Consider the following 55610-nt stretch of genomic DNA (forward strand, 5'->3'; position numbering starts at 1 on the left):
CCCGCCTTCGGCAACACATGCGCCAATGTCAGCGGCCACGGCTGGACGGGTCGGGGCTGACCGGAAGACCGGAACATCCGAAGCCGCGAGCGCCGCGGATTGGTCCGGGAAGAAAGTCGATCGATTTGATTTCCGGGCCAATCCGGCCGCCGTCCGGCAGCGGATTACCCACGTGAGCGAAGAAGAGAAGAGGCCGCGAACTCCCGTGCAGCGACTGCGCCTTGTGCTCGGTGCGCTGAGCGGATTGCTGGCCGGATTCGCCGCACTGACCGTGGCCGAACTGGTGGCGGCAGGGGTGCGGCCACAGGCCGGTCCGGTCGTGGCGGTCGGCGGTGCGGTCGTCGACCGCACCCCGGCCGCGGTGAAGGACTGGGCGATCCGCACGTTCGGTGCGGACGACAAACTGGTGCTCCAGGCCGGCATCCTGGCCGTCCTGGTGGTCCTCGCCCTGGCTCTCGGTGTTCTCGGGCTGCGCCATCGGCGCCTGGGAGCGGCCGGAGTGCTGGTCCTCGGTGCCGTCGGCTCCGCGGCGGCCCTGGGGCGACCGGACTCCGAGGGTGTCGCGGACGCGCTTCCCTCCCTGGTGGGGGCGGTGGTCGCGGCCGGTCTCCTGTACCTCCTCACGGGCCGGATCAGCACAGCAGGCCGCTCCCCCGACGGATCGGACCGGCACCCGGCCGCGAGCGGAGAGGAAGGCTGGGACCGACGTGGTTTCGTCATCGCGGCCACGGCCGCTGCCGCCGCCTCGGCGGGAGCGGGTGTACTGGGCCGGTCCCTGAACGACTCCGCCGGCAGGGGCGCGGTCGCCTCCCGGAACAGCCTTGTCCTCCCGGCCGCGGGCTCGCCCGCTCCCCCGACACCCCGGGGGGCCCGGGTCCGGGTGGCGGGTGTCAGTCCGTTCGTGACCCCGACCGAGGACTTCTACCGGGTGGACACCGCCCTGGTCGTGCCCAAGGTCGACGCCAGGAGCTGGCGGTTGCGCATCCACGGCACCGGGGTGCGTCGTCCGCTCACCCTCTCCCTCGACGATCTGCTCGCACGTGAGCTGATCGAACGTCACATCACGCTCACCTGTGTGTCCAACGAGGTCGGCGGCCCGTACGTGGGCACCGCCCGCTGGATCGGCGTCCGGCTGGCGGACCTCCTGGCGGAATGCGGTGTCGTGCCGCCGTCGAAGGGGGGCCGTGCCGACCAGCTCGTGGCCCGCTCGGTGGACGGCATGACCATCGGCAGCCCGGTCGAGGACGTCATGGACGGCCGCGACGCGATGCTCGCCCTCGGCATGAACGGTGCCCCGCTGCCCTTCGAGCACGGCTTCCCGGTCCGCATGCTCGTACCGGGTCTGTACGGATACGTGTCGGCCTGCAAATGGATCGAGGACATCGAACTGACCACGTTCGACGCCTACGACGCCTACTGGGTCAGGCGCGACTGGGCCCGCGAGGCACCCGTCAAGACCCAGTCGCGGATCGACACACCGAAACCGTTCGCCCGTCCGAAGACCGGGACCGTGATGGTGGCCGGGGTCGCCTGGGCCCAGTCCCGCGGCATCGACCGGGTCGAGCTCCGGGTGGACGACGGTCCCTGGCAGGAGGCCACGCTGGCCGCCGAGGACACCCGGGACACCTGGCGCCAGTGGTCTTTCCCCTGGAAGGCGACCAAGGGCTCGCACACCCTCACCGTCCGCGCCACCGACCGCACCGGTCAGGTGCAGACCGCGCACCGCACGCGCACGGCTCCCGACGGTGCCAGTGGCCGGCACTCGGTCGCGGTGACCGTCGAGTGACCCCCCGAACCATTCCCTTTTCCCCTACACCCGACAGCGGCCGACGGCCGCTCGATCAACAGGAGAACCCCATGAACACCCGTGTCCGCCGCATCGCCACCGCCGTCGCAGCCGCGGCCGTCCTCCCCCTCGCGCTGAGCGCCTGCTCCGACGACGGCGGCAGCTCGTCGAAGGCCGACTCCGACACCAAGGCATCGGCGTCCGCTCCCGCCTCCGACGACGCCATGGCGGGCTCCAGCCCGTCCGCCGCCGACGAGCCCTTCGGCCCCGCCTGCGCCTCCGTGCCCAAGGACGGTGCCGGCTCCTTCGACGGCATGGCCAAGGACCCCGTGGCCACGGCCGCTTCCAACAACCCGGCGCTGTCCACCCTGGTCACCGCGGTGAAGAAGGCGGGCCTGGTCGACACCCTCAACAACGCGGAGAACATCACCGTCTTCGCACCCACCAACGACGCCTTCGCCAAGATCCCGAAGGCGGACCTGGACAAGGTGCTCAACGACAAGGAGCAGCTGACCAAGGTCCTCACCTACCACGTCGTGGGCCGGAAGCTCGCCCCGAAGGACCTGGAGAACGGCTCCTTCGACACCCTGGCGAAGTCCAAGCTGACGACGTCCGGGTCCGGCGAGTCGTTCATGGTCAACGACTCGGCCAAGGTGGTCTGCGGCAACGTGAAGACCGCCAACGCCAACGTCTACATCATCGACACCGTGCTGATGCCGCAGAGCTGACGGCCCCTCCCCCACTTGCCGGCCGGGCTTCGCGCGAGCGCGCCCGGCCGGCAGGCACTCACGCCCGGAGACCGGTTCCCGAGGTGGAGGGGACACCCTCAACCAGCGTGGTGGATCACCAGCTTGAACTCGGCGAGCAGGAGCAGCCTCGCCTTGGCGTCGTCGTGCGTGACGCGCAGTGCCAGCGGCGTACGAGGGTCCACGTTGATGGCCCAGTGCTTCGCGAAGAACTGCCGGCCCGGACTCGGCACGCGGTGCTCGGTCGCTGTGGTGTCGTCGGGACGCGGCGTCAGACCGAGCGGGTCCCGCACGAACTGGTCACGCAGCTCCTCGTAGCCGCCCTTACGGCTGCGCGCCTCCCACTGCAGGAGCGCATACAGCTGCCCGAGGCCGGCCTTGGACGGCCAGATCAGCCCGCTGCGGTCGTCCGTCGCCCAGTTCGACACCACGTAGCCGTCGGGTTGCACGGCCTGGTGCATCTCCCACCTGTCCGTGGACTCGCCCGCCCCGAACGGGAACCGCACCACCTTGTAAGCCGACCCGGGCGCGATCAACTGGGGCGTGTCCACCTTCAACGAGCAGAACTCGACGCCGGGCATGGTGGAGCCGCTTGTTCCGGACATGGGTCACGTCTGCCCACTCGTGCCGTCCGCCATGCGGTGCGCGTTTCCCTCTGACGTCATTTCGGGCGTAGCAAAGCCCTCTCCTACTTGTTGCGGGCTCTGGACACCAGGAACGCCACGCCGACGACGACCACCAAGGCGACAGCGATGAGCCAGAAGGCCGGAGTGCCCTCTCCGGCACCCTTGGCCAGGAACTGACCATGAAGCATGTAACCCCCTCCTGCCCGTAGTTGCTCCGTCGGCGCCTCGTCGAGGACACCGCTGCGGCCCTGTACCCGTTCGGGCGACGGACATGTTCGGACCGGTGGACGAGGTCTCGCCGAAGTCACTGCGGCGAGAGTCCCGTGCGTTTCGCCGACCTGTCACACCGCTGCCAACAGGTGAGCTGTGCGGTATAGCGCCCGACTGCTCCTGAGGGTGGCGCTGCTCCGCGTCACGGTCGGGCCGTGTTCTCCACGGACGCCCGCCCGCCCCCCGGTTGCCTTCACTCCCGCATCCCCCCTGCTCGTCCCCGGTTTCCCGGTCACCGGGCCGGTGGGCAACAGGAAACCCGTCGCCGCCCGGCCCGGGGCGGCGCAACTCTGGATCCGTCAGCCGGCCGCGGTGAAGGGAGGCGGAGTCCATGCGACGGGCACTGATGTCGGTCTGCGCGGTTGTGGCAGCCACCGCGGTTGTCACGACCGGGTGCACCGGCGGTGACGGCGATGACGGCCGTACAGGGGGCCCGCGTTCACGGCCCGCGGCGCTGACCTGGCAACAGGAGCTGCGCGTCGCCGATGCGCAGCAGCGTCTGGTCAAGCAGTGCATGAACCGCCGGGGCTTCACCTTCTGGGAGGACCGCGGTCTGACGCTCGACGAGAGCCGGCCGGTGCGCTTCGTGCAGGACGACGTGGCGTGGGCCCGCACCCACGGGTACGGGGGCCGGATCGAGGCGAAGGGCCAGGCCCTCCACGCACGTAATCCCGTCGCCGCCTACCGGCAGGGTCTGCCGGCCGATCGGCGGGCGGCTTTCGACGCGGCGCTGGACGGCGGCGCGGACGCCCGCGTGCTCACGGTGGCCCTGCCCGGCGGCGGGAAGATCCGCAAGCGTCTGGGCGGCTGCATGGAGGAGGCCGAGCGCACGCTCTACGGCGACCCGGCCGCCTGGTTCCGCGCCGGGAAGGTCGTCACGGGTCTCAACGCCCTCTACGGGGACCGGCTCATGAGGGACCGCCGGCTCAGCTCCACGGTCAGGGCGTGGTCGCGGTGCATGCAGCGGGCGGGACTGACCTACGAGGATCCGCGGGCCGCTCGCGACGCCGTCCGCGGCAACGCCGGCCGGCTGGAACCGGCCCGTTCCGATGAGGCGTTCGCCGCCGAGCGGAGGGTCGCCGTCGCGGACGCCGTCTGCGCCCGGCAGACCTCCCTGCGCGCCGTGGCCTCAGCCCGCGAGACGTACTACCTGGAACGCCTGCGTGACCGGTACGGCCAGGAGATCGACACCTACCGGCACCTCGGTCAGCGGGCCTACGACCGGGCGGTGCGGATCGTTCCGGAGCGCCGCTGACCACGCGCTCCGGGGCCCGACACCGCTCACCGGTGTGGCGCGCCGGGCCGACGGCCCGGCACACCGCACCCGCACCTCCGCACGACCGGCACCACACCGACAGTGACAGGAAACGAGGGAAACAGCATGCGCAAGATCAGCGTCACCGCAGCGGTCCTGGGGCTCGCCGCCCTGGGCCTGGCCGTGCCCGCCACCGCCCAGGCGGCGGAGAGCGCCGTTCCCGGCCCCGGCTGCAACAGCAAGTGGGGACCGCGCAACGGCTACATGTACGCCTGGCAGGACCTGGACTGCGGGGGCACCCTGTTGATCAGCACGGCGGGCAACAGCAGCAACTGGGGTCCCGGCTCCAACGACAAGGCGACCTCCGTCATGAACCGCGGCTACACGGGCGGCCTGGACCACGTGGCCTTCTACGAGAACGACAACTACGGTGGCGGCCACGCGTGTCTCGCGCCGGGCGAGCTGTACGCCGACAACCTGACCGACAACCGGTTCACCAACGGCGTCATCGTGAACGACAACATCACCTCGCACCGCTGGGTGGCCAGGAGCGCCTGCGGGGCCTTCCTGACCTGATCCGCCGTCGACGGCGAACGGGCGGCCCGTGCTCCCTGCGGGCCGCCCCACCGACCCGACTCGGCGCAGCAAGCCGCGCAGAACGTCCGGAACCGCCCCACAGGTTCCGGACGTTCGCCTTTTCGCCACACCGGGGGAAGGCTCGGCTGCCCTGCGCGCCCCCGCAGTAGCCTGGGCATCCGCCGTCTCACGGACGCACTGCCATGGGGGACACCGTGGGAGACCCGCAGCACGGGCATGACGCCGACGACCGGAACGGGCGGGACGGGAACGCGCCGACCACGCAGTCCTTCCCCGCGCAACTGCGACGACTGCGCCAGGCGCGCGGTCTGTCACTGACCGATCTGGCGCGGCAGACGCACTACAGCAAGGGCTACCTCAGCAAGATCGAGACCGGGACGAAGCGAGCGACCCTCGACGTCGCCCGCCTCTGCGACCAGGTGCTCGGCGCGGACGGGGAGTTGCTCAGGCTCGTCCAGGAGAGACCGCCCTCCGGCGGCGAGGACGCACCCGAGGCCGCGCTGGCCGAGCAGCAGTCCGACGAGCCGTGTCCCTACCGTGGACTCTCGGCGTTCACCCCGCAGGACGCGGAGTGGTTCTTCGGCCGGGAACGGGCGACGGCCGCTCTGGTGGAACGGGTCTTCGAACGGGTGGGCAACGGCCCGCTGTTGCTGGTCGCGCCCTCGGGAGCGGGCAAGTCGTCGTTGCTCAACGCCGGACTGGTGCCCGCCCTGCGGCGCGGCGCCTTCCCGATGCCCGGTGCCGACCGGTGGCCGGTGGTGACGTTCACGCCAACGTCGCGGCCGCTGGAGGAGTTGCTGGAGCGCACCGCGAAGGCGGTGGGCGGGGACCTCGGAGTCACCGTGGAGGAAGCCCGCCGCCACCCCGACGCGGTGCCGGACGCCGTACGTGCGATGACCGAGGCCCCGCCCGGGGCTCCTGCGGGGGGCCGCCGGCCGCCGCCCTGCCGGCCGGTGCTGATCGTCGACCAGTTCGAGGAACTCTTCACGCTCTGCACGGACGCGGACGAGCGCCGGTCCTTCGTCCGGGTGCTCCGCGCGCTGGCGGCGTCCTGGCCGGACGCAGGCGGGCACGGCTCCGCCGTCGTGGTGCTCGGCATGCGGGCCGACTTCACGGGCAGCTGTCTCGAACTGCCCGAGCTGGCCGCGGTCTTCACCGACGCGTTGTACGTGCTCCCCCCGATGTCCCTGGCGGAGCTGCGCGAGTCCATCACGCGCCCGGCCCGGCTCGCCGGGCTGACCCTCCAGCCGGGGCTGGTCCCCCTGCTCCTGCGCGACGCGGGGCTGCTCGACGGACCGGGCGGCTCCTCCCCCGACACCGCCGGGGGCCATCCCGGCGCGCACGAGACGCCCTCGGGGGCCCTCCCGCTCGTCTCGCACGCTCTGCTGGCCACCTGGCAGCGGCGGGAGGGCTCCGCACTGACCGTCGCCGGGTACGAGCGGGCCGGCGGGATCCGGGGCGCGATCGCACGCACCGCCGAGAGCGTGTTCACCCGGCTGTATCCGGCCGAGCAGAAGACGATCCGCCGTGTGCTGTCCCGCCTGGTGTACGTCGCGGACGGGGCGGGGGCGACCCGCCGCCGGATGGGCCGGGCGGCGCTGATGGAGCAGCTCGCCGACGCCGACGGCGCTCCCGCCGCGCTCGACGCCTTCGTCCGGGCCCGGCTCATCACGATGGACAGCGACACGGTCGAGATCACCCACGAGGCGCTCCTGCACGCGTGGCCGCGGCTGCGCGACTGGATCCACGCCGACCGCGCCGGACTGCTGCTCCATCAGCAACTGGCCCACGCCGCTGCCGAATGGGAGCGCGAAGGCCGGGATCCGTCCGTCCTGTACCGCGGCACCCGGCTGAACACCGTGCGTTCCTGGGCCGAGGAGCTCGACGGCTGGAGCCGGCTCAGTCCCGGGGAGGAGTCCTTCCTCGGGGCGAGTCTGGCCGAGCAGGAGGTGCTGGAGCGGCAGAGCAGACGCCAGGTCCGGCTGCGGCAGTCGATGCTGGCCACCCTCGCCGTGCTGCTGGGCCTGGCCCTGACCGCCGGGGCGTTCGCCTACCAGCAGCGCGAGAGCGCCCTGGACCAGGAAGCCGTCGCCCGCTCCCAGGCCCTCGCCGTACGGTCCGCGTCGCTCGCCGGAGGGCAGCCCGAGGCGTCGATGCTGCTGGCCGGGGAGGCGTATCGGACCCACGCCACCACCGAGGCGCGCGGCGCGCTGCTGAGCACGCAGTCCCAGCCCTTCTCCGGCCGGCTGGGCGGCCACCGGGGCGCGGTCAACGCGGTGGCCTTCGCGCCGGGCAACCGGACCCTGGCGACGGCCAGTTCCGACGGGACGGTGACGCTGCGCCGGGTGCACGACCGCCGGACGACCGCCACGTTCGCGGTGCACGGTCCCGTCCGGTCGATCGCGTTCAGCCCCGACGGCCGTCTCCTGGCGGCGACGTCGGCACGCGGTCCCGTGAGTCTGTGGGACGTCGCCGGGGCCCGGCGGACGGCCGTGCTCGGTGAAGGCACCAGCGGCGCCCGGACGCTGGCCTTCGACCCCCGCGGAGCCAGGCTCGCCGTCGCGACCACGCGCGGGGCGATCGAGGTGTGGGGCACGGCGGGCAGGCCGCGGATCACGGCGACGCTGACCGGACACGAGGGCTCGGTCAACGCGCTGGGGTACGCGCGGCACGGCCGGGCCCTGGTCTCCGCCGGCAGCGACCGGACGGTGCGGCTGTGGGACACGGACACGGACCGGGCGGCGCAGTCGACCGTGCTGAAGGGGCACACCGACGAGGTGCTGGGCGTGGCGTTCTCCCCGGACGGCCGCAAGGTGGCCTCCGGCGGCATCGACCGGACGGTACGGCTGTGGGACGTCCGCGGTCGCCGGCTCAGCGCGACGCTGCCGGGGAGCAGCGACGACATCAACGCAGTGACGTACACCCCCGACGGCACCACGGTCATCGGCGCGGTCGGTGACGGCACGACCCGGTTGTGGGACGTGCGCAGCGGCCGGCAGACCGCCGTGCTGGCCGGCCACACCGACTACGTCATGGGGGCGGCCGTGACCTCGGACGGTGCCCTGCTGGCCACGGCCGGGTTCGACCGGTCCGTGGTCCTGTGGGACCTGGGCGGCCCGGTGCTGACGGCGCGTCCGTTCACGGAGGTGTGGCAGGCGCGGTACAGCCCGGACGGGTCCCTGCTGGCCACGGCCGACACCGACCACACCGTGCGCCTGTGGGAGGTTCGCGGGCGGCGGCTGGTGGGGACGCTCCGGGGCCACACGGAGACGGTCTTCTCGGTGTCCTTCGCACCCGACGGGCGGACCCTGGCCTCCGCGGGTTCCGACGGCACGATCCGGCTGTGGGACGTGGCCGGCCGTTCGCTGCTGAGGACGCTGAGGGGCCACTCGGGGCAGGTGCTCTCCGTCGCCTTCGCGCCCGACGGCCGGACTCTGGCCTCGGCGGGCGCCGATCGCACGGTGCGCCTGTGGGGTGTGGACGAGCGCACGCCGCGGGCGACGCTGACCGGCCACCGCGACTACGTCAACGGTGTCGCCTTCAGCCCCGACGGCCGGACCCTGGCGAGTGCCGGCGACGATCTGGACGTACGGCTGTGGGACGTGTCCGCGCGACGGCTCCTCGTCACGCTGGGCGGCCACACCGGCGCGGTCCGCGGCGTCGCGTTCGCGCCGGACGGGCGGACCCTGGCCAGCAGCGGCAACGACGGCACCATCCGGCTGTGGGACGTGGGACGGCGCCGTGCGCCGGCCGTGCTGACCGGGCACATCGGCTCCACCCGGGGTATCGCCTTCGCCCCGGACGGCCGGACGCTCGCCAGCAGCGGCAACGACCGTACGGTGCGCCTGTGGGACGTGGCCGGAAGGCGTCCGTGGGCGACGTTGACCGGGCACACCAACGCGGTGTGGAGCGTGGTCTTCGCTCCGCACGGACACACGGTCGCCAGCAGCAGCACCGACGGCACCGTACGGCTGTGGGACCTCGACCCCCGGTCCCGGCTGGCGGAGATCTGCCGGCTGCGCGCGGACCTGGACGCGGACGAACGCGCCCACCTGCTGCCCGGGGTCCCGCTCTCGGACAAGACCCCTTGCGACGGCCGGGACTGAGGGACGGAGTCCCTGATCGGGGGGTGTTTCCCAGGTGTTTCCCGTTGCCTGTCGGCAACAGTCGACGGGCGGGGCGTCGACGGCAACGGGCCGCGGCGAGCAGGCTGCTGTGCGACCACTTCTTCACCGCCTACAGGAAACGGGGGTCCTGGCATGGTCCGCCGGACCGGTCTCATCCGCACACTGATCGCCTTGATGGCCCTGATGTTCTGGGCGCCGGTGTCCGCCGCCGCCGCGCCCGGCCCGCAGTCCGCGCCGCAGACGGCCGCCGCGCAGTGCGGCGCCCTCGCGCCCGGGGCCTCCCCCGCCGCGGAGCGGGCGATCGCCGCAGCCTGCGCCGAAGTGGCGGCCGGCACCTGGTACACGTGGGGCGGCGGCCACGGTCCCCGGCCGGGCGCCACCTACGGGCAGGTCGACCCCACCGACCCCGACAGCGCGCACGACCCGGAGCGGCTCGGCTTCGACTGCTCCGGCCTGGTACGGCACGCCTACGCCAAGGCGACGGGCTCCGACATCCTCGACGGCATCGCCAGCCAGCAGTACTACACGCATCGGGCCGCGGCCCGCTTCACGGCCGCGCAGGGCCTCGCTCCGCTGCTGCCCGGCGACCTCCTCGCCTGGGGCACGCCGGACGACCTGCACCACATCGCCATCTACCTGGGCGCGGGCAAGATGGTCGAGGCGAAGGAGTCGGGCACCCGGCTCATGGTCAGTGACGTCCGCATGAACGGCTACTTCGGAGCCGTCCGCGTCAACACCGGCCAGGTCACCGGTCACATCCACCAGACCTGGGGCACCGACGTGTGGACCAAGGCCAAACCCGCGCTCGGCGCGGCACGTGTGTACGCCTTCCCGTACTCCACCACCATCCGGGTGCAGTGCCAGATCCATGCGGAGAGGGTCAGCGCCGAGGGCTACGACAACGACGCGTGGTCGTACCTGCCGGACTACCGGGCGTGGGTGAGCAACATCTACATCCAGGGGCCGGCGTGGCTCGACGGCGTCTCGGACTGCGGGACGGACAAGCCCGTGCCGATGGTGTGACGGGGCGCAGCGCCGTGCAGGGGACCCGGGCACCGCGATCAAGTGGTGCCCGGGTCCACGCGCCTCAGCAGATGTCGAGGCTGTGGAAGTCGTAGGTCGCGTAGTCCGGGAAGCTGTAGATCTGGCCGTCCGCCGGGGCGTGGTACGAGTAGGTGGGTCCCCAGAAGCGGACCTGGGCTCCGCCGGTCTGATTGTTGCGGGCGAAGAGGGAGTCGACGAAGTTCGAGAGCGACCGTGTGTCGCACTTGAACAGGTGGAAGATGCTCAGCTTGCCGTCACCCTGGCCAACGGCCACGCAGGCGATCCCGGATGCCAGGGAGCACGCGATCAGCTCCGAGTTCCGCTTGTCGGCCGGCACGTCCCGCCTCACCCACTCGCCGGAGAACAGCGGGGAGATCTGCGGTGTCCATGCGGTGGTCCCGGCCGTGCCGTCCTGCGCTGCCTGCGCCGGTGCCGACGCCGCCAGAGGCACGAGGACTGCGGCGATCATCGCCACGACCATCGCAACAACTCGTGTCTTGGTTCTGCTCACGCTCATGTGACCCCTCGGTAGTCGCGACTGACGCAGCCGTTCCGGCGGCCGGATTCCGCCACCACGGCTGCTGCTGTCACGCGCCGGAGAGCCGGCTCCTCTGCTCCCCCGGGTGCCGCAGCGGCCCGGCGCTCCCCCGTGTCAGCGCCTCGGACCGTAGTGCGGGCACGGAGCATCGCGACACTGACAAGTGTCAGGGTGTGCACGGGCTCGCGACATGGTCGTACGGGCGGGCATGTGCCCAACCGGCCTGCACGGACACCGCCTCGGAGGACGGCGGTGGGTCTACCTCTCGTCGGGTTCGTCCTCGTCGCGCAGGCCCCTCGACGGCCCCCTGACGTTGCCCAGAACGCGCTTGCTCTGCTGGTCGACGAGGCGCGTCACGGTTTCCTGGGCGATGCCGAACATGAGGGCCCAGGCGAGGATCTGAGCACCGGAGTCCAGGTCCGTCAGTCCCGGCACGAAGCCGCCCTGGATCACGAGCAGACCGAAGACCGCGGCGAGGGCGCCGACCGGCAGCCGCAGCAGCAACAGGCAGATGGCCACCTCAGTGCTCTGCGTCCACCGGAGGGCCGTGTGCGTGTCGGCCGCTCGGCGGAGCTGCACCACGCGTAGAGCAGCCATCCCTTCACCGCGCCGGAGACGCACTGCGCGGCTCCGGCGCAGTCGACGACCGGCCGGCCGGGCCGAGCGAAGGGGGTTCGTCGCCGCAAGCTGCTGTTCGGATGCACCGGACAGGTGAACTGCCTTACGGAGCAGGGGGGTCAGGCCATACGTTGTGACCTGAACCCAACGCTTCGGCTGAAAGACAGACGGCAGACATGACCGACCACGCGACCACCTCCGGACCGGCAGGGCATCAGAACATCGACACCTCCGTGCCGCATTCGGCCCGGATCTGGAACTACTGGCTGGGCGGGAAGGACAACTACCCGGTCGACGAGCAGGCCGGTGACGCCTACACCGCCGTGTTCCCCGGCATCGTGACCATCGCCCGCAGCAGTCGCGCCTTCCTGCGCCGCAACATCACGCACCTGGTCGCCGAGGCGGGGATTCGCCAGTTCCTCGACGTCGGGACAGGGCTTCCGACCGCCGACAACACCCACGAGGTCGCCCAGCGGATCGCCCCGGAGTCGCGGATCGTGTACGCCGACAACGACCCGATGGTGCTGGCGCACGCCCGCGCTCTGCTCTACTCCACGCCGGAAGGGGCGACCGCCTACGTCGACTCGGACGTGCTGGACCCGGACCGCATCCTGGCGGCCGCAGCCGACACGCTGGACTTCAGCCGGCCGACGGCCTTGATCCTCAGCAACATCCTGGGACACATCGAGGACTACGACCAGGCGCGCTCGATCGTCACGCGTCTGATGGGAGCACTGCCGTCCGGCAGCTACCTCTCCATCAACGATGGTTCGCGAGGCATCGACCCGGTCTTCGAGCAGGCGCAGGACGGGTACAACAAGAGCGGCGCGGTGCCGTACACGCTGCGTACGGTCGACGAGATCACCTCGTTCTTCGACGGTTTGGAGCTTTTGGACCCCGGCGTCGTATCCGTCCCGCTCTGGCGGCCCGACCCCACGGATCCGGCCCCGCAGGTGATCGCCGAACACGGCGGCCTCGCCCGCAAGCCCTGACCAACCGGCTTGCGGTGACGTGACGTTGTACGCCCCCGGCGTCATCGGCCTCCAGCCCCGGTGACGTTCAATCTCCTTGCTGTTCTCCGCCCGGCGCCCGACCATGTCTCCAACAGTGATCATGGTGTGGACGCCGGGCGTCCGCACACGGGGGACGGGAGCCGGCGCATGCGCGGCACAGTACGGAGACTCGGCGGAACCGCTCTGGCCACGGTGGTCCTCGCAGCGGGGCCGGCGGCCTGTACGGACGGCGAGCAGGAGGGCGCCCGCCCGTGCACGGACGGGACGTACGCCTGGTCGGATGTGCGGCGTTCGGAGGAGCTGACCGAACTCGCGGACCCCATCCGGTTGGAGAAGAGGACGGCGTCCTCCTCGGCCCGGCTCGAGCCGGTCGGCGAGACCCGCGTGCGGCCCGTGGTGAACGGAGCACCGCGAGGGGTCGGCGCCGCCGACGTGATCACAGCCTTGGGCAAGCACCTCGGGGTAGAGGAGCCGCTCGCCGGACCGAGCGAGCGCGACGTACCCGAGGAGCGTCTCGGACACGTCTTCGAGGCGGCGACCGGGGATCTCAAGGGTGCGTACTACTCGTGGGGCTATCGCAAGGCCGTCGAAGCCGACTTCGCCTATGCCTGCGGCTCCGCCGCGCCGGTGAGGGGCCACGTCCGGACCTGGGAGGGGACGGGTACCGGCTTCCTCCCCTGCTCCGCCGAACCGGCGGAGCTCTCGAGCGGTCGCCAGGCCGCCCGGCAGCGCTGCCCCGAGGGATCGAAGGCGGTCGAGACCTCCTGACCGGCACCACACCCGCACCGACCGCCCCTGCTCCCCCGGCATCGCCACGCGTGCGGTGTCACTGCGGTCCAACTATGGCCGGTTCCCCCGTACATAAGGTCGCTGCCCGCTGAAAGTCTTGGCTCGACGGTCCTCCCGGTGCGCTGGACGACTCGCACCCGGTCGGTGACGCATCGCGCATGGGAGCACGACCGACATCCGCCCGCGCGACACGTCACGACCGTCTCGGCGCCATCTCTCCCCTCGTGACCGCTGAGCAGAGCGGGCACCGATCGAAGGACGGAACATGAAACGGATGGTCTCCAAGGCCGGTGTCGTATTAGGTGCTGCGGCGCTGGCTGCCACCGCGCTGATGACCGCCGGCCCCGCCAACGCGGCGTGGTCCGACTGCCCGTCCGGTGCGCTGTGCGCGTATCTGGGCACCGACGGCGCGGGCGACCCCGGAACGGTCTACGGCAACAACACCAACCTGTTGCAGTACAACAAGTTCAACAACGCGGAATCGCTGTACAACAACGGGAACAACTGCGACGTGCGCGTCTACTCGGGCCTGAACTACACGGGTTCGGTCGCCACGGCGCAGCGGGGTTGGACGTACTCCCCTCTGTACAGCCCGTGGAAGGACAACGTCGCCTCCAACCGCTGGTGCTGAGCCGACACCGCGGGCGGTTCGCTCACCTGGTGCTGATCACCGCACTGGCCGCGGCCGGTTGCTCCTCCTCGGAGGAGCCCGGCCGTGCGCCCGCACCTCCCGATGTCCGCCCGCTGTCGGGAGCCACGGCGGTGAGTCACGCCGACGCGGTGCGCCTGCACGACCGCACGGAGCGTGCCGTCACCGCCTGTATGACGGCCCGAGGCCAGGACTACACGGCGCAGCCCGCGAACTCCTCGGCGCGCGGCGCAGAGACGAACCCCTACGGGCTGCTCACCCCGCAGCGAGCCGCGGCGGACGGTTACGGCATCGTCGGCGAGTACCTTCACTTGCGGTCCACTCCGCCACCTGCCGAGACGCCGCGCTCGAAGTCCTGGCAGGAGGCCCTGACCGGAACCCCGGAGCACCGGGTGACGCTGCGGCTCACGGGCGGGACCACGGTGCAGTACTCGGCGGACGGTTGTGTCGCCCGCGCGAACGCGGAGGTGTACGGGCCGAAGTGGAACACGCTGGAGCCGCTCACCATGAAGCTGGCGAACCGGGTGCTCGCCACCGTCGAGGACGACCCGGCCTATCGTGAAGCGCTCCGGCGCTGGTCCGCCTGCATGAAGGAATCCGGGCACCCCGCCACGGACCTCCAGGCCGCCCGCGCATCCCTCAACATCCGTCTCTCCGCCGCCGCGCGGGACGAGAAGCGCCTGCGAGCGCTCGGCCGCGACGAGATGGCGACCGCGAAGGCCGACGCCCGCTGCCAGGCCGAGACCGCACTGGCGAAGACCGTTGCGGGCGTCCAGCGGAGGGTCGAGGGCACGCTGCTCACGGCGGAGGACCGCTCGACCGTCGCCGACTACCGGCGGGCCAAGGAACGGGCACTGCGCACCGCGGACGAGTGAGTGGCCGACGCCCGGGGACTGTATACGGGAAGGCGGTTACCGGGCCGGGCCAAGCCGGTGCCGGGCACGACGGCGCACCCGTCACCGAGACCGATCGTCTCGCAGGCTTCACCTCCCGCGACGCTGTAGCGGACACGCCCGCCCACCTCGCTTGCCCCCGTGCGCCCCACACCCGCGGGCCGTGCGGACATGACGCGGACGGCAGCCTGCCTCGCTGGTGGCACGAGGAACTCCCCGTTCGGAGAGGCGTGACGTGTGGCGCTGTCGGCCCGCCGCCCGGAGTTCATCCGTCCCCTCCGCGCCGCGGGTCCGACTCACCGAGTCTCAGCGTCAACCTGCGAAGACATAACGGATGTCTTGCGCCATCAACTACCGGTTGTGTTCAGGCCATTGACACCTCTATTACCCAGCATTTACGTTCCGGCCATCTGAGAGCGCTCTCAGACTCCCCTCCGGTGCAGACTTGAGGTGCCCCATGCCATCCCCACACTCCAGACGCGCAGCGATCCTGCTGCTCGCCCCGGCCCTCGCCGCGTTCGGTCTCGGCCCGGCCGCCACCCCGGCGGCCGCGGCCACCGTGCCCGTGGGCTCGGGCAGCTACTCCGACACCCGGCCGTCCGGCACGTCGGGCCCCACCACCAACACAGGAACGCCGGTCACGCCCAAGGTGACCGCCGCCGCGCGGAACCGGGCCGTGCCCACCAACGACTGGTGGTCCTCCCTCGCCTTCCAGCGCTACGGCGACAACCCGTGGTCGACCCCCATGTACGGTCACCCCCTCACCTACCAGGCCACGGCCGGCGGGCTCGACATCGGCTACCCGACCTCCCCCTCGATCGTCGGTGACGGCCGTCAGTACGAGTTCGCCCACAAGCGGGACCTCACCATCGGCCTGAGCGGCCTCAACTCGCCCGACACCAAAGCCGACGACTGGTCCGACTGGACGGTCACTCCGCTGTGGTCCGACGGCACCCGTACCCTGCGCACCACCATCGGCCACGGCTCCCCGTTCGTCTACGCCAAGGGCACGGGTGGCAACGCGCAGATCACCACCGCCGGCGCACCCACGGTCTTCAGCGACCAGGGCAACGTCCTCGGCATCACCGTCGCCGGACACCACTACGCCCTTTTCGCGCCGACCGGCAGCGACTGGAACGTCTCCGGGTCCACCGTCTCCGCAGGCCTGGGCTCCAAGGACTACTTCTCCGTCGCCGTGCTGCCGTCCACCGGTGCGCTGGCGACCTTCAAGAAGTACGCCTTCAGCTTCGTCACCGACTCCAAGGTCGCCTGGAGCTATTCCGGCGGCACGGTCAGAGCCACGTACACGCTGACCACGGAGGCGAAGGAAGGGACCGAGCGGGGCACGCTGCAGGCGCTCTACCGCCACCAGTGGCTCAACACCTCCGACGCGCTGACCTCCTACACCTACGTCTCCCCCCGCGGCACCATGAAGGTCCGCGAGTCGGCCTCCTTCACCACGAGCCAGAAGGCGGCGGCGGTACTGCCCGGGCTGCCGAAGTCCAGTGGCGTGGACGCGGCCCGGCTGCGCGGCTACCTGAACGAGGTCGTGAACGCCTCCGACCCCTTCTCGGGAGCCACCGACACCTACTGGACCGGCAAAGCGCTCGGCCGCCTCGCCCAACTCGTGCCGGTGGCCGAGCAGATCGGTGAGACCGGCACGCGCGACCGTCTGCTCGGGCTGCTCAAGGGCAAGCTCCAGGACTGGTTCACAGCGGGTGGCGCCAACGAGTTCAGCTACGACAAGGACTGGAAGACCCTCACGGGCTACCCGGCGTCGTACGGCAGCGACACCGAGCTCAACGACCACCACTTCCACTACAGCTACTACGTCTACGCGGCCGCGATCGTCGCGCAGTACGACCAGGGATGGGCCGCCGACTCCGCGTGGGGCGGCATGGTCAAGACCCTCGTGCGCGACGCCGCCAACCCCGGCCGCACCGACACCGCCTTCCCCTTCCTGCGCGGTTTCGACGTCTACGCCGGCCACAGCTGGGCCTCCGGCCACCAGGGCTTCGCCGCCGGCAACAACCAGGAGTCCTCCTCCGAGTCCACCAACCTCAGCGCGGCCCTCGTCCTGTGGGGTTCCGCGACCGGGGACACCTCGCTGCGCGACCTGGGCACCTACCTGCTGACCACCGAGTCGGAAGCGATCGCGCAGTACTGGTTCGACGCGGACGAGCAGGTCTTCCCCTCCTCCTTCAACCACGACACCGCCGGCATGGTCTGGGGCAGCGGCGCGGCCTACTCCACCTGGTGGACCGCCAACCCCGAGGAGATCCACGGCATCAACGTCCTGCCCGTCACCGGTGGTTCACTGCACCTCGGCGGTGAGAAGGCCGCGATCCGGCGCAACATCGCGGAGATGGAACGGGAGAACGGCGGCCCCGCCGTCGAGTGGCGCGACATCCTCTGGGAGTTCCAGTCCCTGGCCGACCCCGCCTCGGCCAAGTCGAAGTGGGACGCCGGAAACGCCGGCTACACGCCGGAGCAGGGTGAGTCCAAGGCGCACACCTATCACTGGATCAACACGCTCGACGCCATCGGCGCGCCGGACGCCACGGTGACCGGCGACCTGCCCACCTCGGCGGTCTTCTCCAAGGGGACGACCCGTACCTACGTCGCCCACAACCACGGGGCGTCGGCGCGGACCGTCACCTTCTCGGACGGGAAGACCCTCTCCGTCCCGGCTCGCTCCACCGCGAGCGCCACGGGGTCGGGCTCCTCGGACCCCGACCCGGATCCCGACCCGCCGACGGGGAACACCTTCCAGCTGCGCAGCGGTGGAGTGCTCACCACGGCGACCGGTGGCACCTCCGGCAGCGACACGATCGCCTCCGGCGGCGGCGCCAACCACGACGGCACTCCGTACCAGCCTCTCGTCTACGAGGTGCGCGGAGTCAACGGGACGCTCACTCCGGGCGCGGGGACGACGTTCCGGTTGCAGGTGGACGCCGGCACCACCGTCGGCCTGGGCCAGCAGGCGCGCGTGAGCTACGACTTCACCGGTGACGGGAGCTTCGACCGGACCGAGACGTACAACTACTTCGCCACCGACCCGGTCGCCGGATGGGAGGAGTACGCGCAGACCCGCGGCCTCAAGGCCTCCACGGGCACCCTCGGCAACCTCAAGGGCGGAACCGTCCGCCTGGAGGTCTGGAGCGCCATCGGCAACGGCACCGCGAAACTCCAGACCGGCACGGACAAGTCCGTGGTGGTGATCCCCTACAGCTGACCAGACGCACGAGAAGCGTGCGGCGGGCGACGCCACCCAGGCGCCCCCCGCCGCACCGCCCGTGGACTACGAGCCGGGCACAGTGCGGCGGCCTGCGAAGAGCGCTGCCTCGGGTGCCGGGGAGCCGGCCCAGTGCATGCGGGACCACGGGAGGGACAGTTCGTCCGTGCCGGTCACCGTCCGGGGCGCCAGGTCCTCGATCCGGGCGGCCTCCCGGTGCCGGGCGAACACGGTGTCGACATAGCGGTGGCCGGTGTCGGCGGCGAGGAACAGGGCGGTACGGGCGGGCTCTTCGCGGCGTTCCCACCGCGCGGCCAGGTAGGCGGCTCCCGTGGACAGACCCGCGAAGACGGCGTGCCGGCGCAGCAGGTCGACGTTGCCGGCGAGCGCGGCGTCGAAGGCGAGCCAGTGCACGGTGTCGTAGAGGTCGTGGCGGACGTTGCCGAAGGGGATGGAGCTGCCGATCCCGGCGATGATGATCTCCGGGTCGGCGACGTGGTCGCTGCCGAAGGTGACACTCCCGAAGGGTTGAACGCCCACGAGCCGTACGTCGACGGCGCGTTTCCTCAAGTAGTGGGTGAGGGCGCCGGTGGAGGCGCCGGAGCCCACGCCGCCGACGAAGGTGAGCGAGTCGCCACCGATCCGGTCGTGGATCTGCTCGGCGACGGCTTCGTAGCCGAGGTAGTGGACGTCGTCGTGGTACTGGCGCATCCAGTGGTAGTCCGGGTGCTGCCGCAGGATCTCGCGTACGCGGGCGACACGGCGGTTCTGGTCGAGCTTCAGGCTGCTGCTGGGCGGCATCTGCTCCAGGTGGGCACCGAGCACGTCGAGTTGGGCGCGCAGGGTCCGGTCGACGGTGGTGGAGCCGACGATGTGGCAGCGCATGCCGTAGCGGTGACACGCCAGGGCGAGTGCGTAGGCGTAGATGCCGCTGGAGCTGTCGACGAGGGTGTCGCCGCGTCGTACGGCTCCGGTGTCGAGCAGGTGGCGTACGGCGGCCAGGGCGGAGACGACCTTCATGGTCTCGAAGCGGAGGCAGAGCAGGCCGTCGTCGAGGCGTATCAGGTCCGGGCGTCCGATGGCTTCCGAGATGTGTTCGTCCACGGGGACTCCTCACTGGGGGACGTGAAGGTGGTGAAGGTGCGGGTCGGCGCGATGCCCTCGCGTTCCAGGGCGCGGGTGCACCGGCGCAGACCGTGGTGCAGGCCGGGTGCGCGGGGGTCGAAGAGGAGGCCGGCGACGTTGCCGCTGTGGGCGATCTGCACGCCGACGGCGCCTGTCGCGTCGGCGATGCCGGTGAGCGCCGGGAACTCGTCGTGGCGCAGGACGCGTTGGCGCAGTCGGGCGCTGGCGGTGCTGACCCGGCCGAGCAGGGCGGTGTCGGCGTCGGTCACCGCGCGTCTGAGCATCCGGCGCAGGTGCCCGTAGGCGGCGAGGTCGTCGTCGTGGTGGTGGAGGGCGGGGAGGGAAAGGGTGTCGACCGGCGCGCCGCCGGCGAGCGCGCACCCGACGACCACGGCGGGCGGCAGCGCGGAGCCCATCACTTCGAGGACGCGGCCCTCGCGCTGCGCGAAGAGCAGCGGACGTGACCCGTGCATCAGGGGGTCGCTGGCCCCTTCGGCGCGCACCGCGAGGCGGGCGATCGTCTCCGCGGGCAGCAGCACGCCCCAGGAGTCGGCGACCGCCCGCACGGTGGCGATGACGTCGCTGGTGGAGGATCCCATGCCGAGCCCGACGGGGAGGTCCCCGGCGAGGGTCAGCTCCCCGCCGCAGGGCTCCGCGTCGCGGCGCGCCGCGCACTCCCGTACCGCCAGGACGGCGGCCGCCCGCGCCTTGGTCCGGCCGGCGGGCGTCACCGTCACCTCCTCCGGTGGCGTGCCTGGCCGGCACGCGAAGCGGGCGGTGCTGCCCGGTCCGTGCATGGGCAGCGTGACCAGCGCGTGGACGGGGCGACGCCGCTGGTCGAGGAAGACACCTTGCAGGATCTCGCCGTGGTGGCAGGCGGCGCGTCCGACGCCTTCCGTGTCACGGGCAGGGGCTCCCGGCCGGCGGGTGGCGGCCGTCATGTGCCGGCCGCCGCCCGGTAGCGGTACAGGGTGGTGGGTTCGGCGCTGAACTGGGAGAAGGGGAAGGGCTCCGCGGACAGGGCGGTCACGCCCCGCCCGAGGAAGGCGCGCGCCACGGCGCTGCCGGTCTGGGCGTAGACCACCAGGGGCACGCCGCGTTCGCGGCAGCGGGTCAGGACGGTGTCGAAGCTTCCGTTGCTGAGCGTCATGCCCGTGGCCACGACGGCGTCGGCGGTGTCGAGGACCTCGTGCATGTCGTCGGTGACCGGGTCGCCCCACTGGGTGGCGCGGAGGTTGAAGTCGCAGAGCAGCGGATCACCGCCGCGCTCGCGGATGGCCGCGACGAGCGGGTTGACCACCCCGATCAGAGCGACCTTGGCCCCGGCGTCGATGTCGAGGAGCCCGGCGATGGCCGCGTCCCGGGCCAGCGCCCGGGTCTCGGGTGTCCCGGCGGGCAGGGTGACCGGTTCCGCCTCCTGCGCCTCCCGGTGCGGGCGGACCGAGCTGAGGTAGGCGTCGAGCGTGGCTATCCTCAGCGGCTTCGGCGCCTCGCGCAGCAGCGTGTCGACGGAAGTGCCGGAGGCGTCGCGGCAGATGGAGGGGTCGACCTCGCCCGCCTCGAAGGCGCAGCCGCCGAAGGAGTCGCCCAGACGGACGAGCACGTACTGGTTGAGGTAGGTGGTGTTGCCGCCGGCCAGGCGGGTGCCGTGGTGCACCCAGAAGACGCTGGTGGCGACGAGGTCGGCGGGGCGGGGGCCGTGCTCGCCGGCGAGGACGGCGGCCAGGAGTTCCTCGGTGTTCTTCATCGCTGTCCTCCGGTACGGGGGGTGTCGTGGGTGATGCGGAAGAGGTAGGTGAGCACGCCGTCCTGCCAGTCGTGGAGATGGTCGATCCGGGGACGGAGCCCGTGGTCCAGGGCGTGCTGGACGAGGGCGCGCAGGTCCGCGGTGTTGGAGGCGATGACGTGGATCTCGCCGCCGGGGGCCAGCAGGTCCTTCTGCGTGATCTGGGCGAAGAACGTCGCCAGCAGGGGTGCGCCCACGCACACGTTGCGGACGACGTCGGGGTCGTCACTGACGGTCTGGCTGACGGCGGGCGGGTTGAAGGTGACGACGTCCAACTGGACGCCTTCGGGGAGAGCGTCGAAGACGTCACTCACCGCGGGGTGGAACGCGGGGCACTCGCCGACCAGGCGCCGGTAGTGGCGGGTGGCGGCGGCCACGCTCTGGGGGTGGACGTCGAGCGCGTGAATCTCCCGGGCACCCCGGACACCGGCCGCGACGGCCTCGACGCCCAGGCCGACACCCATGGCTGCGTACCGCAGGCCGCGGGTCTCGATACGGCCGTCGAGCACGCGTTCGTGGATCAGGCGGCTGGTCCAGCCGGGCAGGAAGACGCCGGGCGGGACGTCGAACGTCCAGCCGTTCCATGCGTAGGTGCGTGTGGTGTGCAGATCCGCCTTGGGCTGGTTGAGCGAGATGATCCGGTCGGCGGGCAGGGGCGGCGGCAGCTGCTCGAGAAGAGCCCGGCCGGTCGGGTCGGGGGTCATGTCCAAAGGTCCTTTCCTTGTCACCTGGCGGAGTGGCGCGCGGCCACGGCGAAGGACGGCCTGTCCGGCGGGGGTCGGTGGCTGCCGGACAGGCCGTGGCGGGCGGGGACTCAGCCCTTGAGTTCGCGCAGGTAGGCGGCGAACTTCTCCAGGCCGTCGATGTTGCGGGGGCCGCTGATGCCCTCGTTGTAGTCGAGGACGAAGAAGTTGCCCTTCTTCACGGCCGGGAGTTCCCTGGTGTGCGGGGACCTCCGCAGGAAGTCGATCTTCTTCTCGGCGGGCAGGTCGCCGTAGTCGAGGATGACGACGACTTCGGGCTCCGCCTCGGCCACGGATTCCCAGTTGACCTGGGTCCAGCGCTCGTCGAGGCCGTCGAAGACGTTCCTGCCGCCTGCCGTCTTGATGATGTCGTTGGGCGGTACCTGGTTGCCCGCGGTGAACGGCTGGTCGGTGCCGGAGTCGTAGAGGAAGACGGGCACGGGATCGCCGTCGGGGGCCGTGGCCTCGACCTTCGCCACGCGCTTCTTCATCGCGTCCACGACCTCCGTGGCCTTCTTCTCGACCCGGAAGATCTTGCCCAGCCGTTCGAGGTCGGTGTAGAGAGCGTCGAAGGGGCTCATCCGCTCGGGGTGGCCGGGGTAGTTGAAGCAGCTCTCGGTGTGCATGAAGCTCTGGATGCCGAGCTTGTCCAGGATCTCGGGTGTGATGCCCCGCTCGTCCTTGAAGCCGGAGTTCCAGCCGGCCACCACGAAGTCGGACTTCGCCTCGACCACGACCTCCTTGTTGAGGAGGTCGTCGCTGAGCATTTTCACCTTGGCGTAGTCGGACGCCCACGGGGACTCACTCACCGGTGGGTTGGCGGGCGGCATCACGTAGCCGTACACGTGCTCGGCGAGGCCGAGGGCGAACAGCTTGTCCGCGCTGCCGCCTTCGTAGGCGACGGCCCGCTCGGGCACCGTGTACTCCACCGGTTCACCGCACCGCTTGACGGTGACCTTGCGGGACTCCTTGGCGTCCGAGGTGACCTCGGCACCACATCCGGTGAGCACCAGGACCACGGCCAGCGCGGAGCCGAGAGCGGCGGGCCTTCGGACCGCGGCGAGGTTGCGGGTTGTACGCATGCGTGGAACAGCCTTTCAGCAAGTGGAGTTGAGCGCGTAAAGCAGCTGGGGAGCGCCGGTCAGCGGGTGGGGGACGACGCTGGCCTGGACGCCGAAGACGTCACCGACGAGGTCGGTCGTCAGCACGTCCGCGGGCGCGCCGGAGGCCACCAGGCGGCCTCGGGCGAGCACGCCGAGCCGGTCGCAGGCCGCCGCGGCGAGGTTGAGGTCGTGCAGGACGACCAGGACGGTGAGCCCGGAGGCGCGCAGCATCGTCAGCAGGTCGACCTGGTGGCGGACGTCCAGGTGGTTGGTCGGCTCATCGAGGACGAGGATCTCCGGCTCCTGCACGAGGGCGCGGGCCAGCAGGACGCGCTGCCGCTCGCCGCCCGACAGCGTCAGGACGCCCCGGTGGGCGAGGTGGGCGATGTCGAGTCGTTCCATCGCCCGCTCGCACAGCTCGCGTTCCCGGCGGCTGAGCGCCTGGTTGCCGCGCAGATGGGGCGCGCGTCCGAGCGCGACGACCTCCTCGACCGTGAAGTCGAAGTCGACGCCGCCGTCCTGGGTCATGGCCGCGATGGTCCGGGCGCTGTCGCGCAGGGGCAGTCGCGTCAGGTCCTGCTCACCCACCCAGACGGTTCCGGAGCTCGGACGCAGTGCCCGGTACACGCACCGCAGCGCCGTGGACTTGCCGCTTCCGTTGGGCCCCACGAGCCCCACGACCTGACCGTCCGGCACCGTCAGGGACAGCGCGTGCACGAGACTCCTGCCGTCCGCCACCACGGAGAGCTCATCGAGTTCCAGGTCCACGTCAGCGCCCTCCGAAGGTGTAGCCCCGGCGTCGCATCAGGGCGATGAAGACCGGCACCCCCACGAGCGCGGTGATGACTCCCAGCGGCAGCTCGCGCGGGGCCACCAGGGTCCGTGCCGCCAGGTCGACCCACACCATGAAGATCGCCCCGACCAGGGGGGCCACGGCGAGGACGCGGGCGTGCGTGGCACCGACGACCATCCGCACCACGTGCGGCATCACCAGACCCACGAAGGCGATGGCACCGCTGACGGCGACCATGACGCCCGTCACCAGCGAGACGAGCACCAGCAGCACCTTGCGGTGCCGGTCGGGATCGAAGCCGAGACTCGCGGCGGTCTCGTCCCCGAGCGACAGCACGTCCAGGGCCCGCCCGTGGCGGTACAGCACCGCGAGGCCGGCCGACACGACGGCGGCGACGACGGGCAGCGCGCCCCAGGTCGCGGCACCGAAGCTGCCCATGGTCCAGTACAGGACCATGCTCGTCGCCTCGCTGTCCGGCGCGAGGTAGATGATCAGGCTCATGACAGCCTGGAATCCCAACGACAGGGCCACGCCCGTCAGCACGAGGCGCAGCGGGGACAGCGCACCGCGGCCGGCCGCGGCGGCGTACACCAGGAGCGAGGCGGCGAGCGCGCCGACGAAGGCACCGACGGAGACGGCGTGGATGCCGAGCACCGCGAGGCCACCGGTGACCGTGACCCCGACCGCGCCCACGGAGGCGCCCGAGGAGACCCCGAGGACGAAGGGGTCGGCCAGGGCGTTGCGCACCATGGCCTGTATGGCGACTCCCACCGCGCTCAGCCCGGCCCCCACCAGTGCCGCGAGCAGCACCCGCGGTGTACGGATCTGCCAGATGATCTGATAGGTCGTCACCTCGTCGGCGCCGATGCGCCCCCCACTGAGAGCCGCCCACAGGTGGCGAGCGGTCTCACCGGGGGTGACGACGGCCGGCCCGAGCCCGATGGCGACGACGACGGACACGAGCAGGACGGCGGCCAGCACGGCGCAACCGAGGACCAGCGCCTGGCGGGACGCGAGTCGAGCGCGCGCGGCCTTTCCGGACCGGGGCTCCCACGCCTCGGCGGGGGCGACCTCCTCCGCGCTCACGCCGGGCGAGGACACGGAGCGCACGAGCGGAGGTCGGTGCGGCACCTTCACGTCCCCTCATCACTCTCGTTAATGAAAATCATGTTCACGAGCAAGAACCTAGCACGCCGTCCAGCCCGGCAGGCAAGTCCGGATCGATCGACGACTCTCGGGGCGAGCGAGCGGCTGGTGGCACTCTAATGGAAATGATTATCACTGCGATAGTGTGTCGTCAGCGCCGCGCTGCCCGGCGTCCGCCCCGGCCGGTCCCGTCGCTCGACTTCGCCGCCCGGCAGGGACGTTGCAGCCGGCCGCGCCCCATCCCCCGTCACCGACAGGACAGGAGCACTCCCCCGTGTCCACCCCCGCCCCCGCCGCCGAGTCGCCTCCCGCCGAGCAGCGCTCGATCCTTCTCGACGTGGCCTTTCTCCGCCTCTGGACGGGCGCCACCGCCTCGGGCCTGGCCACCTGGGCCCTGCCCTTCGTCCTCGGCCTCGCGGTCTTCGACCGGACTCTGTCCGCCACGGACCTCGGCCTGCTGCTCGCCGCGCGCACCGTCGGATTCCTCGCCGCGGTGCCCGTGGCCGGAGTGCTGGCCGACCGGCACTCCCGCCGGGGCGTGGTGCTGTGGGCGGGGCTCGCCGCCGGAGCCGCGGCCCCCGTACTCGCCGCCGGGCTGGGACGCTCGCTGCTGCTGATGACGGCGGCTGCCGCGGTGGCGGGAGCCGGCCAGGGCGCCTGCCGACCCGCCTACCAGGCCCTCACCGCCGAGGTGGTCGACGCCGGTCGCCGGCAGCAGGCCAATGCCGCGATGACCCTGGCGGTACGGGTCACCACGCTGGTGGGCCCTTCCCTGGCCGCGCTGCTCGCCGTGTTCCTGGACACGTGGGCGCTGCTGTGGGGCATCGGGTTGCTCTGGCTCGCCGCGGCCTGCGTCCCCGGACCCGGTGCACGACCCGTGGCTGCGGACGACGCGCCGCGGCCTTCGCCCGGGACGGGCGGGGCGTCCTTCCTGGCCGAGTTCACGGAAGGTGTCCGCGAGGCGCGCAGGCACCCCTGGTTCCTGGCCGGTCTGGCCGCGCTGACGGCCGTCATAGCCACCGGCTACTCCGCGACCGGCGTCGCCCTGCCCATGGTCAGCAGGGACGAGTACGGGACCGAGGTCGTTCTCGCGGGTGCGATGACGGCCTACACCGCCGGAGCGCTCGGCGGTGCGCTGCTGATCGCCCGCTGGCGTCCGCGCTCCCCCGGCCGGGCCGCCCTCGCCGGCCTGGCCTGCTACGGCTTCGCCCCGCTCAGTCTGGTGTTCCCCGTGCACCCGGTCGTCGTGATGGCCGCCTACGCGGTCGCCGGCATCGGCATCGAACTGTTCAACGTGCCGTGGTTCACCGCCGCCCAGCGCGAGGTCGCCCCGGACAGACTGGCCCGCGTCTCGTCCCTGGACTTCCTGCTCTCCTACGGCCTCGCCCCGGTCGGACTGGCCGTCATCGCCCCCGCCATCGACGCGTTCGGCGCCACAGCGGTCCTCGCGGCCTGCGCACTCGTCTGCTTCGCGGCACCCGCCACCGCCGCGTTGGTGCCCAGCACCCGTACCTTCTCGACCGAACGAGGGTCCGGCGACGCCCGCCGCGGGCCCGGGTGAGGTGACCGGCCACCGCTGTCCCGGGCCTTTCCGGTGACCCCACGGCGCGGCCGATGAGTTTGCGGGGCGCGGGCGGTCCAAGCTCGTGACACCTCAGGAAAGGACCCCGACATGTCCGAGCTTCTCATCGACTTCATCACCTCCCTCGACGGTCACGCCTCGGGAAAGGGATGGCCCGGGTTCTGGGGTCTGGAGGGCCCGGAGTACCTCGCCTGGCTCGGCGAGCAGCCCGAGGCCACCTACCTGATGGGAGCGAACACCTACCGCCTGATGTCGGGCTTCGCCGCAGGGCAGGTCCCGGAGGGGCAGGGCGAGTTCAGGCCCGAGGAAGAAGCGTCCGTCGACGAGCTCACGCAGGCGTCCAAGGTGGTGTTCTCCTCCACACTCCAGCAGCCACTCACGTGGGCCAACTGCACACTCGTCCGCGGTGACGCCGTCGAGACGGTCCGCAGCCTGAAGTCCAGCGGCTCCGGGCTCCTCACCACGATCGGCAGCCTCAGCCTGTGCCGGTCCCTGCTCCGGGCCGGACTCGTCGACCGCTTCCGGGTCGTCATGTTCCCGGTGATCACCGGGGCCACGGGCGAGGAACGCATCTACGACGGCTACCCCGACGTCGCCCTCGAGATGACCGAGCACCGCACCTTCGACGGCCGCATCCAGCTGGTCGAGTACAAGCCGCGCGTGCTCGAGCGTCCCCCGCTCGACGTCCCCGCGTGAACGCCGTCGATCAGGTCATGGGGACGGCAGTCGCGCGCGCAGCCACCTGGCGCGTGAGGGGTGACCTGGACAGATCAGTGCCTAACGGTTGACGGACCGCATGCCTGCCTCGTCGTAGCGCTCACCGGCCGCCTCGGGGAGCTCCGCGTCGATGCGGGCCAGGTCGTCCTTCGTCAGGTCGACGTCGACGGCGGCGGCGTTCTGCTCCAGGTAGGTGCGGCGCTTGGTGCCCGGGATCGGCACCAGGTCCTCGCCCTGGGCCAGCACCCACGCGAGGGCGAGCTGGGCCGGGGTGACGTCCTTCTCGGCGGCGATCTCCTTCACCTTCGCCGCCAGCCGCAGGTTCGCCTCCAGGTTGGCGTCCTGGAAGCGCGGGTTCTGGCGGCGCCAGTCGTCGACGTCCAGGTCGTCCGGCGAGGTGAACCGTCCGGCGAGGAAGCCGCGGCCGAGAGGTGAGTACGGTACGAAGCCGATGCCCAGCTCCCTGCAGGCGGGCAGCACCTCGGCCTCCACGTCCCGCGACCACAGCGAGTACTCGCTCTGCACCGCCGTGACCGGGTGCACGGCGTGCGCGCGCCGGATCGTCTGTGCGCTCGCCTCACTCAGTCCGATGCCGCGCACCTTCCCCTCGGCGACCAGTTCGCCCAGCGCGCCGACCGTCTCCTCGATCGGCACGTTCGGGTCGACCCGGTGCTGGTAGTAGAGGTCGATGTGGTCGGTTCCCAGACGCTTCAGGGAGCCGTGGACGGAGCTGCGGACATGTGCGGCCGAGCCGTCCTGCGGGCCGACCGTGCTGCCGTCGCCCGGTACGGCGTCGTCCATCCGGTAGTTGAACTTCGTGGCGATCACATAGTCGTCGCGGCGCCCCCGGATCGCCTCTCCGACGAGGGACTCGTTGGTGAGCGGTCCGTATACCTGCGCGGTGTCGAGGAAGTTCACCCCGAGGTCGAGGGCGTGCCGGATCGTCGCGACGGCCTCGTCCTGGTCGGTGGTCCCGTAGAAGGCCGACATGCCCATGCACCCCAGGCCGACGGCCGATACCTGCAATTCCCGCAGACTGCGCTTCTGCATGTCGTGTCCCAGCCTTCCTGCACGATTGATCGTCCTCGGGAGCGGCTCGCGCTCCGTCGTGTTCTCGACGCTACGACTTCGAGCGCACTCCAGGGCAAGTGAAAGGCGCGGACGGACACGGCCGCCCGTGCGCGGTACCGCGCGCCCGCTCCTCCCGTCGCCGGTGACTGCATCCCGTGTGCGGTGCCGGGGCGAAGCAGGGGTGAACACGGGGAACCGCAGAGGAGAGAACGTGATCGACACGGGCGTGGGCCGGGGCGCGCTGCCGCCGGGAAGCGTGATGCCGACCGCACGGGTTGGTGATCACCGATGACGAGATGGACACCCCGGCCCGACGGCGGACGGCCCGCGGGGAGATCCTGCTCCCACACCTGGACGGCGGACCCGCCCCCGCTGACTCGGGCGTGCCCGCCCTGCGCGGCGCGCGGACGCGCACCGGCCGGCCTCCTGCTGTGCCTGACCTGCGGCCATGTGGGCTGCGACGACAGTTCTCCCGGCGCTCACGCCACGGCCCACTTCGACTCCAGCGCACACCCCGTGGCACGCACCCTGGCAGGTGACCGGCCATGGGCCTGGTGCTACGAGGACGAGACGTACCTGGACCCGCCGGAACGGCCGGAGCCGCGTCCCGCCCCGCGGCCGCCCGAGTCGGTGTGGGACTACCCGCGGCCGCCCGTCCTGCGGGAGGACGACCGCGAGGTACGGGTGGAGTGGGCCGGCCAGGTGATCGCCGAGACCCGCAGGGCCGTCCGGGTACTGGAGACCAGCCATCCCCCTGTGTTCTACATCCCTCCGGAGGACGTACGGAGGGAGCTGCTCTTCCCGGCGATCGCGGAGCGGACCTGGTGCGAGTGGAAGGGCTCCGCCCGCTACTGGGACGTCGTCGTCGGGGACGCCGTACGCGCTCGGGCCGCCTGGAGCTACCCCCGCCCCGAGCCCGGCTACGCGCTCCTTGCCGGCTTCTTCGCCTTCTACCCGAGCCGCACGGACCGCTGCACGGTCGACGGGGAGGAGGTCACGGCGCAGGAGGGTGACTTCTACGGCGGCTGGATCACCGCGGAGGTGCGGGGACCGTTCAAGGGCGCCCCGGGCACCCGGCTGTGGTGACGCGGCGCCGCGTAGGGGTGTCGGGGACGCGGGCGGTGAGCGTCGCGACCACCCGGGACAGGAGTGCGGGGTCCTGACGTCCGTACGGCACGGTACGCTCCGGCAGGTGACGAACAGCGGCATGAACGATGCGCAGTTGAACCGGCTGTGGGGAGCCGTCTGCGCCTTTGCCGGGGTCTTCTTCCTCCTGTGGGCGATGTCCTGGGTCAACGCGAGCGTGCTCCATGAGGACCTGCAGAATTTCTGCGGGGACCTGCACACGGCCCGCTTCCCCTTCGAGAAGTCGTGCACGCGGGAGGACGGCACCGTCGAGGGCGCGAACAGCCTGCTGTTCGAGGGGCTCTTCTTCGGCTCCATGGCTGCCGGAGCTGTGTGTCTGGCGGTCGCCTGCGGGGTCGAGCTCAACCGTCACCGCCGGCCTGGCCCGCCGCGGGCGTAGCCCTCGGCCGGGTGCCGACCCAGGTCGATCTCGACCGGAGGCGAAGGAGCAGCGAGTACCGCCATGGCTGAGGTTCGGACACTGACCCGGGTCGTGCAGACGTGTGCCGGGCACCCGTCGCAGTGGGATGCCTGGACGGCGGACGGACAGTACCTGTATCTCCGGTACCGGCACGGTGAGGGTTCCGTCGAGTGGCATTCCGGCCCCGGCGACGACGCCGACACGCCGGAGTCCTGGGAGGAGGGCCGCTCAGGGGTCCTGACCGAGTGGGACGACGGCACCGGCGGAGGTGTCATCGAACTCGAGGACTTCCTCGCGGCGGCGGGCCTGGCGTTGGCGCCGGATGCCTCGGTGCGTACCCACGGTCCGGCGGTGGACCCCTGACCGGCCCGGTCACCGGCCGCGCGAGGCATTCCCCGGCACCAGCGACATGCGCATGGACACCGGCAAATGACCGTCTCGCGGCAGTGGCTCTGGCAGAGTCGAGGCGTGTTCAGCACTGCTGCCATCCCGTCCGCATGACCCCTGCCGAGCAGCGCGCCGAAGGCGCGGGACCGTTCACCACCCGGCTCACCTGGCAGCCGCCCGGCGGTGGCACCGCCGTGTGGGAGTCGAGGCCTGCCCGGCGCCGCGGCATCATCGCGGCCCGGCCGGCCGGAGAGCCGGCCGGCCGGCACACCGGCGTCGGCGAGCGCGCGCTCGCCGGGATGCGCAGACTCAACGCCATCGCGGCGACGGCCTTCGTGATCGGCGGCGCCCTGTTCACCGCCGGTGCCGCCATCGCCCAGTTCGGCTCCGGGGACGCCACCACCTGCGCCTCCGTCTACTTCGCCGGCGGCGTGTTCTTCACCACCGGCGGGTACGTCAGCCTGCTCCAGGTCGTCAACGCCCCGCGTCATCAACCCGGCGGCGCCGGGCGGCTGTTCACGCGGGACTGGCGCTGGTGGAGCTACGAGCCCGCGCGGGTGGACTGGCTGAGCACCTTCGTCCTCTTCGCGGGCACGCTGGTGTTCGCCGTCGACCTGCTCGACTCGTTCCTGCAAGGGCTGAGCGTGCGGCAGATCAACCGGCTCGTCTGGGCCCCGGACGTGATCGGCTGCCTGCTGTTCCTGATCTCCGGCCACCTCGCCGTCGTCGAGATCTGCCACCGGGGGTGGCCGTGTCTGCGCCGGCGCAGCCTCGGCTGGTGGATCGTCGTGGTGAACCAGCTCGGCTCGATCCTCTTCATGATCTCGGCACTGGCCGCCTACACCCGCCCCGCCACCGGCAGCCTGATCAACGCCGACATCGCCAACTGGGGCACCCTCCTCGGCGCCGGATACTTCTCCGCGGGCGGCCTCCTCCAGCTGTTCGAACGCCCCTGACCCGCGGGTGTTCCGCCTGCCGGTGGAATTCGCACCGGCACCGCGGGCATTCGGCGGCGTCGACGGGCTGCATGATCACCTCGGCTGTCTCATGGAGGCATGCCCAATCCTTCTCGGCGCACCCTGCTGCGCGCCTCGCTCGCCGCGTCCGGCGGGGGCCTGCTGTCCTCCTGCACCGGCTCGGACCGTGTGCCGCGCTCCGGCCCCCAGGGGTACGGCGGCAGGAACGCGTTCGTCCCGGACGGCCCACGGGGGTACGTCAACCCGTCCGACCCGGAGGTCCTCGCGGCCGAGCGCGCCCGCGGTTCCGGGCCGGTCCGCACGTACCGCATCACCGCGGCCGAGGCGTCACTGGACCTGGGCGGGCGTACCGTCCGGACGTGGGCCTACGACGAGGCGCTTCCGGGGCCACTGGTGCGCGCGAGCGCCGGCGAGGTGCTCGACGTGACCCTCGCCAACCGGCTCCCGGCCGTCACGGCACTGCATTCGCACGGGGTCCGGCTGCGCTGCGACATGGACGGGGTCGCCGACCTCACCCAGCCGCCCGTCCGGCCCGGGACCGACTTCCGCTACCGGTTCACGGTCCCCCACCCCGGGACGTACCTGATGCACTCCCACGTCGGGATGCAGTCGGACCGCGCCCTGTACGCGCCGCTGGTCGTCGACGACCCGCGGGAGCCGCTGGCCTACGACGCGGAGTGGATCGTCGTGCTGGACGACTGGCTCGACGGAGTGCAGGGCTCCACCCCCGAAGAGGTACTGGACCAGCTCAGGCCGGGTGACGCGAGGGGCTCGGGGCACGCGGGGATGGGTGCGGGCCACTCGGGCCCGGGCTCGGGCCCGGGCTCGGGCTCGGGCTCGGGCTCGGACTCGGGCCGAGGCGGCTCGACGCGTCCGACACCCGGCCGGAAGTCCGCGGGTCCCTCCCGGGTGCTGCACCGGGCACGCAGCCGGATGCTGCACGGACCGGCCGGCCACGTCGCCTATCCCCACTACCTGGTCAACGGCCGCCTGCCCGAGAGCCCGTCGGTGTTCCGCTGCCGCCCCGGCGACCGCATCCGGGTGCGCATCATCAACGCCGGCGCCGAGACGGCCTTCCGGGTCGTCCTGGGCGGCCACACCATGACGGTGACGCACACCGACGGCTATCCCGTGCAGCACAGGAGGACCGACGCCCTGCTCGTCGGTATGGCGGAGCGGTACGACGTCCTCGTCACCGCCCGGGACGGGGTCTTTCCCCTGGTGGCGCTGGCCGAGGGGAAGAGGGGGCGGGCCCTTGCCGTCCTGCGTACGGGCAAGGGAGCGCGGACGCTTCCACCGGTCACCGCCCGCCCGGACGAACTGGACGGACGGACCGTGGCCGCGCGGCGCCTGGTGCCGGACGAGTCGGTGGCCCTGGAGGACCGGGAGCCGGACCGCGAGCTGCGCATCCGCATCACCGGCGGCATGGAGAGGTACGACTGGGGCTTCGACCACCGGGCCTACTCGCCGCAGCGGCGCCATGCCGTGCGGGCCGGTGAACGGGTGCGCCTCACCCTCATCAACGCCACCGACATGTGGCATCCGATGCACCTGCACGGGCACACCTTCGCCCTCACCGGCCTGGACGGGGCGGGCGCCAGGAAGGACACCGCGATCGTGCTGCCGCACCGGAAGCTGGTGGTCGATCTGGACGCGGACAATCCCGGGCTGTGGATGCTGCATTGCCACAACCTGTACCACTCGGAGGGCGGGATGATGACGGTACTCGGCTACCGCAGGTGAGAGCCGCGCCGCCCGGACGGCGACCGCGCGAGGGCCAGTAGGCTCTGGTCGTGGCGGAGGCCCGCGAGCCGCCGCCGGGGGCTTGGGCGGCGGTCGGTGAAGCACCGCACCGCGGTCCGTCGGGGAGGGGAAGCGCGATGATCGCTGCGGAGTACGGTTACGAGGTGCTGCCCGGGGTGGCGGTGGACACGCCGGGCGTCGAGGACGTGCTCCGGCGTCGTGAGCGAGGCCTGCGGTGGGGCGCCCTGGCGTTGATCGCCGAGGTGCTGCTGCTGGTGACCGTGCTGTCCCTGGCCGGTCCCGGGTCCGCCGCCGGTTCGGTCACCGCCGCGTGCGTGGTCCCCGTCATCGCGGTCACGGGCGGTCTGACGCTGTTGTGGCGCCGGGCGCGACGCCGGGAGCGGCTGGTGATGTCCACCTATGGCTGGCAGGTCTGGCCCGTGCGGACGCAGGAGGTCCGCGTGGTCGCCGCCGAGGGCGAGCGGGCCCGGGGCCGCCGCTGGGGGACGGACGGGCGGGTGGTGCTGCTGCAGCCGGACGGTCAGAGCCACTGCTCCTTCCCCGTCCCCGCGGACGGCTGGGACGGCCCGCGTCCGCGGGGGTCCGGCCCGGCGGACCGGGTGTGGTTCGCCGGGGACACCCGGTTCGGCGGCATGGTGGCCGAACCGGGCGGGCTGCCCTTCCGCTACGTCGTCCGTGCCACGCCGGGACGGCGCCGCGGTACCGGGGTGGAGGACGAACTGGCGCGCCGCGCGGGACTGATGCCGCGCAACCGGACGCGATAGGCGATCGGCGCTCGGTGCTCGGCGCCTGGCGCCCGGCACTCGGTGCTCGGTGCTTGGCACTCGTCGCTCGTCGCTCGTCAGGGTTTGCGGGCCATGCCCGCGGCGATGAGGTGTTCCCAGACCGTGAGCTCTCGTCCGCCCCACGGGCCGTCGGTCTCGTCGGGACGCCACAGCGACGCGGGGACTATGCCCGGGTCGAGGATCTCCAGGCCGTCCAGCAGAGAGGCGATCTCCGCGTCCGTGCGCCACCGGCCGCGACCGAACGTCTGTTGCAGCACCTTCTCGGCCTGCGTCGTCTCCGGGTTGTCGCCGGAGCGGAAGTGGCTGATGAAGAAGTGGCTGCCGCTCGGGACGTGGTCGCGCCAATAGCGGACGATGCCTGCCGGGTCCTCCTCGTCGTTCACGTGGTGGAGGATGGCGCTGAGGATGACGGCGACGGGGCGGGAGAAGTCGATGATCTCCCGGGTGGCCGGGTGGGAGTGGACGCCCTCGGGGTCGCGCACGTCGACCGCGACGACGCGGGTCCGGTCGTTGTTCTCCAGCAGTGCACGGCCGTGGACCAGTACTTGGCCGTCGATGTCGACATAGACGACCCGGGACTCGGGCGCGTGACGCTGCGCGACCTGATGGACGTTGTCCGCGGTCGGCAGCCCGCTGCCCAGGTCGATGAACTGCCGGATGCCGGTGGTCCTCGCGATGTCCGCGACCGCCCGGACCAGGGCCGCCCGGTTGGCGAAGGCGATGGCGACCGACCCGGGCAGATCGCGCTTGAACACGTCGCCGATCTCCCGGTCCACGGCGTAATTGTCCTTGCCGCCGAGCAGGTAGTCGTAGACGCGGGCGATGCTCGGCCTGGTCGGGTCGATGTAGGAGCCTTCGTACGTCATGGGGGCCATTCTCCCCGGCAACCGGGCCCGCGCACCCGCGCTTTCGCCACTCCGGCCTCTCGGCGGTCCGGGCGCGGTCGAAGCGTCGGCTCAACGCCCCCAGCGCAGCAGCGTCGTGCCCAGCGTCATCCCCCCGCCGAACCCGGCCAGCAGCACCAACTGCCCGTCTGCCAGGCCCTTTCCGTCGGCGCGGGCCGCATGGTGAAGGGCGAGCGGGATCGACGCCGCGCCGGTGTTGCCGTGCCGGTCCACCGGCAGATGCACCCGCGCCGCGGTCAGTCCCAGGAGGGCGGTCACCGACTGGAGCATCTCCCCGTTGGCCTGGTGCGGCACGAAGTGGTCGACCTCGCCGGGCCGGACGGAGAACCGCTCCAGTGTGGCCGTGACCGCGGCCGGCAACTCCCGTTCGACGAACTCGCGCACCAGGCGGCCCTGCATGCGGAAGTAGTGCTCGCCGCGCGCCACGGACTTCTCCGACGCCGGCTGCCTGCTCCCGCCCGCCTGCACCCCGATCAGCCCGTGCAGATGCCCGTCGGTGCGCATCGCCGTCCCCACCAGGCCCCGGCCCTCGCCCACCGGCCCGATCACCACCGCACCGGCCCCGTCACCGAACAGCGGCGCCGTCCTGCGGTCGGCCGGATCGATGATCCGTGAGTACACCTCCGCACCGATCACCAGCGCACAGCGCCGCCGTCCGCCGCCGGTCCCGCCGGACGCGCCGTCGTCGACGGCCAGCAGCCGGGAAGCCGTGTGCAGCGCGGCCACAAAGCCGGCGCACACCGCGTTGACGTCGAACGCGGCGGCCCCGAAGGCGCCCAGCCTGTGCTGCACCAGCGCGGCGGTGGCCGGCTGCGGATGGTCCGGCGTCGACGTCGCGACAACGATCCAGGCGAGTTCGTCGGCCCGTACCCCGGCATCGGCCAGTGCCCGGGCTCCTGCGTGCGCGGCCAGGTCCGAGGCGGCTTCGTGATCAGCGGCGTAACGCCGTTCCACGATGCCGGTCTTGCGTGCGATCCACTCCGCGCTCACCCCGGCGCGGCGGCCCACCTCGGCGTTGGTGACGACCCGCTCGGGCAGATACGCGCCGGTGCCCCACACCCCGATCGGGCCCACCGCACGCGCCGTCATGACACCACCGCCGGACGCACCGCGGACCCCAACTGCCTCCGTATGGTGGACAGCACTCGGTGCTGTTCCCCGACGAGGAAGAAGTGTCCGCCGGGCAGCACGTTCAGCTCGAATGAGGACGTCGTGTGCGCCCGCCACGCCCGCACCTGCTCCGGCGTCGCCTTGGGATCACGGTCGCCGGTGAAGGCGGTGATGGGGCAGGCGAGCGCCGGCCCGGGCCGGTAGCGGTAGCGGCGCACCGCTCCGTAGTCGGCGCGCAGCGCGGGCAGGATCATCCGCAGCGTCTCCTCGTCCTCCAGCAACTGCGGGCCCGTGCCGTCGAGTCGGGCTATCTCCGTCAGAACCTCCTCGTCGGTGACGGGCTGGTACTCGCCGGCGGTGTCCAGCGACGGCGCGCGGCGCCCGGAGACGAACAGCCGCGACGGCCCCCGCCCGGCCGTCCGCAGCCGGCGCGCGGTCTCGAAGCCGACGATCGCGCCCATGCTGTGCCCGAACAGTGCGTACGGTTTGTCCGTCCACGGCTCCAGGGCGTGCGCGATCCGTTCGGAGAGGACGTCGAGATCGCCGAGCGGGCTCTCGCCGCGCCGGTCCTGACGCCCCGGGTACTGCACCGCCAGCACCTCGATCCTCGGGGACAGCGCACGGGCCACGGGGAAGTAGAAACTCGCCGAACCGCCCGCGTGCGCCAGGCACACCAGCCGCACGGGCGCTTGGGGGGCGGGGAAGAAGTTCCTGAGCCACGGACTGTCACCGTGGTGTGCGGTCATGGCGTCTCCTCGACGTCTCCCGGGCGTGCGTCACCGAGAGCATGTGCCGCCCTCGCCTCCGCGCACCTCCCCTGACACCCCCCTGAATCGCCGCCTCGAGCGCCGGGCGGAAAGTCAGGGGGTGGTCCGGGGTGGTCCCGTCCGGCCGGGGGCCCGCACGCTGGCGGGTGACGCAGCAGTTGTTCGCCGTGGCGGAAGGAATCGGGAAACACCGTGGACGAGATCATCCAAGCTGTGACCGGTGAGGCATCGCCGCAGGACATCGCCGCGCTGCGCCTGCCCGAGTCCTACCGGGGCGCCGTGGTGCGCCGCGAGGACACCGCCATGTTCGACGGGCTGGCCTCCCGTGACAAGGACCCCCGCAAGTCCCTGCACATCGAGCACGTGCCGGTGCCCCAGCCGGCTGCCGGCGAGGCGCTCATCGCGGTCATGGCCTCGTCGGTGAACTACAACACCGTCTGGTCGTCCCTCTTCGAACCCGTCGCGACCTTCGGCTTCCTCCAGCGCTACGCCCGCCTGTCCGAGGACACCGCCCGGCACGACCTGCCCTACCACGTCATCGGCTCCGACCTGTCCGGCGTCGTCCTGCGCACCGGTCCGGGCGTGAACCGGTGGAAGGTCGGCGACCGGGTGGTGGCCCACTGCCTGTCCGTGGAACTGGAGTCGGCCGACGGCCACAACGACACGATGCTCGACCCCGAGCAGCGCATCTGGGGCTTCGAGACCAACTTCGGCGGCCTCGCGGAGATCGCCCTGGTGAAGTCGAACCAGTTGATGCCCAAACCCGCCCATCTGACCTGGGAGGAGGCCGCCGCCCCGGGCCTGGTCAACTCCACCGCCTACCGGCAGCTGGTCTCGCGCAACGGCGCCGGCATGAAGCAGGGCGACAACGTCCTGATCTGGGGCGCGAGCGGCGGACTGGGCTCCTACGCCACGCAGTTGGCTCTAGCCGGGGGCGCCAACCCGATCTGTGTCGTCTCCAGTGAGCAGAAGGCGGACATCTGCCGCTCGATGGGCGCCGAGGCCGTCATCGACCGCACCGCGGAGGGCTACACGTTCTGGAAGGACGAGGACACCCAGGACCCCAAGGAATGGAAGCGCTTCGGCAGGCGCATCCGCGAACTGACCGGCGGCGAGGACGTGGACATCGTCTTCGAGCATCCGGGCCGGGAGACCTTCGGCGCGTCCGTCTACGTCACGCGCAAGGGCGGCACCATCACCACCTGCGCCTCGACCTCGGGTTACATGCACGAGTACGACAACCGCTACCTGTGGATGTCGCTGAAGCGCATCATCGGCTCGCACTTCGCGAACTACCGCGAGGCCTGGGAGGCCAACCGGCTCATCGCGAAGGGCAGGATCCACCCCACGCTGTCCAAGGTGTACCCCCTCAAGGACACCGGCCAGGCCGCCTACGACGTGCACCGCAACCTGCACCAGGGCAAGGTCGGCGTGCTCTGCCTCGCCCCCCGGGAAGGCCTCGGCGTGAGCGATCCCGCACTGCGCGCCCGCCACCTGACGGCCATCAACCGCTTCCGCCAGGACCAGGATCAGGAACCCACTCCATGACGACACCCACACCCACCCCTGCGCCCCCCTCCGCGACCGCGCCGGTGATCGGCGTCGTCGGCCTCGGCTCGATCGGCGAAGCGCTGCTGCGCGCACTGCGCGCCACCGGCCACCGGGTCATCGGCGTCGACACCGACCTGGACGTCCTCACCCGGCTGACCCGGCGCCTGAAAGCGGCCGCCACCGCCGACGGACCCGAGCCCGTCCTGGGCGACGACTACGGCCTGCTGCGCGGGAGCGACCTGGTCGTCGAAGCCGTCCCCGAGGACTGGGACGCGAAGACGAAGGCTCTCGGCCGCGTCCACGAGGTCTGCCCGCCCGGCACCCCACTGGTCACCACCACCGCCACCCTCCCCCTGGCCCGGCTCGCCATCGCCTCGGGCCGCCCCGCCGACCTCGCCGCACTGCGCCTGTACACCCCACCCGCGGCCGGCTCCCCCGCCGAGCCCGTCCACACCGCGCTCACCTCCCCCGAAGCCGCTCGCGCCGCGCATCAGGTCGTCGAGGCCGCCCGGCTCACGGCCGTCCAGGTGGGCACCCAGGCCGCCGTCGACGCCACCGCCCTCGTGCTGAACCTGCTCAACCGCGCCGCCGCGCTCCACGACACCGGCTACGTCTCCCACCACGCCATCGACACCGCGATGCGCCTGGGCTGCGCACTGCCCGCGGGCCCTCTGGAGACCCTGGACGCGATGGGCCTGGACACCGTCCGTGCCGCCCTGACGGACCTGCACCGACACACCGGCGACCCCTCGTACGCCCCCGCGCCGGTCCTCACCCGCCTGATCGACGACGGCCGCCGGGGCCGCACGTCAGGTCGCGGCTTCTACACGTACGACGACACCGGGGCGCCCCTGCCCGAACACACCGCCACCGCCGACACGCGTGCCGCCCGCACCGTCCACCGGGTCGGTGTCGTCGGCTCCGGCGCCATGGCCCGCGGCATCGCCGAGGTCACCGCCACGGCCGGCCACCCCACTGTGCTCGTCGCCCGCAGCGAGGACAAGGCCCGGGCCGCCCTGGACGGCATCGCCGACTCCCTCGTCCGCGCCGTACGCCGCGGCAAAATCACACCCGCCACCCGCGATCAGGCCCTGGCCTCCCTGCGCACCGGCACGGACGTCGCCGCACTGGCCGCCTGCGACCTGATCGTCGAGGCCGCCGCCGAGGACCCCCACGTCAAGCGGGACATCTTCACCGCCCTCGGGCAGACGAGTGCCCCCGGCACTCTGCTGGCGACCACCACGTCCAGCCTGTCCATCGCCGCCTGCGCCGACGCCTCGGGCCGTCCCGCCGACGTCATCGGCCTGCACTTCTTCAACCCCGCGCCCGTCATGCGGCTGGTGGAGATCGCGCACACCCCCCACACCTCCCCCGCCACCCTCGCCACGGCTCACACCTGGTGCGACGCGCTCGGCAAGACCCCCGTGCACTGCCCCGACCGGACCGGCTTCATCGTCAACAGCCTGCTGTTCGGCTACCTCGGCGCCGCCCTGGACCTGCTCGACCGGCGGGGCGCCGACGACCATGTCATCGAGAACACCGACACCGCCGTCCAACGCGCCTACGGCTACCCCATGGGTCCGTTCGCCCTGCTCGACACCATCGGTCTGGATGTCAGTCTGGCCATCCAGCACCGTCTCCACGACCGGTTCCCCGCCACCCACCAGCCCTCGAAGGCCCTGGCCGAACTCGTCACCGCCGGCCTGCTCGGCCGCAAGAACCGCGACGGTCTCCGCACCACCACGCATCGCGTGCCCTAGCCCTCCCCCCGGAGGGACGAGGTGCCGGTGGCGCGGCACGCGGCGGCTTCGGCGACGGGAGGTGGGGCGGCCGGACGTGCGGTGTCGCTGGTCCGCGCAGGTGAGACCGTGTGTTGGTGGAGGGACACTGCCGCCTCGGGCGTGACGATGGGGCCGGAGCTCACGACGCCGTACCGCGCTGACCGGGCCGCCGGTGCTGCTCCGGACCAGCGGCGTTGTGCACGTGCACCGGCGGCCGGATCCGCACGACCAAGGACGGGCGAACGTGCACGACAATCCCGAGGTGGCCGGCGACGGCCGGGAGGCGCTCCCGGGACACGGGGGCCGCTGGGGCCGCTGGGGCCACTTCCGCGGGACGCCGTGGTGGCCCGCGACCGTGCTGGTGTTCATCCTGGCCGCGGCCGCCGGGCTGTTCGCCTGGTCGTACACGTACGCCATGGCCAATCCGACCCCGCACCAGCTCCCCACGGCCGTCGTCGGGCCGTATCAGCAGGAGCGCGGCCGGGCCTTCCTGACAGGGCTGGGCACGGCACTCAACTCGTCCATGCGCACCCGGACCTACGACTCGCGAGCGGCGGCCCTGGAAGCCGTCGAGGAGCAGCGGGTCTTCGCGATTTTTGAATTGGGTAGGGGCGGGCGGCACGTCCTGCTGGACGTGTCCTCCGCCTCCGGTGCCTCCGTGGCGGAGCTGCTGGCGCAGGCGGCACCGAAGGTGGGGCGGGCGACCGGGGTGTCGGTGACCGTCCGGGACGTCAACCCGCTCCAGGACGGCGACCCGCGCGGTCTGGCCATCTTCTACGTCTCCCTGGCCGCCGTGATCATCGGCTTCGTCGGTGCGATCCAGCTCAGCGTGCACGCCCGCGCGCTCACCCCTGTCGAGCGGATCGCCTTCACCGCCGCCTACGCACTGCTCGGCGGTTTCGCCATCGCGGCGGCCGTGGACTGGCTGCTCGGCGCGCTCGATCTGCCGTTCGTGGAGTCGTGGCTGATCCTGGCCCTGACCATGTTCGCCAGCGGCATGACGTTCACCATGTTCAACACCCTGGTGGGCCGCTGGGCGATGCTCCCGACTTGGGGCGTCATGGTCCTGCTGGGCAACCCCTCCTCGGGTGGTGCGGTCTCGTGGCCGCTGCTGCCGTCCGCGCTGGGCGTCATCGGGCGCTGGCTGCCGCCCGGCGCGTCGGTCAACGCACAGCACACGGCGGTGTACTTCGCGCGGCACCAGCACGCCTTCCCGTTCCTGGTGCTGACGGGCTGGGCGCTGGTGTCCTGCGGGGTGTTCTGGACCTGGCGGCACCGCCACCCGGGCGGACGGGACCCGCAGCCTGCCGAGGACAACTCGCCCGACGGCGGCGGAACCTGACGCCCGTGCAGGGACGTCGGAGGGGGCGGCGCCACCTTCCCGCTGCCGCGACGCACCACCCGCGCTGCCTGCCTACTCGCCCGGCGGCTGCCGGCTCCGGTCCCTGACCGCCTGCTCGATGAGCTGCGCGCACGTGGTGAACTCTTCGACCTGGTCAGGTGTCAGGTCGCGTACGGAGATCTGCTCGAGGGAGCGCCACATGTCGGCGATGGGCTTCTGCAGGGCGCGGCCGGTGTCGGTGAGGCGGACCACCATGACCCGCCGGTCATGGGGAGCGGGCTCGCGGGTGAGCAACCCCGCCTCCTGCATGCGCCGCAGCGACTTGGAGACGGTGGAGTGGTCGAGACCCACCCGTTCCAGCAGTTCCGCCTGTGTCAGGCCGTCGTGGTCGAAGAGCTGCATCAGCAGCAGCTCCTGTCCCGGGTGCAGGCCCATGGTGCGCAGCATGGCGGCGGCGTGGGCGCGGTGCGTGCGGGCGAGTTGAAAGATGGCGTAGCTCAGTGGCCCGTCGGCCGCCGCGTGGGGCAATCGCGGTGACGTGGTGTCTGACATGGCTGCTCCCTCATGACACGGGGGTGGGGTGACGGTTCAGTCGACGGTGAGGACGATCTTGCCTCGGCTGTGGCCCGCGTCGCTGGCCTGCTGGGCCTTCGCCGCTTCGGCGAGCGGGTAGGCGGCGCTGATCGTGGTGACCAGTGTGCCGTCCGCGGCCTGCCGGGCGAGTTCGGCGAGACGGGCGGCGGAGCGGCGCTGGGGGCCCACGGCGAAGACGATGCCGAGTTCCGCGGCACGGAAGTCGGCGGTGGTGACGATCCGGTCGGTGCCACCGCGCAGGGTGATGGAGTCCTCCAGCGCGCCCTTGCCGGCGGCGTCGAACACCGCGTCCACCCCTTCGGGGGCGATGTCACGGACCCGCTCGACCAGGTGGTCGCCGTAGACCAGCGCGGTCGCGCCGAGCGAGGCGACGTACTCCTGGTTGGCCGGTCCGGCGGTGCCGATGACGCGGGCGCCGCGGGCGACGGCCAGCTGGACGGCGATGGTGCCGAGCGCGCCGGATGCGCCATGGATCAGCAGCGTCTCACCGGAACCGACGTCGAGCAGGTCCAGCACCCGTTCCGCGCCGTCACTGGCCACCGGCAGGGCGGCGGCGTGCTTCCAGTCCAGACCGGCCGGCTTGGGCGCCAGGACGGCGGCGGACGCCAGGGCGTACTCCGCGTAGGAGCCCGTGTCGGACCAGCCCAGCACCTCGTCCCCCGCCTTCAGGTGCTCGACGCCCTCGCCCACCGCGTCGACCACACCGGCGATCTCCCCGCCGGGCACGGCGGGCAGCGTGGTCGGGAAGATGGCCTCCATGCCGCCGGAGCGGATCTTGCCGTCCACCGGGTTGACCCCGACAGCGCGCACCCGCACCCGGACCTGGCCGGGGCCGGGCCGGGGGGTGTCGATCTCCGCCTCGTGCAGGACCTCGGTGCCGCCGAACGTGTCGAAAACGATGGCCTTCATGACTGCTCTCCTCCACGGGAAGCCGCGCCGGCCACATTCTGTGGCCGACCACATAAACGTAGCACCGTTTATGTGGCCAGCCAAGTATTTTCCGCGAGGGCTCACCAGCCGGTCTCGCCGTCCCACTCCGGCGACGGCAGGGGATCGGTGACCCAGCCCGCCGTCAGCACCAGTCCCGTGTGACGATGCACGGCGAGGAAGCCGAAGGGCCGGTCGAAGTCGGCGAGGATCCGGGTGGTGACGTGGCGGAGGGCGGGAAAACCCCCGCCGGCGACGCCGAACGCCGTCACCGCTGCGGCCTCGAAACCCGACGCGTTGAACCTCGCCCTCGTGCTCTGCTGGGCCGACTCCACGGCGAGCGGGAAGTCGCTGATGCCGGGGAAGTGCCCGCCCGAGGTGTCCCGCGCCGCGGTGAGCCCGAACAACCGGTGCAGCTCCAGCAGGTCGTGGCGCGCACTCATGTCGTACGCCACGGTCGTCACCTCCAGCGACGGCGGCTCCGGCCGTGCGCAGCGCACCTTCTCGACCGTCAGGCCCGGACCCACGGACCCCAGGGGCAACTGCGGCCCCCGCACGACCGCGTACCGGCGGGCGAGCATGTCGACCCCGGCGCGCAGCACCTGCCCCGGCCGCATGGCCTCTTCACCGAGCAGCAGGTGCACGTCCAGGGCGTTGCTCCCCAGCACCCTCAGCTCGGTGACGTGCCCGCCGGGTGTGTCCGCCACTCCGACCCGGTCGAGCACGGCGCTGGTGCGCCGCAGCGCCAGCCGCGGCGTGGTGGCCCAGGGCTCGTACGCCGTCTCCAGTTCCGTTTCGTGGAACGGGCTCAGCCACCGCGTACGCAGGGTCAGTGCGCTCGCCAGCACCAGCTGTGTGTCTTCGGTCAACCCGACCGGCATGCGGTCGATCAGGCCACCGGTCCGCTTCACCGTCCAGGCGTCCAGAGCCAGTCGATCGACGCCGAGGTCGCCGGTGAGCACCCCGTGAGCGTCGGCCGGCAGGCTCTCCTCCCAGGAGGCCTTCAACTCCAGCGTGCGCCGCGTCCACAGCCCCACAGCCGTCTCCAGCCCCCGCATGGCGCCCATCGCCGCCAGCAACTCGCGTGCGGCGGCCGGGGCCTGTCCGGCGTCGAGTCCCAGCGCTTCCGACAGCTCCGCCCGCGCCTGGCCCTCCGCCCCGTCGGCCAGGTGCGCCAGCAGCGGCCACACCCCCGCCGCGGAGAACACCGTGCCGCCGTCCGAGACACCGGCCCACCGCGCGGCCAGCCCGTTCACCGCGCGGACCGTGGTCGCGAGTCCCATGCCACCCCCTCATCCCTGCGCCCACGACGTTCAGCGCAGCACCTTCAGTATCGCCAGGGAGAGGCGCTCCGCCGTCTCCTGGACGTCTCCGCCCGGCAGGACGAGGTGGCTGAGGGTCATCCGCACCGCGATGTCCGCGGCGACGCCGACGAGCGCCTCGTCCTGTGCGGGGAAACGCTCCCCGAGCCAGGCGCGCAGCAGGTCCTGCGCCACGTCGAAGACCGGGTCGGCGCGTGCGGTGAGGTACGGCAGCAGGCTGTCGGAGCCCTCCCGCGCGGCCAGGACGACGGCCCGCACCAGGGGGTTGCGGTGGGCCTCGGTGAGGACGAAGCGGATCGCCGCTTCCAGCGCAGCACGGGTGTCCGGGAGCCCCGGCCGCAGGACCGCTGCCACGCTGTCCAGGAACGCCTGGGCCTCCCTGACGACGAGGGCACGACCGAGACCGGCCCTGTTGCCGAACTCCTTGTACACGGACGGACGGGACACCTCCGCCGCGGCGGCGACGGCCGACAGGCTCACCCCGTCCCAGCCCGAGTCGCGCGTCAGGTCGCGTGCGGCGTCCAGGACCCGTTGCCTCATCTCCTTGCGCCAGGCGACCCGCGGCGGATCGGGCGCCGGCGCTCCGCTGGCGTGGGGTGTCGTCGCGTGTCCGTGTGCCGCCATGGCCCGAGTCTGTCAGGGCCGCCGGGGCGGGTGCGGCGCAGCGCCGGACATCTGACGGCCACTCAGAACGTTGACACCGTGACCTCCCTTGTCAGTGGTCCGGCCGCTTGGCACGCTCGGTGCTCCCCCCAAGGAGGTGCGCCCCCGCCGGCCCGTGGGAAGGCGGGGGCGCACCGTGCTCACCAGGAGGTGTCGTGCCGCATCGTCGAGGACAAGAGGTCCAGCGGTGGCGTGATCCGAAGCGGTATCTGTGGCTGCTCGCCCTGGCCGTGCCCACGCTGCCGTTCCAGGCGGGCGGTCTGGTCGCCCTGACCGGCGTCGGGGCGCTGTGGTGGTGGGGGCCGGTCTTCGCCTTCGTCCTGCTGCCGGTGATCGACCACCTCACGGGCAGGGACAGTGCCAATCCGCCCGAGGAGGTCATGAAGGCCCTGGAGGCCGACCGGTACTACCGCTGGTGCACGTTCCTCTATCTGCCGTTGCAGTTCGGTGCCCTCGTCTGGGCCTGCGGGCGGTGGGCCGGGGGTGGACTGTCGGTGGCGGAGTGCCTCGGGCTGGCCGCGACCACCGGGGTCGTGGCCGGAGTGGCGATCAACACCGCCCACGAGCTGGGCCACAAGCGGGAGCGGCTGGAACGGCGGCTGAGCCGCATGGCGTTGGCGCAGAGCGGCTACGGGCACTTCTACGTCGAACACAACCACGGCCATCACATCCGGGTCGCCACGCCCGAGGACCCGGCGAGTTCGAGGGTGGGCGAGAGCTTCTGGCGCTTCCTGCCGCGGGCGGTGGCGGGAAGTCTGCGTTCGGCCTGGATCCTGGAGAGCCGACGGCTCCAGCGCCGCAACCGACGACGCTGGAGCCTCCACAACGACGTCCTCACGTCCTGGGCGCTGACCGTGGCGCTGTTCGCCGGGCTGACCATCTCCTTCGGCGGGACCGTCCTGCCGTACCTGCTTCTCCAGGCGGTACTCGGCTTCGGCCTCCTGGAGACCGTCAACTACCTGGAGCACTACGGGCTGTTGCGCCAACGCCGCCCGGACGGCCGCTACGAACGCGTCTCGCCCCGTCACAGCTGGAACAGCAACAACACGGTCAGCAACCTGTTCCTCTTCCAGTTGCAGCGCCACTCCGACCACCACGCCAATCCGTTGCGGCGCTACCAGACGCTGAGGCACTTCGAGGAGGCGCCCCAACTGCCCTCCGGCTACGCGACGATGATCGTCGTGGCGTGGTTCCCACCGCTGTGGCGCCGCATCATGGATCCCCGGCTGCACCGGCACTACGCCGGCGACCTGTCCAAGGCGAACGTGAGCCCCTCCCCCGGCCTGCCGAACACGGCCCGGACCACCTAGGGGCGGTCAGGTGCCGACGCCGTGGGCGAGGAGGCTTTCGGCGGTGTCCGCGATCGTGTCCTCGATGGGGCGGATCCGGTCCGACGCCGACCCCGGTGACTTCCTCCAGCTCACCGGCGCTCTGTGGCGCGCCGCCTCCGCCCCCGAGGACCGGGCTCCCCGCATGCTCGCGCTCATCCTCGACGGCCTGCGAGCAAAGTCGCAGCGCTGACGAGCGGTTCCGGGGGCGGCCGGTCGGCGCCGACGGCGCGGGGGTGCTCGGTGAGTCCGGGCGAGGAGTTCCCGCGGCAGCGCCCCGCACGGGACGGGTGCCGTGCGGGGCGGGTGCCGTGCGGGGCGGGGAGCGCGGAGCGGGGCCGGTCGCGCACCATGGGGACGCGGGCGGGCCGGTCACAGACCCAGAGGGCCCGCCTCCGTGATGCTCGCCCAGTCGTTCTCCGGGTTCGCCCAGAAGGAGATCTTCAGATAGCGGACGTCCAGAGGTCCGGTGGTGAACAGGACGGTCTCGGGCGCGGTGGTCGTCCCCGAGCTGCGGCCTTCCCACACCTTGGTGTACGAGACGCCGTCCTGCGAGGCGTGGATGGTGTAGTCGTTCCACCGCAGGTCGCCGCGGTGCCAGGCCACCGTCGCGCCGCACAGGTGGCGTTGCGTGCCGGTGTCCAGGATCAGTGCCGCGCCGAAGCCCTGGCCGGACCAGCGGGTCGTCAGGTCACCGTCGACGGCCTGGGCGGGCGGGTTCGCCGGTTCGTGGGTGGTGGCGGTCGCCGCCGTCACCGGTACGGCCCGGGCGCAGGTCCGCTGCGGTGCGACGTCCTTGTGCACGGCCCGCTCATCGCCCAGGCGCAGGGCGTCGTAGTGCAGCACGCGCTGGGTGGTGCTGGACGGGGCTCCGGTGTTCCAGTCCCATTTGTAGATGCCGAACTTGAAGTAGGGCGAGCGCGGGCCGCCGTCGTGGGTGGGGCCGGTGCGGTTCACGACCCGTTCGCCGTTCTTCCAGACCTGGAGCACCCCGCTGCTGTCGGTGCGCCAGGTGACGTGGAAGACCCAGTCCACCCAGACTCCGGTGCTGTACGCCCCCAGATCGAGGAACTGGCCGCGGAAGTCGATCTTCCAGCGCCCTTCGTCGGTCAGGAGCGCCAGGGGCGGTGAACCGCCCGGGCAGCCGACGTCGCACTGGTGCCACTGGCTCACGATCTCGGCCGAGGTGTCATAGGCCCAGCTCGACGCCAGGTTGATGCTGAAGCCGTACCAGCGCTCGGCGTTCGCCGGCTGCTCGTCGCGCTGCGATATCTCCGCGCGTTTGCTGCCGGAGACGACCGGGTCGGTCTTGCGCAGCTCGAAACGGGCACCGTGGGAGCCGTCGCGCGTGGGTCCGGTGACGTTGGTGGCGCCGTACGAAGTGCCCCACTGCTGCAGGAAGTCGGGCGGCGCGGTGGCGGGGAGCGTGCGGTCGGCCGCCTGTTCCCAGTCGAGGGTGCGCAGGACTCCGGCGGGGTCGGCCGCCGCGGGCTGCGCGGGCGACAACGCCAGTGTCGCGGTCAGCACGGACATGACGACGGCCAGGAGCCAGGCTCTCGGGCGTGATCGTTGCATGGTGCGACTCCTCTCGGGGACGCTGAGCGGACGGCCGCGGATGCGCGCCGTCCGATGACGGCCCCCGACTCTTCCGCCGGCCGGAGACGCGGGCAAGGGCCGGCCCCGGGGCGCGCGGAGCATCCGGACCTCGACGCGCACCACCGACGGATGGCCGACGCCGCCGACACCGATGACCGTACGCAGTGCGCGCTGCCGTGTGGACAGCCGGTGGTGCGGTGTGCCCGGACCGCCCACTCCCGTTCCGTACGCCTCGCCGTCAGGACGCCTCGGGCGGGGCGCCGAGGGTGTCGCCGTAGAGCCGGAACAGGCGCAGTCCTTCCGGTCCGTCGGGACCGGGCGCGGACAGGCGTTGCCAGCAGTCGGCGGTGAGGCGGCGTGCCTGGGTGCCGGGCCACGGCTGGGGCAGCAGCTCCGGGGGGAGCAGCGGGTCGGGGCGCACGGCCGCGGTGAACTCCGCCGCGAGTTCCACGGCCATGGCCAGGCGTCCGGCGGACGCGCGCCCGGCGCCGTCGGCCGGTCGCGGCGCGTCCAGTCCGGCCAGACAGTGCCGCGCGAAGGCACCGAGCCGTTCGTAGCGGGCGGCGATCTCCTCCAGGGGCCACAGCCCGGCGGCCAGGGATGCCGGGTCGGTGAGGGTGCCGATGCGCAGGTCGGTGCTCGTGAGGAAGGTCAAGGAGTCCAGGACGCCCAGGTGGCGGGCGTGGGCCTCGACGATGTCGGCGACCGGGTTGGCGGTGACGTAGAGGCCGCCCTGGAGGGGGGCCGCGCCGAGGTGGAGGAGCGTGTCGCGCAGGGCGTCCCGGGTGATGCGCCGCGATTCGGGGATGGCGAAGGCGAACAGGTGCCACACACCGTCCCAGGGGGCTTGCCCGGCGTCCTGCCGGTAGGCGTGCCGCACGTACTCCGCGTCCGGGGCGAGGGCGCCGGTGGGGTCGGCCACGGCCCGCAGCACGGCTTTGCGTCCCCGCCCGTCCTGGGTGAACCGGCCGTCGGCGACCAGGCGTTTGACGCACAGCCGCACCTGCTGGTCGGTCATGCCCAGCAGGCCCGCGACGTCGTACAGCTCGCCGGCGTCGACGGTGCCGTCCTCCCGCACGAGTGCGTGCACGAGCAGCCGGGTGGGGACCTCGGGCCGGGCAGGGCCGTCGTCTCGGGCACCGGCGGCGGGGGTGCCGGCGGCCGTCATCGCGCACCTCCGCCGGTCCGGTCGGCCCGGGTGACGGGGCGATACATGGTCGTCACGGCGCCGAACCCCATCAGGCGGCGCAGGTAGGGCGTGTGCTCGGTGCGCCCGGCGACGAAGCCGTGCCGTTCGTACAGGGCCCGGGCACGGGGGTTGGTGTCGATGACGTCCAGACGGATGCGGCGGCAGCCGTGGTCCGCCGCGACGGCGGCGACCTCCTTCAGCAGCAGGCTGCCGATCCCGCCGCCCCGGTGGCGCGCATCCACCGCGATGCCGTCCATGACCAGTTCGCCCTGCTGGGGCGTGCGCTCGAACAGGGCGAGCACGGCGACCCGGGGCAGGCCGCGGAAGAGGCCGTAGGTGGACACCACGTCCCGCACACCGCCGCCGGTCAGCGCGCGCCCGCCGAGCTGGTATCCGGCCACCCCGACCATTTTGCCGTCGGCGAGCGCGGTCACGCCCCGGTCGCGGTTCAGGTGTGCGGCGATGAAGGCCCGCCCGGTGTCGGGCGGGTTGAGCGCCGAACCGAGTTTGCGGCCGAACGCCTCCCAGTACAGCGCGGCCACCTGCTTCTCGGCCCCTTCGGGCACCTGGCGTCGGCACGCGACCCGCGGGGTGGGCCGCTCACCGCCCCGTCCGTCCTCCGCCGTGCGGTCCTGCGGGTTCACCGACTCCATGCGCGGCTGCTCCCCTCTGTCGTCCTCGGCACCCTGACTCTATCGAGTGTAGTACGTTCATTCTATATACGAGCGTTTTTGAAACGATAGATTGGTGGTGGGGTCGGTGCCGAGGCGACGGGAAAGGGTCCGCGCGGGGCGCGGGCGGCGGGGCCTGTGGTGGGTGCTGGTGGGGGCCGTGCTGGTGGCAGGCGGTCTGGGCGGGATCGCGGTATGGCAGAACACCTACGCCCTCCGCGAGGAACACGTGACCTTGCGGCACGACGGCCACCGCCTGGAGGGGGTGCTGGCTCGACCGCCCGCAGGCGACGGGCCGTTCGGACTGGTGGTGTTCGTGCACGGGGACGGCCCCGTGGACGCGACGCACGACACCTTCTACCGGCCCTTGTGGGAGTCGTTCGCACGGGCGGGGTACGCCTCACTGTCGTTCAGCAAACCCGGCGTGGCGGGGTCGGAGGGCGACTGGCTCGAACAGAGCATGGACGACCGCGCCGAAGAGACCCTCGCGGCGGTCGCCTGGGCCCGCAAGCGTCCCGACGTCGACGGCCGCCGCATCGGACTGTGGGGAGCGAGCCAGGCCGGGTGGGTGCTGCCGAAGGTCGCCGCGCGGGACCGGGGCATACGGTTCGTCATCGCCGTCTCCCCTGCCGTCAACTGGCTCCGGCAGGGCCGCTACAACCTGCTCGCCGAACTCCGGCGGGACGGTGCCGACCGGCACCAGGTCGAGAAGGCGATGCGCCGCCGCGAGACGACTCTGCGCCTGCTGCGCCGGGGCGCGTCCTACGAGGAGTACCGCGCGGAGGTCGGTGACTCCGCCGACATCTCACCCGGCCGGTGGCGCTTCATCACGGCGAACCACACCTCCGACGCGGTCGCCGACCTGCGCGCCATGAGGGGAACCCCCGTCCTGCTCGCCCTGGCCGGCCACGACGTGAACGTGGACGTCGCGGAGACCGAGGCCGTCTACCGCGAGATCCTTCCCGCCTCCACCCTGCGCGTCGCGCACTACCCCGACGCCACGCACGCGCTGGTCGACCACGACACCGAGAGCTCGTCGCTGCGGCTGACCGCGACCGCCGTGTTCGCTCCACGGAAGCTGTACGCGGCAGGGTTCCTCGACCGTCAGACCCGCTTCCTGCGGCGGCTCGGCGCGGGAGAGGGAGCGGCGTGAACGCCATTTTCGGCACCGGCCGCCGCGCCGGGCAGCCGGGGCCGGGCCCCTCGCGTCTGACCACGGTCGACACGCTGCGCGGCTTCGCCCTGTTCGGCATTCTGATGGTGAACATCACCTACCTGGCCTCCGCCTACCACGGCACCGGTGTGGAGGACCCGGGCTCCGGCGGCCCGCTGAACACCACGGTCCGCTGGCTGGTGACCGTGCTGTTCGAGGCCAAGTTCTTCCTGCTGTTCTCCTTCCTCTTCGGCTACAGCTTCACCCTCCAGCTGACCTCCGCCGACCACGCGGGCGCGCGCTTCGTCCCGCGCTTCCTCAGACGCCTGGCCGCGTTGTTCGTGCTCGGCGCGGCGCACGCCGTGCTGCTGTTCCCCGGCGACATCCTCACCACGTACGCCGTGCTCGGCCTCCTCCTCCTGGCGGCCCGCCGGCTGCGCCCTCGCACCGCCGCGTGGACCGCCGTGGTCCTGCTCGGCGGCACGGCGGCCGCGTACGGGGTCCTCGCGGCGCTCGTACGGTCGGCGGGCGGAGCGGGCGTCGACGAGGAAGCCGGCGGCCGGGGCGGCCCGGGCCACCGACGCGCTGCGCGGTGACGCCGTCTCGGTCCTCACGGCGCATCTGGAACAACTGCCGGACGTGGTCCTGCTGTTGGTGTTCTTCCAGGCACCGGCCGCCCTGGCCGCGTTCCTCCTCGGACTCGCCGCGGGCCGGGCCCGGGTCCTGCACGACCTCGCCCGCCACGACCGCACCCTGCGACGACTGCAGTGGGTGGGTTTCACCGTGGGCGCGGCGGGTGGCCTGGTCTACGCCCACGCGGGTCTGACCCGGCCGGGCGGGGAGTACCAGGTCCTGGCTCTCGGCGTGGACGTGATCACAGCCCCCCTGCTCGCCGCCGCCTACGCCGCGACCCTTCTGCGCGTGAGCAGCGGTCGGCGCGGACCGGCCCTGGCCGCGGTGCTGGCCCCGGCCGGGCGCATGGCGCTGACCAACTACCTGGCCCAGTCACTGGTGTGCGCACTGCTGTTCACAGGCTACGGCGCCGCACTCGTCGGCAGGGTGCCGCCGGCCGGGGTCGCCGTCGTCGCCGTGACCCTGTTCGGGCTCCAGGCTGCCTGGTGCCGGTGGTGGCTGAGGCGGCATCCCTACGGGCCGGCCGAATGGCTGCTCCGGGCCGCGACCCACCTCGCGCTCCCGCCGTGGACGCGCACGGCCGGCGCCGCCCCACCCGGCCGCCGGGTGCTGCCGGGGCGGAGCACGAACGGCTGAGGCCGGCGGTCCGGACCGTGTCGGCCACCCGTGTCCGGGCATACGGTGGGGACAAGCGTCTCGCGCGGTCCGCCCGGCAGGGTGGGCCCGGATCCGCAGTCGAGGAGACCGTGCCCCCCACTCAGCGTCCCGACCGGCCGCCCCATCTCTCCGCCGAGCACCACGAGATCGACGGAGTGCGTGTCGTGACCCTGCGGGGCGAGATCGACCGCGACGTCCAGGACGTGCTTCGCGAGGCCCTGCTGGGCGGTACCGGTGAGGCGTCGGAGCGGATCGTCGCCGATCTCGCCGGCGTCACGTTCATGGACTCCAGCGGCATCAACGTCCTCCTCGCCGCCCACTTGCAGACCAAGGCCGCACAGGGGTGGGTACGCATCGCCGGCGCCCGGCGACCCGTGCTGCGCGTGCTGCAGATGACCGGCGTGGACACCCTGATCACGTGCCACCCGACCATCGAGCAGGCCCTGACCACCTGACCACCGCAGGGTGGACCACCGCGGGGTGGGGGTCCGCATCGGCGATGCGGACCCCACACCCGCCTGCACGGCTGGTCCTAGCGCGTCCGCCGGCTGCCGCCCGGGTCCCCGACACGTGTGGCCCGCAGGTCGAAGGCGAACGCTTCACCGCAGGTGAGTCGCACCTGCCGGCCCAGCACGTGCACGGTCGCCTCGGCGGCGAGCGGGGTGCGCCAGCCGTTGGTCACCACCTTGCCCCAGGGTTCCGGGTGCACCTCCCGCACCCGCACGCGCGGCCCGGACGCCTTGTACGAACCCTCCACGCGGGCGAACTGCGTTTCGGCTGCGGCCTCTTCGAGCCGGCTGTACGCCACCCGGCCGGAGATGACGCCCCGGTCGAACAGGCCGGACTCGACGGGCCCGCCTCCCCCGTACCGCTGTCCGTCGGCTTCGACGGACAGGCTGACGTGCGTGCCGAAGGTGGAGTTCTCGTACAGGTCGAGCGACACCTCCATACCGTCCCGCTCCGCCTGACACGCGACGGCGTGCCCCTTCTCCAAGGTCACCCTGAGCCACGTGTCCCGGCCGTCGGCCGCTGCCGCTGCCGCCGGCGCCGCCGTCAGCAGTGTCGCAGCGAGCGCACCGGTGATCGCTGCTCGCTTCCCTACCTGCATGCCGTACTCCCGTCCGTCGTGTCCCGGTGAACTCCGTGCCAGTTGGACTCACATAGGGCGGATGAGGATGTAGGGAACCGCCGGGCACGTTCCGAGGCCCGTCGGCGGGGCCGCCCGGGGACGCGATCTCGCCTCCGTCCCGCCGATGATGTTGACTCGTGCTCCTGGCCCGGACCACGACAGGAGCTACGCCAGTGACGTACGACATCGCCGCCCTGCGCTCGTGCTTTCCCGCTCTGGCCGCCGGGACCGTCCACTTCGACGGGCCCGGGGGCACGCAGACGCCGCAGCCCGTCATCGACGCCGTCGCCGACGCGCTGGCGCGGCCCCTGTCCAACCGCGGGCAGTACTCGCCGGGCGAGCGCAACGCCGAGGCCATCGTCACCGGAGCACGCCAGGCCGTGGCGGACCTGCTGGGCACGGATCCGGCGGGGATCGTCTTCGGGCGCAGCGCCACCCAGCTCACCTACGACCTCGCCCGCACCCTCGCCGCCTCGTGGAGGCCCGGCGACGAGGTCGTCGTCACGCGGCTCGACCACGACGCCAACATCCGCCCCTGGGTGCAGGCCGCACAGCGGGCCGGCGCCACCGTGCGCTGGGCCGGATTCGACCCCGCCACCGGGGAGTTGACGGCCGACGACATCCGGGCCGTCCTGTCCGAGCGCACCCGGCTCGTCGCCGTCACGGCCGCCTCCAACCTGATCGGCACCCGCCCCCCGGTCGCGGAGATCTGCCGCCTGGCCCACGAGGCCGGGGCCCTCGCCCATGTCGACGGCGTCCACTACACCGCGCACACGCTGGTCGACCTGCCGGCGCTGGGCGCCGACTTCTTCGTGTGCTCCCCGTACAAGTTCCTCGGCCCCCACCACGGCGTCCTGGCCGCCCGGCCCGCCCTGCTGGAGACCCTGCGTCCCGACAAGCTGCTGCCCTCCAGTGACACGGTCCCCGAGCGGTTCGAACTGGGCACCCTGCCGTACGAGTTGCTCGCCGGTACGCGTGCCGCCGTCGACTTCCTGGCCGGCCTGGACCCGGACGCCACGGGCACCCGGCGTGAGCGCCTGACCGCCTCCTTCGCGGCGCTGGAAGGACACGAGGGCACCCTCCGCACCCAGCTCGAGAGGCAGCTCGCCGCGCTCCCCGGCGCCACCCTGCATTCCCGGGCCGCCGACCGCACGCCCACCCTCCTGCTGACCTTCGAGCAGCACGACACCGCCGACGCGTACCGCTTCCTCGCCGCCCGCGACATCCACGCCCCCTCCAGCCACTTCTACGCCATCGAGACGTCCCGGCATCTCGGTCTGGGCGACACCGGCGGTCTGCGCATCGGGCTCGCCCCCTACAACAGCGCGCAGGACGTCGACCGGTTGCTGGCGGCGCTGCACGAGTTCCTGGCGGGGTGAGCCCGAGACGTCGTCCGCTGCCCGGCGCCCGCGTGCCACTCCCCGGTCGCGGTCACCGGGCCAACGCCCTCTCGATGTCGGCGGCGTCCGCGGCCTCCGCCGCCCAGGCGACGTATCCGTCGGGCCGCACCAGGACGGTCGTGCGGCGGTCGCTCGCCCAGTGCCCCACGGTCAGCCAGCCCTCACGCACGCCGGGACCCTCGTACGTCCCGGGCGTGATGAGCACGAACCGGCCGCCGCGCAGCGCCTCGTAGAGCCGACCGTCCTCGAGGGCGACGTCGGGGGCCCGGGTGCCGGTGAGGCGGTGGGCGCCGCGCGGGGCGGGGTAGGCGTAGCCGATGCCCGTGATCTGCCCCAGCGCCTTGCGTTGGACGGGCGGGGCGTGGTCGACGAACGCGGAGACCAGGGCGCGCACGGCGCGCAGCAGCGGGTTGCGTGCCCGGGCCAGCCGGACCAGTCCGCCACTGCTGCGCAGCACCGCCCGGCCGACCGGGTGGCGCTCGGCCTCGTAGCTGTCGAGGAGCCCGGCGGGCGCCCGGCCCTGGAGGGTCGCGGCGAGCTTCCAGCTCAGGTTGGCGGCGTCCTGGAGCCCGGTGTTCATGCCCTGCCCGCCGGCCGGGGAGTGGATGTGCGCGGCGTCCCCGGCGAGGAAGACCCGCCCCACCCGGTAGTGCGGCGCCTGGCGCTCGTCGCTGTGGAAGCGGGAGAGCCAGCGGGCGTCGTGCATGCCGTAGTCGGTGCCCAGGGCACGGCGGGTGATGGCCTTGACCTCGTCGAGGTCGAGCGGCGCGTCGTCGGAGACCTCGTTGCGACGGTTCCAGCCCATGACCCGGTACCAGCCGTCGCCGAACGAGGCGACCATCGCGAAGGCGTCGCCGCCGCCGTTCACGGTGAGGACGCTCTCGGGCTTCTCGGCCAGCCGCACGTCGGCCAGGATCAGCGACTTGATGACGGACACACCGGGGAAGTCCAGGCCGATCGCCTGCCGCACGGAGCTGCGGTGACCGTCGGCGCCGACGACGTAGGCCGCTCGGCGGGTGACGACCGTCCCGTCGGGGCCGCGCACGTCGAGGTCGACGCCCTCCTCGTCCTGCCGCAGCCCGACGACCTCGCTCTCGTACGCGAACTCGACCCCGGCTTCCGCGGCCCGCCGCTCCAGGAGCCGCTCGACCTCGTACTGCGGGGTGATGAGCAGGAACGGG

The 55610-nt window shown here is 72.2% G+C and carries 54 protein-coding genes (2 of these 54 running past the window's edge); 30 read left to right on the forward strand and 24 right to left on the reverse strand.

Going from position 1 to position 55610, the window contains the following annotated elements; translation table 11 throughout:
- The 3 genes from ACH4C6_RS29045 to ACH4C6_RS29055 all read left to right on the forward strand — a co-directional run.
- Nucleotides 1-60, forward strand: the final stretch of a protein-coding gene (locus ACH4C6_RS29045) for a chaplin (protein WP_398111583.1). Its footprint begins 210 nt before the window's first position; 60 of the gene's 270 nt are visible here — the last part of the coding sequence; its start codon lies off the left edge, out of view; it ends in the stop codon at nt 58-60.
- Nucleotides 61-172: 112 nt separating this feature from the next.
- Nucleotides 173-1786, forward strand: coding sequence for a molybdopterin-dependent oxidoreductase (locus ACH4C6_RS29050; protein WP_398111584.1), 1614 nt, complete (start codon nt 173-175; stop codon nt 1784-1786).
- A 71-nt stretch (nt 1787-1857) separates the two neighbouring features.
- Complete coding sequence (locus tag ACH4C6_RS29055) at nt 1858-2514, forward strand: fasciclin domain-containing protein (protein ID WP_398111585.1); 657 nt, start codon at nt 1858-1860, stop codon at nt 2512-2514.
- A gap of 98 nt (nt 2515-2612) precedes the next feature.
- Here the strand turns inward: ACH4C6_RS29055 and ACH4C6_RS29060 are convergent, their stop codons facing one another.
- Entirely contained in the window at nt 2613-3137 is a 525-nt protein-coding gene (locus tag ACH4C6_RS29060; RefSeq protein WP_398111586.1) for a hypothetical protein, read from the reverse strand.
- 83 nt (nt 3138-3220) lie between these two features.
- Nucleotides 3221-3346, reverse strand: a complete 126-nt coding sequence (locus tag ACH4C6_RS29065; protein ID WP_398111587.1) for a hypothetical protein — start codon at nt 3344-3346, stop codon at nt 3221-3223.
- Nucleotides 3347-3759: 413 nt separating this feature from the next.
- Between ACH4C6_RS29065 and ACH4C6_RS29070 the strand changes: the two genes are divergently transcribed.
- The 4 genes from ACH4C6_RS29070 to ACH4C6_RS29085 all read left to right on the forward strand — a co-directional run bounded on the left by ACH4C6_RS29070 (nt 3760) and on the right by ACH4C6_RS29085 (nt 10430).
- Nucleotides 3760-4683, forward strand: a complete 924-nt coding sequence (locus ACH4C6_RS29070) for a hypothetical protein (RefSeq protein WP_398111588.1) — start codon at nt 3760-3762, stop codon at nt 4681-4683.
- 126 nt (nt 4684-4809) lie between these two features.
- Complete coding sequence (locus ACH4C6_RS29075; protein ID WP_398111589.1) at nt 4810-5259, forward strand: peptidase inhibitor family I36 protein; 450 nt, start codon at nt 4810-4812, stop codon at nt 5257-5259.
- Between the two features lie 203 nt (nt 5260-5462).
- Nucleotides 5463-9386: a helix-turn-helix domain-containing protein gene (locus ACH4C6_RS29080; protein ID WP_398111590.1), complete on the forward strand. Its 3924-nt coding sequence runs from the start codon at nt 5463-5465 to the stop codon at nt 9384-9386.
- A gap of 153 nt (nt 9387-9539) precedes the next feature.
- Nucleotides 9540-10430, forward strand: a complete 891-nt coding sequence (locus ACH4C6_RS29085) for a C40 family peptidase (protein WP_398111591.1) — start codon at nt 9540-9542, stop codon at nt 10428-10430.
- 64 nt (nt 10431-10494) lie between these two features.
- Here the strand turns inward: ACH4C6_RS29085 and ACH4C6_RS29090 are convergent, their stop codons facing one another.
- Both ACH4C6_RS29090 and ACH4C6_RS29095 read right to left on the reverse strand, forming a co-directional pair.
- Nucleotides 10495-10968, reverse strand: coding sequence for a hypothetical protein (locus ACH4C6_RS29090; RefSeq protein WP_398111592.1), 474 nt, complete (start codon nt 10966-10968; stop codon nt 10495-10497).
- A gap of 279 nt (nt 10969-11247) precedes the next feature.
- Complete coding sequence (locus ACH4C6_RS29095) at nt 11248-11586, reverse strand: hypothetical protein (protein WP_398111593.1); 339 nt, start codon at nt 11584-11586, stop codon at nt 11248-11250.
- Between the two features lie 197 nt (nt 11587-11783).
- Here ACH4C6_RS29095 and ACH4C6_RS29100 point away from each other — a divergent pair, with 197 nt between their 5' ends.
- The 5 genes from ACH4C6_RS29100 to ACH4C6_RS29120 all read left to right on the forward strand — a co-directional run bounded on the left by ACH4C6_RS29100 (nt 11784) and on the right by ACH4C6_RS29120 (nt 18186).
- On the forward strand, nt 11784-12599 hold the full coding sequence (locus ACH4C6_RS29100; protein WP_398111594.1) for an SAM-dependent methyltransferase: 816 nt from the start codon (nt 11784-11786) through the stop codon (nt 12597-12599).
- A gap of 168 nt (nt 12600-12767) precedes the next feature.
- Nucleotides 12768-13388: a hypothetical protein gene (locus ACH4C6_RS29105; protein WP_398111595.1), complete on the forward strand. Its 621-nt coding sequence runs from the start codon at nt 12768-12770 to the stop codon at nt 13386-13388.
- Nucleotides 13389-13674: 286 nt separating this feature from the next.
- On the forward strand, nt 13675-14040 hold the full coding sequence (locus ACH4C6_RS29110; protein ID WP_398111596.1) for a peptidase inhibitor family I36 protein: 366 nt from the start codon (nt 13675-13677) through the stop codon (nt 14038-14040).
- A gap of 29 nt (nt 14041-14069) precedes the next feature.
- Complete coding sequence (locus tag ACH4C6_RS29115) at nt 14070-14933, forward strand: hypothetical protein (protein WP_398111597.1); 864 nt, start codon at nt 14070-14072, stop codon at nt 14931-14933.
- Nucleotides 14934-15408: 475 nt separating this feature from the next.
- Nucleotides 15409-18186 carry a glycosyl hydrolase gene (locus tag ACH4C6_RS29120; RefSeq protein WP_398111598.1) on the forward strand — a complete coding sequence of 926 codons (2778 nt, stop codon included), beginning with the start codon at nt 15409-15411 and terminating at the stop codon, nt 18184-18186.
- Nucleotides 18187-18252: 66 nt separating this feature from the next.
- On the opposite strand, the gene ACH4C6_RS29125 is transcribed toward ACH4C6_RS29120, so the two are convergent.
- From ACH4C6_RS29125 to ACH4C6_RS29155, 7 genes are all read right to left on the reverse strand, one after another.
- Nucleotides 18253-19290 carry a pyridoxal-phosphate dependent enzyme gene (locus tag ACH4C6_RS29125; RefSeq protein WP_398111599.1) on the reverse strand — a complete coding sequence of 346 codons (1038 nt, stop codon included), beginning with the start codon at nt 19288-19290 and terminating at the stop codon, nt 18253-18255.
- The gene (locus tag ACH4C6_RS29130; protein ID WP_398111600.1) at nt 19248-20252 is read right to left on the reverse strand and encodes a GHMP kinase; all 1005 of its coding nucleotides are present in this window, start codon (nt 20250-20252) and stop codon (nt 19248-19250) included. The genes ACH4C6_RS29125 and ACH4C6_RS29130 overlap by 43 nt, the downstream gene beginning before the upstream one ends.
- Entirely contained in the window at nt 20249-21058 is an 810-nt protein-coding gene (locus ACH4C6_RS29135) for a Rossmann-like domain-containing protein (RefSeq protein ID WP_398111601.1), read from the reverse strand. Before ACH4C6_RS29135 ends, ACH4C6_RS29130 begins: the two co-directional genes overlap by 4 nt.
- Nucleotides 21055-21801 carry a methyltransferase gene (locus tag ACH4C6_RS29140; protein ID WP_398111602.1) on the reverse strand — a complete coding sequence of 249 codons (747 nt, stop codon included), beginning with the start codon at nt 21799-21801 and terminating at the stop codon, nt 21055-21057. The genes ACH4C6_RS29135 and ACH4C6_RS29140 overlap by 4 nt, the downstream gene beginning before the upstream one ends.
- 110 nt (nt 21802-21911) lie before the next feature.
- A complete protein-coding gene (locus ACH4C6_RS29145; RefSeq protein ID WP_398111603.1) occupies nt 21912-22922 on the reverse strand; it encodes an ABC transporter substrate-binding protein in 1011 nt (336 codons plus the stop codon).
- A 15-nt stretch (nt 22923-22937) separates the two neighbouring features.
- A complete protein-coding gene (locus ACH4C6_RS29150; RefSeq protein WP_398111604.1) occupies nt 22938-23711 on the reverse strand; it encodes an ABC transporter ATP-binding protein in 774 nt (257 codons plus the stop codon).
- Nucleotide 23712: 1 nt separating this feature from the next.
- On the reverse strand, nt 23713-24735 hold the full coding sequence (locus ACH4C6_RS29155) for a FecCD family ABC transporter permease (protein WP_398111728.1): 1023 nt from the start codon (nt 24733-24735) through the stop codon (nt 23713-23715).
- Between the two features lie 421 nt (nt 24736-25156).
- Between ACH4C6_RS29155 and ACH4C6_RS29160 the strand changes: the two genes are divergently transcribed.
- Together ACH4C6_RS29160 and ACH4C6_RS29165 are read left to right on the forward strand one after the other, a co-directional pair.
- Complete coding sequence (locus ACH4C6_RS29160) at nt 25157-26443, forward strand: MFS transporter (RefSeq protein ID WP_398111605.1); 1287 nt, start codon at nt 25157-25159, stop codon at nt 26441-26443.
- Between the two features lie 111 nt (nt 26444-26554).
- The gene (locus tag ACH4C6_RS29165) at nt 26555-27160 is read left to right on the forward strand and encodes a dihydrofolate reductase family protein (RefSeq protein ID WP_398111606.1); all 606 of its coding nucleotides are present in this window, start codon (nt 26555-26557) and stop codon (nt 27158-27160) included.
- 81 nt (nt 27161-27241) lie between these two features.
- Here the strand turns inward: ACH4C6_RS29165 and ACH4C6_RS29170 are convergent, their stop codons facing one another.
- Nucleotides 27242-28231, reverse strand: a complete 990-nt coding sequence (locus tag ACH4C6_RS29170; RefSeq protein WP_398111607.1) for an aldo/keto reductase — start codon at nt 28229-28231, stop codon at nt 27242-27244.
- A gap of 309 nt (nt 28232-28540) precedes the next feature.
- On the opposite strand from ACH4C6_RS29170, the gene ACH4C6_RS29175 reads away from it, so the two are divergent.
- The 6 genes from ACH4C6_RS29175 to ACH4C6_RS29200 all read left to right on the forward strand — a co-directional run bounded on the left by ACH4C6_RS29175 (nt 28541) and on the right by ACH4C6_RS29200 (nt 33690).
- Nucleotides 28541-29338 (forward strand): DUF427 domain-containing protein, encoded by a 798-nt coding sequence (locus ACH4C6_RS29175; RefSeq protein ID WP_398111608.1) that lies wholly within the window; start codon nt 28541-28543, stop codon nt 29336-29338.
- A gap of 106 nt (nt 29339-29444) precedes the next feature.
- Nucleotides 29445-29777 carry a hypothetical protein gene (locus ACH4C6_RS29180; RefSeq protein ID WP_398111609.1) on the forward strand — a complete coding sequence of 111 codons (333 nt, stop codon included), beginning with the start codon at nt 29445-29447 and terminating at the stop codon, nt 29775-29777.
- A 63-nt stretch (nt 29778-29840) separates the two neighbouring features.
- Nucleotides 29841-30161 (forward strand): hypothetical protein, encoded by a 321-nt coding sequence (locus tag ACH4C6_RS29185; RefSeq protein WP_398111610.1) that lies wholly within the window; start codon nt 29841-29843, stop codon nt 30159-30161.
- Between the two features lie 134 nt (nt 30162-30295).
- A complete protein-coding gene (locus ACH4C6_RS29190) occupies nt 30296-31141 on the forward strand; it encodes a hypothetical protein (RefSeq protein WP_398111611.1) in 846 nt (281 codons plus the stop codon).
- A 99-nt stretch (nt 31142-31240) separates the two neighbouring features.
- Entirely contained in the window at nt 31241-32905 is a 1665-nt protein-coding gene (locus tag ACH4C6_RS29195; protein WP_398111612.1) for a multicopper oxidase family protein, read from the forward strand.
- Nucleotides 32906-33042: 137 nt separating this feature from the next.
- Entirely contained in the window at nt 33043-33690 is a 648-nt protein-coding gene (locus tag ACH4C6_RS29200; RefSeq protein ID WP_398111613.1) for a hypothetical protein, read from the forward strand.
- Nucleotides 33691-33767: 77 nt separating this feature from the next.
- On the opposite strand, the gene ACH4C6_RS29205 is transcribed toward ACH4C6_RS29200, so the two are convergent.
- The 3 genes from ACH4C6_RS29205 to ACH4C6_RS29215 form a co-directional block, all read right to left on the reverse strand.
- A complete protein-coding gene (locus ACH4C6_RS29205; RefSeq protein WP_398111614.1) occupies nt 33768-34586 on the reverse strand; it encodes an SAM-dependent methyltransferase in 819 nt (272 codons plus the stop codon).
- An 81-nt stretch (nt 34587-34667) separates the two neighbouring features.
- Entirely contained in the window at nt 34668-35705 is a 1038-nt protein-coding gene (locus tag ACH4C6_RS29210) for a 3-oxoacyl-ACP synthase III family protein (RefSeq protein WP_398111615.1), read from the reverse strand.
- On the reverse strand, nt 35702-36472 hold the full coding sequence (locus ACH4C6_RS29215; RefSeq protein WP_398111616.1) for a thioesterase II family protein: 771 nt from the start codon (nt 36470-36472) through the stop codon (nt 35702-35704). Before ACH4C6_RS29215 ends, ACH4C6_RS29210 begins: the two co-directional genes overlap by 4 nt.
- A gap of 213 nt (nt 36473-36685) precedes the next feature.
- Here ACH4C6_RS29215 and ccrA point away from each other — a divergent pair, with 213 nt between their 5' ends.
- From ccrA to ACH4C6_RS29230, 3 genes are all read left to right on the forward strand, one after another.
- Nucleotides 36686-38041, forward strand: a complete 1356-nt coding sequence (gene ccrA / locus ACH4C6_RS29220; protein WP_398111617.1) for a crotonyl-CoA carboxylase/reductase — start codon at nt 36686-36688, stop codon at nt 38039-38041.
- Entirely contained in the window at nt 38038-39804 is a 1767-nt protein-coding gene (locus tag ACH4C6_RS29225) for a 3-hydroxyacyl-CoA dehydrogenase family protein (protein WP_398111618.1), read from the forward strand. The genes ccrA and ACH4C6_RS29225 overlap by 4 nt, the downstream gene beginning before the upstream one ends.
- A gap of 283 nt (nt 39805-40087) precedes the next feature.
- A complete protein-coding gene (locus tag ACH4C6_RS29230) occupies nt 40088-41167 on the forward strand; it encodes an ABC transporter permease (protein WP_398111729.1) in 1080 nt (359 codons plus the stop codon).
- A gap of 72 nt (nt 41168-41239) precedes the next feature.
- Here the strand turns inward: ACH4C6_RS29230 and ACH4C6_RS29235 are convergent, their stop codons facing one another.
- From ACH4C6_RS29235 to ACH4C6_RS29250, 4 genes are all read right to left on the reverse strand, one after another.
- Entirely contained in the window at nt 41240-41719 is a 480-nt protein-coding gene (locus ACH4C6_RS29235; RefSeq protein ID WP_398111619.1) for a MarR family winged helix-turn-helix transcriptional regulator, read from the reverse strand.
- A 36-nt stretch (nt 41720-41755) separates the two neighbouring features.
- The gene (locus tag ACH4C6_RS29240; protein WP_398111620.1) at nt 41756-42670 is read right to left on the reverse strand and encodes an NADP-dependent oxidoreductase; all 915 of its coding nucleotides are present in this window, start codon (nt 42668-42670) and stop codon (nt 41756-41758) included.
- A gap of 101 nt (nt 42671-42771) precedes the next feature.
- Nucleotides 42772-43971: a serpin family protein gene (locus ACH4C6_RS29245; protein ID WP_398111621.1), complete on the reverse strand. Its 1200-nt coding sequence runs from the start codon at nt 43969-43971 to the stop codon at nt 42772-42774.
- A gap of 30 nt (nt 43972-44001) precedes the next feature.
- Nucleotides 44002-44634, reverse strand: a complete 633-nt coding sequence (locus tag ACH4C6_RS29250; RefSeq protein ID WP_398111622.1) for a TetR family transcriptional regulator — start codon at nt 44632-44634, stop codon at nt 44002-44004.
- Nucleotides 44635-44828: 194 nt separating this feature from the next.
- Here ACH4C6_RS29250 and ACH4C6_RS29255 point away from each other — a divergent pair, with 194 nt between their 5' ends.
- Both ACH4C6_RS29255 and ACH4C6_RS29260 read left to right on the forward strand, forming a co-directional pair.
- Nucleotides 44829-45983, forward strand: a complete 1155-nt coding sequence (locus ACH4C6_RS29255; protein ID WP_398111623.1) for an alkane 1-monooxygenase — start codon at nt 44829-44831, stop codon at nt 45981-45983.
- 43 nt (nt 45984-46026) lie between these two features.
- Nucleotides 46027-46194: a hypothetical protein gene (locus tag ACH4C6_RS29260; RefSeq protein ID WP_398111624.1), complete on the forward strand. Its 168-nt coding sequence runs from the start codon at nt 46027-46029 to the stop codon at nt 46192-46194.
- Nucleotides 46195-46373: 179 nt separating this feature from the next.
- Here ACH4C6_RS29260 and ACH4C6_RS29265 read toward each other — a convergent pair whose 3' ends face one another.
- From ACH4C6_RS29265 to ACH4C6_RS29275, 3 genes are all read right to left on the reverse strand, one after another.
- The gene (locus ACH4C6_RS29265) at nt 46374-47576 is read right to left on the reverse strand and encodes a heparin lyase I family protein (protein ID WP_398111625.1); all 1203 of its coding nucleotides are present in this window, start codon (nt 47574-47576) and stop codon (nt 46374-46376) included.
- Nucleotides 47577-47835: 259 nt separating this feature from the next.
- A complete protein-coding gene (locus ACH4C6_RS29270; RefSeq protein WP_398111626.1) occupies nt 47836-48765 on the reverse strand; it encodes a PaaX family transcriptional regulator C-terminal domain-containing protein in 930 nt (309 codons plus the stop codon).
- A complete protein-coding gene (locus ACH4C6_RS29275) occupies nt 48762-49439 on the reverse strand; it encodes a GNAT family N-acetyltransferase (protein ID WP_398111627.1) in 678 nt (225 codons plus the stop codon). The genes ACH4C6_RS29270 and ACH4C6_RS29275 overlap by 4 nt, the downstream gene beginning before the upstream one ends.
- A 106-nt stretch (nt 49440-49545) precedes the next feature.
- Here ACH4C6_RS29275 and ACH4C6_RS29280 point away from each other — a divergent pair, with 106 nt between their 5' ends.
- The 4 genes from ACH4C6_RS29280 (at nt 49546) to ACH4C6_RS29295 (ending at nt 52355) form a co-directional block, all read left to right on the forward strand.
- Entirely contained in the window at nt 49546-50610 is a 1065-nt protein-coding gene (locus ACH4C6_RS29280) for an alpha/beta hydrolase family protein (RefSeq protein ID WP_398111628.1), read from the forward strand.
- Nucleotides 50607-51206: a DUF418 domain-containing protein gene (locus ACH4C6_RS29285; protein ID WP_398111629.1), complete on the forward strand. Its 600-nt coding sequence runs from the start codon at nt 50607-50609 to the stop codon at nt 51204-51206. The genes ACH4C6_RS29280 and ACH4C6_RS29285 overlap by 4 nt, the downstream gene beginning before the upstream one ends.
- Nucleotides 51207-51249: 43 nt before the next feature.
- On the forward strand, nt 51250-51879 hold the full coding sequence (locus ACH4C6_RS29290) for a DUF418 domain-containing protein (protein WP_398111630.1): 630 nt from the start codon (nt 51250-51252) through the stop codon (nt 51877-51879).
- Nucleotides 51880-51989: 110 nt separating this feature from the next.
- On the forward strand, nt 51990-52355 hold the full coding sequence (locus tag ACH4C6_RS29295; protein ID WP_398111631.1) for an STAS domain-containing protein: 366 nt from the start codon (nt 51990-51992) through the stop codon (nt 52353-52355).
- 77 nt (nt 52356-52432) lie between these two features.
- On the opposite strand, the gene ACH4C6_RS29300 is transcribed toward ACH4C6_RS29295, so the two are convergent.
- Nucleotides 52433-53008, reverse strand: a complete 576-nt coding sequence (locus tag ACH4C6_RS29300) for a hypothetical protein (protein ID WP_398111632.1) — start codon at nt 53006-53008, stop codon at nt 52433-52435.
- A 194-nt stretch (nt 53009-53202) separates the two neighbouring features.
- Here ACH4C6_RS29300 and ACH4C6_RS29305 point away from each other — a divergent pair, with 194 nt between their 5' ends.
- A complete protein-coding gene (locus ACH4C6_RS29305; RefSeq protein WP_398111633.1) occupies nt 53203-54408 on the forward strand; it encodes a cysteine desulfurase-like protein in 1206 nt (401 codons plus the stop codon).
- Between the two features lie 52 nt (nt 54409-54460).
- Here ACH4C6_RS29305 and ACH4C6_RS29310 read toward each other — a convergent pair whose 3' ends face one another.
- On the reverse strand, nt 54461-55610 hold the 3' portion of the coding sequence (locus ACH4C6_RS29310; protein WP_398111634.1) for an FAD-dependent monooxygenase. 329 nt of this gene lie beyond the right edge of the window; 1150 of the gene's 1479 nt are visible here — the last part of the coding sequence; its start codon lies off the right edge, out of view; the stop codon is at nt 54461-54463.

The sequence above is a fragment of the Streptomyces sp. NPDC017943 genome, assembly GCF_044328425.1.
Taxonomy (GTDB): domain Bacteria; phylum Actinomycetota; class Actinomycetes; order Streptomycetales; family Streptomycetaceae; genus Streptomyces; species Streptomyces djakartensis_A.

Bases quoted from the DNA above. Each gene is read 5' to 3' on its own strand.
- ACH4C6_RS29055 (WP_398111585.1), top strand. From the start codon at position 1,858: ATGAACACCCGTGTCCGCCGCATCGCCACCGCCGTCGCAGCCGCGGCC.
- ACH4C6_RS29060 (WP_398111586.1), bottom strand. From the start codon at position 3,137: ATGTCCGGAACAAGCGGCTCCACCATGCCCGGCGTCGAGTTCTGCTCG.
- ACH4C6_RS29065 (WP_398111587.1), bottom strand. From the start codon at position 3,346: ATGCTTCATGGTCAGTTCCTGGCCAAGGGTGCCGGAGAGGGCACTCCG.
- ACH4C6_RS29070 (WP_398111588.1), top strand. From the start codon at position 3,760: ATGCGACGGGCACTGATGTCGGTCTGCGCGGTTGTGGCAGCCACCGCG.
- ACH4C6_RS29075 (WP_398111589.1), top strand. From the start codon at position 4,810: ATGCGCAAGATCAGCGTCACCGCAGCGGTCCTGGGGCTCGCCGCCCTG.
- ACH4C6_RS29080 (WP_398111590.1), top strand. From the start codon at position 5,463: ATGGGGGACACCGTGGGAGACCCGCAGCACGGGCATGACGCCGACGAC.
- ACH4C6_RS29085 (WP_398111591.1), top strand. From the start codon at position 9,540: ATGGTCCGCCGGACCGGTCTCATCCGCACACTGATCGCCTTGATGGCC.
- ACH4C6_RS29090 (WP_398111592.1), bottom strand. From the start codon at position 10,968: ATGAGCGTGAGCAGAACCAAGACACGAGTTGTTGCGATGGTCGTGGCG.
- ACH4C6_RS29095 (WP_398111593.1), bottom strand. From the start codon at position 11,586: ATGGCTGCTCTACGCGTGGTGCAGCTCCGCCGAGCGGCCGACACGCAC.
- ACH4C6_RS29100 (WP_398111594.1), top strand. From the start codon at position 11,784: ATGACCGACCACGCGACCACCTCCGGACCGGCAGGGCATCAGAACATC.
- ACH4C6_RS29105 (WP_398111595.1), top strand. From the start codon at position 12,768: ATGCGCGGCACAGTACGGAGACTCGGCGGAACCGCTCTGGCCACGGTG.
- ACH4C6_RS29110 (WP_398111596.1), top strand. From the start codon at position 13,675: ATGAAACGGATGGTCTCCAAGGCCGGTGTCGTATTAGGTGCTGCGGCG.
- ACH4C6_RS29120 (WP_398111598.1), top strand. From the start codon at position 15,409: ATGCCATCCCCACACTCCAGACGCGCAGCGATCCTGCTGCTCGCCCCG.
- ACH4C6_RS29130 (WP_398111600.1), bottom strand. From the start codon at position 20,252: ATGACGGCCGCCACCCGCCGGCCGGGAGCCCCTGCCCGTGACACGGAA.
- ACH4C6_RS29135 (WP_398111601.1), bottom strand. From the start codon at position 21,058: ATGAAGAACACCGAGGAACTCCTGGCCGCCGTCCTCGCCGGCGAGCAC.
- ACH4C6_RS29140 (WP_398111602.1), bottom strand. From the start codon at position 21,801: ATGACCCCCGACCCGACCGGCCGGGCTCTTCTCGAGCAGCTGCCGCCG.
- ACH4C6_RS29145 (WP_398111603.1), bottom strand. From the start codon at position 22,922: ATGCGTACAACCCGCAACCTCGCCGCGGTCCGAAGGCCCGCCGCTCTC.
- ACH4C6_RS29165 (WP_398111606.1), top strand. From the start codon at position 26,555: ATGTCCGAGCTTCTCATCGACTTCATCACCTCCCTCGACGGTCACGCC.
- ACH4C6_RS29170 (WP_398111607.1), bottom strand. From the start codon at position 28,231: ATGCAGAAGCGCAGTCTGCGGGAATTGCAGGTATCGGCCGTCGGCCTG.
- ACH4C6_RS29175 (WP_398111608.1), top strand. From the start codon at position 28,541: ATGACGAGATGGACACCCCGGCCCGACGGCGGACGGCCCGCGGGGAGA.
- ACH4C6_RS29185 (WP_398111610.1), top strand. From the start codon at position 29,841: ATGGCTGAGGTTCGGACACTGACCCGGGTCGTGCAGACGTGTGCCGGG.
- ACH4C6_RS29190 (WP_398111611.1), top strand. From the start codon at position 30,296: ATGACCCCTGCCGAGCAGCGCGCCGAAGGCGCGGGACCGTTCACCACC.
- ACH4C6_RS29195 (WP_398111612.1), top strand. From the start codon at position 31,241: ATGCCCAATCCTTCTCGGCGCACCCTGCTGCGCGCCTCGCTCGCCGCG.
- ACH4C6_RS29200 (WP_398111613.1), top strand. From the start codon at position 33,043: ATGATCGCTGCGGAGTACGGTTACGAGGTGCTGCCCGGGGTGGCGGTG.
- ACH4C6_RS29205 (WP_398111614.1), bottom strand. From the start codon at position 34,586: ATGGCCCCCATGACGTACGAAGGCTCCTACATCGACCCGACCAGGCCG.
- ACH4C6_RS29210 (WP_398111615.1), bottom strand. From the start codon at position 35,705: ATGACGGCGCGTGCGGTGGGCCCGATCGGGGTGTGGGGCACCGGCGCG.
- ACH4C6_RS29215 (WP_398111616.1), bottom strand. From the start codon at position 36,472: ATGACCGCACACCACGGTGACAGTCCGTGGCTCAGGAACTTCTTCCCC.
- ACH4C6_RS29225 (WP_398111618.1), top strand. From the start codon at position 38,038: ATGACGACACCCACACCCACCCCTGCGCCCCCCTCCGCGACCGCGCCG.
- ACH4C6_RS29235 (WP_398111619.1), bottom strand. From the start codon at position 41,719: ATGTCAGACACCACGTCACCGCGATTGCCCCACGCGGCGGCCGACGGG.
- ACH4C6_RS29240 (WP_398111620.1), bottom strand. From the start codon at position 42,670: ATGAAGGCCATCGTTTTCGACACGTTCGGCGGCACCGAGGTCCTGCAC.
- ACH4C6_RS29245 (WP_398111621.1), bottom strand. From the start codon at position 43,971: ATGGGACTCGCGACCACGGTCCGCGCGGTGAACGGGCTGGCCGCGCGG.
- ACH4C6_RS29250 (WP_398111622.1), bottom strand. From the start codon at position 44,634: ATGGCGGCACACGGACACGCGACGACACCCCACGCCAGCGGAGCGCCG.
- ACH4C6_RS29265 (WP_398111625.1), bottom strand. From the start codon at position 47,576: ATGCAACGATCACGCCCGAGAGCCTGGCTCCTGGCCGTCGTCATGTCC.
- ACH4C6_RS29270 (WP_398111626.1), bottom strand. From the start codon at position 48,765: ATGACGGCCGCCGGCACCCCCGCCGCCGGTGCCCGAGACGACGGCCCT.
- ACH4C6_RS29275 (WP_398111627.1), bottom strand. From the start codon at position 49,439: ATGGAGTCGGTGAACCCGCAGGACCGCACGGCGGAGGACGGACGGGGC.
- ACH4C6_RS29300 (WP_398111632.1), bottom strand. From the start codon at position 53,008: ATGCAGGTAGGGAAGCGAGCAGCGATCACCGGTGCGCTCGCTGCGACA.